The organism is Pseudomonas sp. B19125 (assembly GCF_044218855.1).
GTDB classification, from domain to species: Bacteria; Pseudomonadota; Gammaproteobacteria; order Pseudomonadales; family Pseudomonadaceae; genus Aquipseudomonas; species Aquipseudomonas edaphica.
Window position 1 is genome coordinate 1620969 of sequence record NZ_CP162589.1, and the last position, 57671, is coordinate 1678639.

Consider the following 57671-nt stretch of genomic DNA (forward strand, 5'->3'; position numbering starts at 1 on the left):
AACCCTGCTGGCGCAAGGTTGCGGGGAGGCAGTCGAAGAGTCTGTTGCGCCTGTTGAAACGCAGTCACCCGAGTCATCGGCGACCTTGTTGCGCGGCGTGTGTGCTTCGCCCGGCTCCGCGTTTGGCCAGGTGTTTCAAGTGGCGGAACCCGAGTTGCACATCGAGGAACAGGGCGCGGGTGAATCCGTTGAACACGCTGCGCTGAGCCGCGCCTTACTGGTAGCCACCGAAGCGCTGCAAGTGTTGCAAGACAAAGCGGTTGGCAGCGCCCAGGCGGAAATCTTCCGCGCCCATCAGGAACTGCTTGAAGACCCGACCCTGTTGGAGCAAGCCCATCGCCTGCTCACCGAAGGCAAGAGTGCTGCCTTTGCCTGGAACAGCGCCACGGCCGCAACCGCCAAGCTATTTCTCGGCCTGGGCAGTGCGTTGCTGGCTGAGCGCGCAGCGGATTTGGCCGATGTTGGCCAGCGTGTGCTGAAGTTGATCCTCGGTATTGAGGACAGCGCCTGGGTGTTGCCGGATCGTGCGATCGTGATTGCCGAGCAACTGACCCCCTCGCAAACCGCTGGCCTCGATACGCGCAAAGTGTTGGGGTTCGTCACCGTCGGCGGCGGCGCCACCAGCCATGTGGCGATCCTGGCGCGTGCCCTTGGTTTGCCGTCGTTGTGCGGCGTTCCGGCACAGGCATTGGCGCTGGCCAACGGCAAGCAGGTGCTGCTCGATGCCGACAAAGGCGAGCTGCACCTGGAGCCTGACCTGGCCGCTGTCGAGCAACTGGCCGCTACCCGCAAGCAACACATACTGAGACGTGAGCGTGAGGTGGCGCAGGCCGCCTTGCCCGGTATCACGCGCGATGGTCATCATGTCGAGATCACGGCCAATGTCGCCTCGTTGCAGGAGGTCGAGCAATCCCTGGCCTTGGGCGGTGAAGGCGTTGGCCTGTTGCGTTCGGAGTTTCTCTACCTGGACCGCAATCGCGCGCCCAGCCCCGAGGAGCAAGCCGGCACCTACAGCGCCATCGCCCGAGCTCTGGGCAGCGAACGCAATCTGGTGGTGCGCACTTTGGATGTGGGCGGCGATAAACCTTTGGCCTATGTGCCGATGGAGCGCGAGACCAACCCGTTCCTCGGCCTGCGTGGTATTCGCCTGTGCCTGGAGCGCCCTGAATTGCTGCGCGAGCAGTTCCGCGCGATCCTGGCGAGTGCCGGATTTGCGCGGCTGCATATCATGCTACCGATGGTCAGCCTGCTGTCGGAGCTGCATCTGGCGCGCAAGATCCTTGAAGAGGAAGCGCTGGCGCTGAGCCTGACCGAGCTGCCAAAGCTGGGCATCATGATCGAGGTGCCGTCTGCGGCCTTGATGGCAGATGTCTTCGCGCCGCATGTGGATTTCTTCTCCATCGGCACCAATGACCTCACCCAATACACCCTGGCCATGGACCGCGACCACCCGCGCCTGGCAAGCCAGGCCGACAGCTTCCATCCGTCGGTATTGCGCCTGATTGCCACCACGGTCAAGGCCGCCCACGCCCATGGCAAGTGGGTCGGCGTGTGCGGCGCGTTGGCGTCTGAAGCACTGGCGGTGCCGGTGTTGATCGGGCTGGGGGTGGATGAACTGTCGGTCAGCGTACCGCTGATCCCGACCATCAAGGCCACCGTGCGCGAGCTGGACATGGCCGACTGCCAGATCATCGCCCGCCAGGTGCTTGGCCTGGAAGAAGCCGCCCAAGTACGCGAGGCCCTGCGCCTGTACCACGCGGCCACTGTTGAAACCTCACCTGTCGTGGAGCACTGAGCATGTTCGAGAAATTACAGCACGCATTCTGGAAGGCCCTCACCCCGGACTTGATTGCCGAAACCGTGGTGGCGCCTGCGCAGGGTCTGTTGTCGGCCGAGGTACTGAGCGCATTGGGCGGTGTGGATAACCTCAAGTCGCAACAGCGCGTGGCACTGACGCGGGTGCGGGTGCAGTTGCAGGATGCAGGGCGGCTGGATGCGCAGGCGCTGAAGGCGGCGGGTGTTGAGGGTGTGATGGTGTTAACGGGCGGGGTCGTGCATCTGCTCACTGGCCTATAAAACGACGAGGATCAACTGTGGAAGCCGGGCTTGCCCGCGATAGCGGTGTGTCAGGAAACGAATATGTTGACTGGCTAGCCGCCATCGCGGGCAAGCCCGGCTCCCACAGGGTTATGGGTCGTTTGGGCGATTGGGTTTACAGCTGCGGGTTATCTTCCGGCGGCTTGGTCTTGTCGATACCCGGCACGTGCAAGTTGCCTTCCACCACTTGGTTGCCTTCCAACTGCGGCTGGGTCACCCAGGTGAGAATGTCGTAATACCGGCGGATGTTCGCGACAAAATGCACCGGCTCGCCACCGCGGGCATAACCGTAGCGGGTCTTGCTGTACCACTGCTTCTGCGACAGGCGCGGCAGCATCTTCTTCACGTCCAGCCACTTGTTCGGGTTCAGGCCGTCTTTCTTGGCCAGCGTGCGCGCATCTTCCAGGTGGCCGGTGCCGACGTTATAGGCGGCGAGGGCGAACCAGGTGCGGTCCGGCTCGGCAATGCTGTCGTCCAACTCATCCTTGATCTTGGCCAGGTACTTGGCACCGCCCATGATGCTTTGCTTGGCGTCCAGGCGGTTGGACACGCCCATGGCCTGGGCGGTGTTCTGGGTCAGCATCATCAGGCCGCGCACGCCGGTCTTGGAGGTGACGGCCGGTTGCCACAGCGATTCCTGATAGCCGATGGCCGCCAGTAGGCGCCAGTCGACCTTTTCTTCCTTGGCGTAGGCGCGAAAGTGTTTCTCGTACTTGGGCAGGCGTTGTTGCAAATGCTGGGCGAAGGTGTAGGCGCCGACATAGCCGAGTACATCGACATGCCCGTAGTAACGGTCTTTCAGTCGCTGCAGGGTGCCGTTTTTCTCAACCTTGTCCAGGTAGCTGTTGATCTCGTTGAGCAGGCTATTGTCTTCCCCCGGCGCCACGGCCCAGCTCTGGTTGCTGGCATTGCCGAGGTCGAAGGCCACGCGCACGTTGGGGAAGTACACCTGGTTCATCGCCACTTCGTTGGAGTCCACCAGGGTCAGGTCGATCTGGCCCTCGTCCACCATGCGCAGCAGGTCCACCACCTCCACGGCGTCGGACTCTTCGTATTCAATCGCTGGGTTCTGCTTTTTAAGTGCCGCCAATTGCTCGGCGTGGGTGCTGCCTTTGAGCACCATGATCTTCTTGCCCACCAGGTCTGCCGGGCCGGTGGGGCGCGACTGGCCGTTGCGGTAGATGATCTGCGGCGTGACTTCCAGGTACGGATGGGAGAAACGCACCTGTTGCGCGCGCTGCTCGCTGCTGACCAGGCCGGCGGCCGCAAGAACCGGACCGTTGGGTTTGCCCAGCTGGCCGAACAGGTCATCGAGATTATCCGCGGTCTCGATCTCCAGCTTCACGCCCAGGTCATCGGCAAAGCGCTTGACCAGTTCGTACTCGAAACCGGTTTCACCGTTGCGGTCCTGGAAATACGTGGCCGGGCTGTTCCGGGTAATCACCCGCAATACGCCATCCTCCTTGATTCGCTCGAGCGTGCTGGGCTTATCAACACAGGCGCTGAGCATCAGGAAGAGTCCGGTTGCGATCAGCCATTTGGCGCATCGCGGGCGTAAAGCAGTAGGGGAGAACATCTGCGCAGTATACGCAAACGGCCCTCGGCGCCATATCTCGACAGCAGCGGACTTGTCTGCTAGCACCCGCAAAACCGGGCTGCAGCCCGCAGAAACGTGGGTTGGCGAGGGTTTGTGACGGTTAAAATAACTGCGCGCCAACCCCAGGATTTCGCCCCGAAAGCATGCAATCGCTGCCAACTGACGTTCGGCAGCGGCCAGCCGTGCCGTTTCGAGTGCCGTTGGCGCAGGTTTACGCTAGAATGCACGGCCTCAAAGCACACCCCCTTCCCGAGGCTGTCCCGAAGATGTTGATCCTGCGCGGCGCTCCTGCCCTTTCTGCCTTTCGCCACAGCAAACTCCTTGAGCAACTGAGCCAAAAGGTTCCAGCTGTTACAGGCTTGTATGCTGAATTTGCTCACTTCGCCGACGTAACCGGCGTCTTGACCGCCGACGAACAGCAAGTGCTCGCACGCCTTCTGAAGTACGGCCCCAGCGTTCCCGTTCAAGAGCCGACCGGCCGCTTGTTCCTGGTTCTGCCGCGGTTCGGCACCATCTCGCCCTGGTCGAGCAAGGCCAGTGATATCGCGCGTAATTGCGGCCTGGAAAAAATCCAGCGCCTGGAACGCGGTATCGCTTTCTACGTCGCCGGCCAGTTCAGCGATGCCGAAGCCGAGCTGATTGCCAGCAGCCTGCACGACCGCATGACCCAGATCATCGTCAGCCAGCTGGAACAGGCTGCCGGCCTGTTCAGCCACGCCGAGCCCAAGCCGCTCACTGCGATTGACGTGCTCGGCGGTGGCCGCGCCGCCCTCGAGAAGGCCAACACCGAACTGGGCCTGGCGCTCGCCGAAGATGAGATCGACTATCTGGTCGACGCCTTCAATGGCTTGAAGCGCAACCCGCACGACATCGAACTGATGATGTTCGCCCAGGCCAACTCCGAGCACTGCCGTCACAAGATCTTCAACGCCAGTTGGGATATCGACGGCGAAAGCCAGGAAAAAAGCCTGTTCGGCATGATCAAGAACACCTACGTGATGCACAGCGAAGGCGTTCTTTCTGCTTATAAGGACAACGCCTCGGTGATCGTCGGCTCCGTCGCCGGCCGTTTCTTCCCGGACCCTGAAACCCGCCAGTACGGCGCGGTGCAGGAGCCGGTGCACATCCTGATGAAGGTTGAGACTCACAACCACCCGACCGCGATTGCCCCGTTCCCGGGCGCAGCGACAGGTTCGGGCGGCGAAATCCGTGACGAAGGCGCCACCGGCCGTGGCGCCAAGCCCAAGGCTGGCCTTACCGGTTTCACCGTGTCCAACCTGCAGATCCCGGGCTTCGAACAGCCGTGGGAAGTGCCGTACGGCAAGCCTGAGCGCATCGTCACCGCACTCGACATCATGATCGAAGGCCCGCTGGGCGGCGCCGCGTTCAACAACGAGTTCGGGCGCCCGGCGCTGACCGGTTACTTCCGTACCTTCGAACAGTCCATCACCACCCCGCGTGGCGATGAAGTGCGCGGTTACCACAAGCCGATCATGTTGGCCGGCGGCATGGGCAACATCCGTGAAGAACACGTCAAGAAGGGCGAGATCCTGGTCGGCTCCAAGCTGATCGTGCTCGGCGGCCCGGCGATGCTGATCGGCCTGGGCGGCGGTGCAGCCTCCTCCATGGCCACCGGCACCAGCTCGGCAGACCTGGACTTTGCTTCCGTACAGCGCGAAAACCCGGAAATGGAACGCCGCTGCCAGGAAGTCATCGACCGTTGCTGGCAGTTGGGTGACAAGAACCCGATCAGCTTCATCCACGACGTCGGCGCCGGCGGTTTGTCCAACGCCTTCCCCGAGCTGGTCAACGATGGCGACCGTGGTGGCCGTTTCGAACTGCGCAACATTCCAAACGACGAGCCGGGCATGGCCCCGCACGAAATCTGGAGTAACGAATCCCAGGAACGCTACGTACTGGCCGTTGGCCCTGAAGACTTCGCGCGCTTCCAGGCCATCTGCGAACGTGAGCGTTGCCCGTTTGCCGTGGTCGGCGAAGCCACTGCCGAACCACAGCTGACGGTCACCGACAGCCACTTCGGCAACAGCCCGGTCGACATGCCGCTGGAAGTACTGCTGGGCAAAGCCCCGCGCATGCACCGTTCGGCCGTGCGTGAAGCCGAGCTGGGCGATGACTTCGACCCAAGCACGCTGGAACTGGCCGACAGCATCGAGCGCGTGCTGCACCACCCGGCCGTGGCGAGCAAAAGCTTCCTGATCACCATTGGCGACCGCACCATCACCGGCCTGGTGGCCCGTGACCAAATGGTTGGCCCATGGCAAGTGCCGGTGGCCGACGTTGCCGTCACCGCCACCAGCTTTGACGTGTACACCGGTGAAGCCATGGCCATGGGCGAGCGCACGCCGCTGGCCCTGCTGGACGCCCCGGCGTCGGGCCGTATGGCGATTGGTGAAACCCTCACCAACATCGCCGCTTCGCGCATTGGCAAGCTGTCCGACATCAAACTGTCGGCCAACTGGATGTCCGCTGCCGGTCACCCGGGTGAAGATGCGCGCCTGTACGACACCGTCAAGGCTGTCGGCATGGAGCTGTGCCCGGAACTGGGTATCACCATTCCGGTGGGCAAGGACTCCATGTCCATGGCCACCCGTTGGAACGAAGACGGCACCGACAAGAGCGTGACCTCGCCGCTGTCGCTGATCGTGACCGGTTTTGCACCGGTCACCGACATCCGCCAGACCCTGACCCCGCAACTGCGCATGGACAAGGGCACCACTGATCTGATCCTGATCGACCTGGGCCGTGGCCAGAACCGCATGGGCGCCTCGATCCTCGCGCAAACCCACGGCAAGCTCGGCAAGCACGCGCCGGACGTGGATGACGCCGAAGACCTCAAAGCCTTCTTCGCCGTGATCCAGGGCCTGAACGCCGACGGCCACCTGCTGGCTTACCACGACCGTTCCGACGGCGGTTTGCTGACCAGCGTTGTCGAAATGGCATTTGCCGGTCACTGCGGCCTGAACATTGTGCTCGACAGCGTTGCCGAGGATGCTGCCGAAATCAACGGCATCCTGTTCAATGAAGAGTTGGGCGCCGTGATCCAGGTTCGCCAGGACGCCACTCCGGACGTACTCGCACAATTCAGCGCCGCTGGCCTGGACGACTGTGTGGCGGTGATCGGTCAGCCGATCAATAACGGTGAAATCAATATCTCCTTCAATGGCGATACCGTGTTTGCCGGCCAGCGCCGCTTGCTGCAACGCCAGTGGGCCGAGACCAGCTACCAGATCCAACGCCTGCGTGATAACGCCGACTGCGCCGAGCAGGAATTCGACGTGATCCTGGAAGAAGACAACCCGGGCCTGAGCACCAAGCTCAGCTTCGACGTCAACCAGGACATCGCCGCGCCTTACATCAAGAAAGGCATTCGCCCACAAGTTGCCGTACTGCGAGAGCAGGGCGTCAACGGCCAGGTGGAAATGGCGGCCGCGTTCGACCGCGCCGGCTTTAATGCGATCGACGTGCACATGAGCGACATCCTCGCCGGTCGCGTTGACCTCAACGAGTTCAAAGGCCTGGTCGCTTGCGGTGGTTTCTCCTACGGTGACGTGTTGGGTGCCGGTGAAGGCTGGGCCAAATCGGCCCTGTTCAACAGCCGTGCGCGCGATGCGTTCCAGGGCTTCTTCGAGCGTAACGACAGCTTCACCCTGGGTGTGTGCAACGGTTGCCAGATGATGTCCAACCTGCACGAGTTGATCCCGGGCAGCGAGTTCTGGCCGCACTTTGTGCGTAACCGTTCCGAGCAGTTCGAAGCCCGTGTCGCCATGGTGCAGGTGCAGGAATCCAACTCGATCTTCCTGCAAGGCATGGCCGGTTCGCGCATGCCAATCGCCATCGCCCACGGTGAAGGCCACGCTGAATTCTCCAGCGAAGAAGCCCTGCTCGAAGCCGACCTGTCCGGTTGTGTGGCGATGCGTTTCGTCGACAACCACGGCAAGGTCACAGAGAGCTACCCGGCCAACCCGAACGGCTCGCCGCGCGGGATCACCGGCCTTACCAGCCGCGACGGTCGCGTGACCATCATGATGCCGCACCCGGAGCGTGTATTCCGCGCCGTGCAAAACTCGTGGCGCCCTGAAGAGTGGAACGAAGACGGCGCGTGGATGCGCATGTTCCGCAACGCTCGCGTGTGGGTGAACTAAGGCGGTGTACAAGCTTGCCTTCTTTGTGCCCGCCAGCCATGTGGAGACGGTGAAAACCGCCGTCTTCGCCGCCGGCGGCGGGCGCATCGGCAACTACGACAGCTGTGCCTGGCAAGTGCTGGGCCAGGGCCAATTCCGCGCGTTGGACGGCAGCCAGCCGTTTCTTGGGCAGGTGGGCCAGGTTGAAGTGGTTGAAGAATGGAAGGTTGAGCTGGTGGTGGCGGATGAGTTGATCGTGGCGGTTGTAGCCGCGTTGAAACTCAGCCATCCCTATGAGACACCGGCGTATGAGGTGTGGCAGTTGGCGGATTTTTGATTCGCAGATTGCAGAAACAAGAAACCCGCTGGGCCAGTTTGGTCAGCGGGTTTTTTGTTGGTTGTAAGGGCCAATCGCAGGCAAGCCAGCTCCCACAGTTTGATCTGTGAATACGTTCAAAATGTGGGAGCTGGCTTGCCTGCGATGGGGCCGGGACAGGCGCCCCAGATCTTTCCCACAGGCTTTTCAGGTTGTCCCTAGGAACTCGCCTCAATAGCCTTCCTCGGTCACTGACCAATCAGTGATCGGGATTTGAACTCAAGACCCGTTCGGCAATGCTGCACCGGCTTGAGATTAATAATGGATTTTCCAGATACCGTCGCTCCTCGCCTCAATAAGAGTACCCCACTGGGCCAGGCTTTGATTTCAATGTTCAAGTCCATCGAGGTGGAGTTGATGGTTGAGGGCGCCAAGCCCGGCGCGGTGAAGGTTATTGTCTTTGGTGGCTGTGCTGTCCATTTGTATACGCACCATCGAGTTTCCACTGATGTGGATGCAGAGATTTACTGCGCGAATACTCGAGACACATTGCGTCTGCGGACATTGCTGGCGGAGTTTCCAGAAGCATTTTTCGATGAGCAATCCGGCCGCGTCATGGAGCTGAACTACGATCTTCAATACAACACTGCATTTGGCCCGCTTCACGAAGACTACTGGGAACGAAGTATTCCCCTTGAGGAATTTCCTCACGAGTCTGCACTGCATCTGCACATAGCTGCGCCTATCGATATTGCGATCTCCAAATTGGGCAGAGCTACGGATCAGGATGTAAGCGACATCATGGCGTTGCTCAGGGCAGGCTTCATCCTTGGCACTGAGTTCCGTCGATTGGCATTGCAGGCGATTGATATGTATGTTGGCAACAAAGAATCACCTAGATCCATTCTGAACAATATTCTGCACGACTACCTGGAGACTGAAGTTGACGAAGCCTTTTAACGCGCCCGTCCTCTCATCCGCCTTGGATACGCTGGTCAAAAGCCCTTTGAATCAGGCTGATGACGCGGCGCTTGTCTGTGCAGCAAAAGCGGTTTGGTACTCGGACGCGAACCTTGTGGGTGAGGTGAGGGCTTTTCTGAAGGCGCATTCCAGTGAGGTGGAGCTTCGTCGCGCAGGTTACTTGCTTGAGCGCTTCACGCGCTTTTCATGTGCGACGGATTCCCGGGTAATGGAAGCGTTGAAGGCGCTTGAATTGTTTTCGGCTTCTGCTGCCAAACAAAACGTGCAACCACAAGGCGCTGTTGCGCTGCGCAGCCGTCGTGATGAATTGGCGGTGTCTTGGGGGCTGAGTGAGGGGCTGGGGTTGAAGGCTCAAGCGCTGATGCCTTTCCAGACTCGCCATTACGAAGCCGAGCAGCGTGGGGCATCTGCTTAGGCGTAGATTGCAAACAAAAAACCCGGCTTGGACCGGGTTTTTTATTGTCTGCGATATCTTCAAGTCTCGGAGATTTCCCACAGGGCTTTCAGGTTGTCCCTAGGAACTGGCGGCACTAGTCTTCTCGGGTCGCTGCCAATGTGGCGACCGGGACTGCAAGCCCGCCGATAGTTTGTTAGTGGCCAACAGTGCACCTATAATCGTGCCGCTTTGATGAAGCGATCATTGATTTATGGTGGCTGTGTGCGGGAGATCTCTGGGTCTGCCGGGTTTCCTAACAACTCGGTCTTGCAGACCCGTACACAGCTGCCACCCATCATCTGCAAGTGATGTCGGTAGCTCCCATTTTTTGTTAGGAGTTTTATCATGATCAAAGACAGTCCAAATCCCCCATCTGATTCTCAGCCCACCGATCAAATCTTCTCCGTACTCCCCAACCTGAACAGCGAAACCCTGCTCGCCAATGCCTCCCAAGACCTGGCATCACTTCAAGCGCTGGCAGGCAACTTGGCTTTTGACATCGACGGCCCACAGCGTGATGCAGTGCTGGGGATTCATCGGATGCTGGAAGGTATTCAGTTGATGGTGGACCGGGTGTTGGATCTATTTGAGGTGTCTGAACAGAAGTAATCAGGCGCCTGTAAGGGCCAATCGCAGGCAAGCCAGCTCCCACATTGATCGTTCCCACGCTCCGCGTGGGAATGCATCCTGTGACGCTCCGCGTCACCCTTGTGCAGGGCTTGAGTCATGCGCGACGGCTTGGACGCGGAGCGTCCGGGGCGGCATTCCCACGCAGAGCGTGGGAACGATCGGTCAGGCGTTGATTGGTCGGGTAACCAGCCGCTCCAGTGCCTCGCCCAATCCAGTGGCCTTGTCACCAATCAACAAATGCCAAACCCCGCTGTCCAGCTGGCTCACACCCTGGCAACCCAGCGCAGTCAGGTCCGCTTCAGACAGCACCGAATCATCCCCCAGTTCCACCCGCAATCGGGTCATCGCCACCGCTTCCAGCTGGCGCACATTCGTGCGGCCGCCTAAAGCATTCAGCCACTTCTCGGCCTCTTGCACATTCACCGCGACCGGTTTATCCACAGGCTGGGCGGCCACCGGCGCACTGGCAACAAACGACGGCATCGCCAGGCGGATCTCATCCGCAATGCTGTCGGCCATCGGCCCTACGACCACCTGCAAACTCCCGCCGTTACCCGGCCGAACCACGGCCATCGCGCCCAGTGCTTTCAACTGCGCATCCACCGCCTTGTTACGATCCACCATGTCCAGGCGCAGACGAGTCGTGCACGCGCCGACACTCAGCAAATTCTCTGCACCGCCGAGTGCACTGATGTAGGCACTGGCCCGCTGGTTATCGGTCATCACCTCAGCCTGCACCACCTGGATGTCTTCACGCCCCGGTGTCTTCAGGTTGAACCGACGAATGCAATAGTTGAACACGCTGTAGTAGATCACCGCGTAAGCCAACCCGACCGGGAATACCAGCCAGCCGTTGGTGGACTTGCCCCAACCGAGCACCATGTCGATAAAGCCACCGGAGAAGGTAAAACCGAGGTGGATATTCAGCATATTGGTCACGGCCATCGACAGGCCGGTGAGCACCGCGTGGATCAGGTACAAAAATGGCGCAAGGAACATGAATGCGAACTCGATCGGCTCGGTCACGCCGGTGAGGAACGAGGTCAGCGCCATCGACAGGAAAATCCCGCCCATGACCTTGCGGCGTTCCGGCAGTGCATTGCGGTACATCGCCAAACACGCGGCGGGCAGGCCGAACAACATCACCGGGAACATGCCGGTCATGAACTGGCCGCCTTTCGGGTCGCCGGCAAAATACCGGGTCAGGTCGCCGGTGACGATGGCGCCGGTGGTTGGGTCGGTAAAGCTGCCAAACACAAACCACGCCATGTTGTTGAGGATATGGTGCAAGCCGGTGACGATCAGCAGGCGGTTGAACACGCCAAACACGAATGCGCCAAAGCTGCCGCTTTCCATCAGCAGCACGCCGAAACTGTTGATGCCGTGCTGGATCGGCGGCCAGATCAGGCCAAAGATCACGCCCAGGGCGACCGCCGAAAACCCGGTGACAATCGGCACAAACCGTCGCCCACCAAAGAAGGCCAGGTACTCCGGCAGCTTGATGTCCTTGAAGCGGTTATACAGCCCACCGGCCATCAAGCCGCTGGCGATACCGGCGAGCATGCCCATGTTGATGGTGGTGTCCATCACCTTGAGCGTGGAAATCATCACCAGGTAACCAATCGCCCCGGCCAAACCCGCCGTGCCGTTATTGTCGCGGGCAAAACCGACGGCAATACCGATGGCGAAGATCAGCGCCAGGTTGGCGAAGATTGCTTGCCCGGCATCGTGCATCACCGCGATGTTCAAAAGGTCGGTGTCGCCCAGACGCAGCAAGAGGCCGGCGATCGGCAGAATCGCGATTGGCAGCATCAGTGCGCGGCCGAGGCGTTGCAGGCCTTCGATGAAATGTTGGTACATGGCGTGTCTCCCTATTCTTGTTGTTTTCAGCTCAGCGGCCAGTGGTGTTGACAGGCTTGGCGAACGGCCTTGGCGCTGCTCAGGTCGAGCAGGCCTTGGCTCAATTGCCGGCATTGCGCCGCGTCCAGGTGGCGAACGCGGTCCTTGATTTCTCCGATTTGCGGCGGGCTTACCGACAGTTCACTCACACCCAGGCCAACCAGCACCGGCGTGGCCAGCGGGTCGGACGCCAGGGCGCCGCACACACCCACCCAACGCCCATGCTTGGCGGCGCCGGCGCAGGTTTGCGCGATCAAGCGCAGCAGAGCCGGGTGCAAGGCATCCACCCGTGCGGCGAGGCCCGCGTGGTCGCGGTCCATGGCCAGGGTGTACTGGGACAGGTCATTGGTGCCGATGGATAAAAAGTCCGCGTGTTTGGCGAGTTGCTCAGCCATCAGCGCGGCGGCGGGCACTTCGATCATCACGCCCAGTTCCGGGCGCTGGGTCAGTTCCAGCTCCGCGCAGAGTTCATCCAGGCGCTGGTGGATCTGCAGCAGTTCATCCACCTCGCTGACCATCGGCAGCAGGATGCGGCAACGCGCCACCGGAGACACTTGCAGCAGCGCGCGCAGTTGCTGGTCGAGCACGTCCGGGCGCACCTGCGCCAGGCGAATGCCGCGCAGGCCCAGCACCGGGTTGGCCTCAACCGGCAACGGCAGGTAGTCGAGCTGTTTGTCGCCGCCCACGTCGATGGTGCGGATGATCACCGACTTGTCGCCCATGGCATCCAGCACGGCCTGGTAGGCCTGGCGTTGCTCCTGCTCATCCGGCGCGGTGCGGCGGTCGACAAACAGGAATTCGGTGCGCAGCAAGCCCACACCATCGGCACCGTTCTCAAACGCCACTTTAGCCTCGGCGCTGGAGGCAACATTCGCCGCCACTTCAATGCTCACGCCATCGCGGGTTTGCGCCGCTTGTTGGGCTTGGGCCTGTTGTTGCTGACGGCGCAACTTTTGCGCATCACGAATCTGGTGCACTTCGGCGTGGCGCGCCTCGCTGGGTGCCAGTTCCAGGCGACCGTTGGCCGCGTCCAGCACCACGCGTTGGCCTTGGGGCACGTCGAGCACTTCGGCGCCCAGCGCGACCACGCACGGCAAGCCTTTGCCTCGGGCCAAAATCGCGACGTGAGACGTAGCGCCGCCTTCGGCCATGCAGATACCCACGGCGTTTTGTGCGCTCAGTTGCAGCAGGTCGGAGGGGGTCAGTTCATGGGCGCTGACAATCGCGCCGGCCGGCAATTCGAAGTGCCAGACTTCCCCCAACAGCGCACGCAGTACTCGCTGTTGCAGATCGCGCAGGTCGTTGGCGCGCTCGGCAAACAGCGGTTTACCCAAGGCCAGCAACACCGCGCATTGCGCCTGGATCGCATCGCGCCAGGCGTGGGTAGCGGCGCTGCCTTGCTCGATGGCACGGGTGGCGGCATCCAGCAGCGTGGGGTCTTCCAACAGCGCAAGGTGGGCGGCGAAGATGTCTTCTTCTTCGACGTTCTTGCGTTGGCGTGCCTGTGCCAGGGTGCTGCGGATTTCTCCGCGCACGTGCTCCAGCGCGGTGTCCAGGCGTTGCAGTTGTTCGTCGGCGATGTGGTTGCCCGTGTCTTGCGGCAGTTCGATACCGGTGAGGCGAAACAGCGGCCCGCAGACCAGGCCGGGCGCGGCGCACACGCCTTGCAACACACCGGCTTCGGTGTTCGCCCGACGCGGTGTCACGACTACCGGCGCGTGGTGTTCTTCACTCACAGCAACCGACAGTGCGGCCACCAGCGCCTGCAACGCCGCCTCGCAATCCTTGCCGCGACAGGTGATGCGCACTTCATCACCTTCACCAATGCCCAACCCCATCAAGCCAATCAGGCTATCGCACGGCGCCGACTTACCGGCGAAGTGCAACTCTGCATGGCTGCTGAAACCTTGCGCGGTCTTACGCACCAGCGCGGCGGGGCGTGCATGCAAACCGCCACGGTGGGTAATGCGCACGCTGGCGCGCACTTCGGTGACAGAGTTATCCACAGCCGCCTGCAACGGCGCTACCGAACGCGCGGCAATGTGCAGCAACGGCTCACCCACCTTGACGGTTTTTCCTGCAACCGGCCGTAGCTCAAAACCCTCGCCATTAGTCAGGATAATCAGGCTGACCAGGCTTTTGCACTGGCGCGCAATGCGATCCAGATCAAACTGCACCAGTGCCTGGCCCTGGCTCACCCGTGCGCCTTCCTTCACCAGCAGGGCAAAGCCTTCGCCGTTCAATTCCACGGTGTCGATGCCCACATGCATCAACACTTCGGCGCCGTTGTCGGCACGAATCGTCAGTGCGTGCCCGGTGCGGGCGACGTGGATGATCACGCCATCACAGGGGGCGTGCAGGCAATCGTTCAGTGGGTCGATGGCAATACCGTCGCCCATGGCGCCACTGGCGAACACTTCATCGGGAACATTGCCCAGGCTCAGCACCGGGCCACTGAGTGGGGCGCTTAGGGTCAATTCATTATTGTTGTAGGACATGGGCACGGTACTCATCAGGAAAACGCGACTCAGTGAGTGCGGGTAACTTTGCTCAGGTGGCGCGGCTGGTCCGGGTCCATGCCCCGGGCCTCCGCCAGGCCTGCGGCCATCACGTAGAAGCTTTGGATCGCCAGGATCGGGTCCAGGCTCGGGTGTTCGGCGCGGCTCAGGGTCAGGTCGCGCTCGCTGATATCGTCCGGCGCGGCCAGCAGCACGCGGGCGCCGCGTTGGCGCATGTCAGCGGCCAGGCTCAACAAGCCGGCCTGCTCTGCACCGCGTGGGGCGAACACCAGCAACGGGTAGCCTTGGTCGATCAAAGCCATCGGTCCGTGACGCACTTCGGCGCTGCTGAAGGCTTCGGCCTGGATCGCCGACGTCTCCTTGAGCTTGAGTGCGGCTTCCTGGGCGATGGCAAAACCGGCGCCGCGGCCGATGACAATCAGCCGCTGACTGGCGCACAAGGCCTCGACCGCTGCGCGCCAATCCTGGGTGGCGGCTTCACGCAGGCCGGCGGGCAACGCCTGGCAGGCTTGCAGCAGCAACAGGTCCTGGTTCCAGTGGCCGATCAACTGCGCGCTGGCGCTTAAAGTGGCGATAAAGCTTTTGGTCGCGGCGACACTCTGCTCCGGCCCGGCACACAGTGGCACATGGAATTCACACGCGGCTTCCAGTGGTGAGTCTTCGGCGTTGACCATCGAAATGCTCAAAACCCCGCGTTTGCGCAGCAGGCGCAGGCTGTTGACCAAATCCGGGCTTTGCCCCGACTGGGAGAAACCGAACGCCACCTGGCCGCTGACCTTTAACGGCGCTTGCAGCAAGGTCACCACCGACATCGGCAACGACGCCACCGGAATGCCCACATGCTGCATGGCCAGGTAGGCGAAGTAACTGGCGGCATGGTCTGAACTGCCACGGGCGATGGTCATCGCCACTTGCGGTGGCTGGCGGCGCAGGCGCCCGGCAACTTCCTCCAGCATCGGGTTGAGGCGCTGCAGTTGGGCCTCCACGGCGTCACAGGAGGCCAGGGCCTCTTCAAGCATTTTTGAAGTCAATGGTTTCTCCTTCGACCATTACGTCGGTGAGTGTCAGGGAGCGGTCCATGCGCACGCAGTCGGCAAAGCTGCCCGGTTGCAGGCGCCCGCGTTCTTCCAGGCCCAAATAGTCCGCAGGAAATTGCGACAGCCGTTGTGAGGCTTCGCTGATCGGCAGGCCGATTTTCACCAGGTTGCGCAGCGCCTGGTCCATGGTCAGGGTGCTGCCGGCCAAGGTGCCGTCTGCCAGGCGCACGCCGCCCAGGCATTTGGTGACGGTGTGGCTGCCCAGCTTGTATTCGCCGTCGGGCATGCCGGCGGCGGCGGTGGAATCGGTGACGCAGTACAGGCACGGGATTGAGCGCAGCGCCACGCGCATGGCGCCGGGGTGTACATGCAGCAAATCCGGGATCAATTCGGCGTACTTGGCGTGGGCCAACGCGGCGCCGACGATGCCGGGTTCGCGGTGATGCAGCGGGCTCATGGCGTTATACAAATGCGTGAAGCTGGTGGCGCCGGCGGCGAGGGCAGCAACCCCTTCTTCGTAGCTGCCCAGGGTGTGGCCGATTTGCATGCGCACGCCGCGTTCGCTGAGGGCGCGGATCAAGGCATCGTGGCCGGCAATTTCCGGGGCAATGGTGATCACCCGGATCGGCGCCAGGCGCAGGTAGGCTTCGACTTCGGCCATCAATGCGGTGTGGGCAAAGTTGGGCTGCGCGCCGAGTTTTCCCGGATTGATGTAGGGGCCTTCCAGGTGTACGCCGAGAACCCGTGCGCTGCCTGTAGGGCGTTGCTCGCAGAACGTGCCGAGTTCGCCGAGCACGCGGGAGATTTCATCCACCGGTGCGGTCATGGTGGTAGCCAGCAGCGAGGTCGTACCAAAGCGCACGTGGGTGCGGGTGATGGTCTCGAAGGCGCGGGTGCCTTCCATGATGTCTTTGCCGCCACCGCCGTGAACGTGCAGGTCAATAAAGCCTGGCAGCAGGTAGGGCAGGTCATTGTCGTTCGGGTCGCACGGCGTGCCGTCGATGGCGACCACCTTGCCGTGTTCGTGCACCAGGCGGCCGCGAATCCAGCCGCCGGGCGTGAGGATGTTGTCTTCGGACATGGGCAGTTCTCTAAACTCGCGGTTCAGCGGAGTAGTCATTGCGGCGCAGCTCTGCGACGAAGTCGTAGTAGTCGTTGCGGCAGTAGGTGTCGGTGATTTCAATCGGCGTGTTGTCGGCGGTGTAGCCGACTCGGGTCATCAGCAGCATGGCGGTGCCGGGGGCGATGCCGACCAGCTTGGCGAACTCATCGGAGGCATTGATCGCCTGGATATGTTGCAGCGCGCGCACTACAGGTTTGCCAATGCTTTCCAGGTATTCGTACAGCGAGTTGCCGATGGCTTGCGGGTTTGGCAGCACGGAGGCGGGCATGGCGGTCATTTCAATTGCCATTACGGTGTCGTCAGCCTTACGCAGGCGTTTGAGCCGCGCCACTTTGTCGGTCGGCGACAGGCCCAGGCGGATCAGTTCTTCGTGGGTCGGCGGGGTGATGTCGCGCTCAAGCCACTGGGACGTGGGCACAAAGCCCTTGAGGCGCAACATCTCGCTGAACCCCGACAGGCGCGACAGCGGCTGCTCCAGACGCGGGGTGATAAAGGTCCCCGAGCCTTGGCTACGGCGAATCAAGCCTTGGGCAAACAGCACTTCCAGGGCTTTGCGCGCGGTGACGCGGGAAATGCTCAGTTGCTCACTCAGGACCCGTTCCGACGGCAACGCCTGTTCGGATTTCCACTCGCCGGCATGGATCGCCGCTTCGAGCTTGCGGGCCAATTGCAGGTACAGCGGCGTGGACTGTTTGTCGTCGGGGCGCAGCGCCAGTATGGGATTCATCTGTCAGGTTTCCGATGCGTTATTGGAATGTTGTCGCCCGGTATTGGCCGGAAATTAATACCACTTAAATACCATGTCAATGCAGCGAAAACAGTGCGGTAGCCTGTTTCAGCGCACATTAAGGGTGCCTGATATCAAGTGGTATTAGAGAGGTCTTGAGTGCGCGCAGAATTGCGCAGCCCGCGCAGTGAACTGGTATTCACCGGCAGGCGCTGCCATGGGCAGGGATTTTTTTAATTATTTTTGAGTTATTTTACAAACGGTAGGCGATTACGGACGAATCTCGATCAGGGTGCCGTCTTTGACCAGGTTCCAGACTTCGCGCATGTCCACGTTGCGCATGCCGATGCAACCGTCGGTCCAGTCCAGGGTGTGAAACCACTGTTCCGGGTATTCCTCGGTGTCGGGCGTGCCGTGGATCATGATCATGCTGCCCGGTTTCACGCCTTCGCGGCGTGCGCGGGCCGAGTCACTGATATTGGGGTAGGAGATGTGCATGGCCAGGTTGAAGCGGTCGCTGGTCTTGCGCCAGTCGATCCAGTAGAAGCCCTCTGGCGTGCGGCGGTCGCCTTCCATCAGTTTGGTGCCCTTGGGGTTTTTACCGAGCGAGATGCGGTAGGTCTTGAGCGGTTTGCCGTCGTTGATCAATTGCAACTGATGGGCGGACTTGAGCACCAGGATTTTCTCGACCGGTTTGCCGCCGAGGGTTTCCACCGTGGAGGCCGAAGACAGGCTAGCGAACGACAGGCAGATCAGAGCGAGCAACCAACGCATTAAAACGGTTTCCCTTGTAAAAGGTGCTGCCTGGAGTTATTTGGCCGGCCGCGTCATCGGCGGCACCGACTCGCTGCGCACCGGGAACAGCTGTTGCCTGCGGTCAGCGAAGAAGCATTCTAAGGTACGCCCGACCGTGCGGAAAGCCAGCTCGGACCAAGGGATGTCGGCCTCATCAAACAGCTTCACTTCAAGGCTCTCGGGGCCTGCGGCGAAGTCCAGGTCGACCAGTTCGGCGCGGTAGAAGATATGCACCTGGCTGATGTGCGGTACATCGATCAGGGTATAGATGCTCAGGTTGCGCACGCGGGCGCAGGCTTCTTCCAGGGTTTCGCGGGCGGCGGCCTGTTCGACGGTTTCGCCGTTTTCCATAAAGCCTGCGGGCAGGGTCCAGTAACCCAGGCGCGGTTCGATGGCGCGACGGCACAGCAGCACTTTGTCGCCCCACACCGGCACGGTGCCGGCGACGATATTGGGGTTCTGGTAATGAATGGTCGAGCAGTGATCACACACGTAGCGCAGGCGGCCGTCGCCTTCGGGAATGCGTTGGGTAACCGGTTTACCGCACTGGCTGCAGAAATTCATGCTGGGGTTCCTGGAAAGTGCGTCTATCTTGGCGTGGCGGGCAGGGCGCTGCAAGTTGTCGTTTAGCGACACGCCGGTGGTTTTGGGGTTGGGCGCCTGCCTGCTTTGGTGCATGATACAAGGTAGCCAACAGACCGAGATGACTCATGCTGGACGAGCTACTTCGCCGGGTAACCAATCACACCCCCCACACCTTGGAAACTGACGGGCGTTTCCCCGAGGCCGCCGTGTTGGTGCCGATCACCCGCAGCGACGAACCCGAGCTGATCCTGACCCTGCGCGCCAGCGGTCTGTCGACCCACGGTGGCGAAGTGGCGTTTCCTGGCGGGCGGCGCGACCCCGAAGACCCGGACCTGATTTTTACCGCACTGCGCGAAGCCGAAGAGGAAATCGGTCTGCCGCCCGGTCTGGTGGAAGTGGTCGGCCCGTTAAGCCCGTTGATTTCCCTGCATGGCATTCGTGTAACGCCCTACGTCGGTGTGATCCCCGATTACGTCGAATACCTGGCCAACGATGCCGAGATCGCCGCCGTGTTCAGCGTGCCGCTGGAATTTTTCCGCCAGGACCCGCGCGAACACACCCACCGCATCGATTACCAGGGCCGCAGTTGGTATGTGCCCAGCTACCGATTTGGCGAATACAAGATTTGGGGGTTGACGGCAATCATGATCGTCGAGCTGATCAATCTGCTCTATGACGACGCCCAGATCAGCCTGCACCAGCCGCCTAAAAGCTTTATCAATATCTAAGCCATCGCTTGAATGGCCTGCCGTGAGGACACACCATGAAATACCGCCTGGGCGACGCCCGCGTCGAGACGCACCCGCACAGCTGGGTGGCGCCGAATGCCACGCTGGTCGGCAAGGTCAAGCTGGAAGAGGGCGCCAACGTCTGGTTCAACGCGGTATTGCGTGGCGATAACGAGCTGATCCTGATCGGCAAGAACAGCAATGTGCAGGACGGCAGCGTGATGCACACCGACATGGGCTACCCGCTGACCCTGGGCACCGGCGTGACCATCGGCCATAACGCCATGCTGCACGGCTGCACCGTCGACGACTACAGCCTGATCGGCATCAACGCGGTGATCCTCAACGGTGCCAGGATCGGCAAGCATTGCATCATCGGCGCCAACTCGCTGATTGGCGAAGGCAAGGAAATCCCCGATGGCTCGCTGGTGATGGGGTCGCCGGGCAAGGTGGTACGTGAGCTGACCGAGGCGCAAAAGCGCATGCTCGAAGCCAGCGCCGCGCACTATGTGCATAACGCGCAGCGGTATGCGCGTGACCTGGTTGAGCAGGAACAATGAACCCTGTAGAACGCCCTGTTGCCTCGCCGTGCGTAAGTATTTGTGCGCTGGACGATGACGATATTTGCACCGGCTGCCAGCGCACCGTGGATGAGATTACGCGCTGGAGCCGCATGGACAATGCCGAGCGCCGGGTGGTGCTGGGGTTGTGCCATGAGCGGGCGATGGCGAGTGGGTTGGTGTGGATGATGCCGGGTAAATCTGGGGCCTGACCTGTTGGAATGCTTCTTTTTGTGGCGAGGGAGCTTGCTCCCGCTGGGCTGCGAAGCAGCCCCACATCAGGCGACTGCATTTCGTCAGTTATACCGCAAACACCTGTTTTAGGGCCGCTTCGCGCCCCAGCGGGAGCAAGCTCCCTCGCCACAGTGATTGTTTGTGCATTAACCTGTGCGGCATTACCCACAGGTCCTCCCCCATGCTCTTCCTGATCGCCTACATCAGCAGCGTCGTGCTGATCAACTTCGCTTTCTCCACCGCCCCGCACCTGGATGTCATCTGGTCCGCCTGGGGTGGCCTCGTGTTTATCCTGCGTGACATGGTGCAAACCCGCTTCGGCCATGGCGCAATCATCGCCATGCTGGCAGCGCTGGTGCTGTCGTATATCACCTCTGACCCGTCCATCGCGCTGGCCAGCGCCACGGCGTTTGCGGTGTCCGAGTGCATCGACTGGCTGGTGTTCAGCATCACCAAGCGCCCGCTGCACGACCGCCTGTGGATAAGTTCGGCGCTGAGCATTCCCCTCGATACCTTTATCTTCTTCGGCTTGATCGGCGCGCTCACACCGGCAGTGGCCGGCACCGCGCTGGTGTCCAAATTTGCCGGGGTCACGGTGGTGTGGCTGATCATGGCCTGGCGTATGCGCAAACGGGCTGTCGCCAACTGAGGCCAATTTTTACAGTTCATGTAAAATGCCGGCCTTTCTCCCCATGATCCGCTCCCCTGAGGACCTGAGATGACCCGAATCGGAACTCCATTGTCGCCAACCGCGACCCGCGTTTTGCTGTGTGGCTGCGGTGAGCTGGGCAAGGAAGTGGTAATCGAACTGCAACGCCTGGGCGTTGAAGTGATTGCCGTGGATCGCTACGCCAACGCGCCGGCCATGCAGGTGGCGCACCGCAGCCACGTGATCAACATGCTCGACGGCGCCGCCCTGCGTGCCGTGATCGAGGCCGAAAAGCCGCACTTCATCGTGCCGGAAATCGAAGCCATCGCCACTGCAACGCTGGTGGAACTGGAAGCCGAAGGCTTTACCGTGATCCCGACCGCGCGTGCCACGTCGCTGACCATGAACCGTGAAGGCATCCGTCGTCTGGCCGCTGAAGAGCTGGACCTGCCGACTTCGCCGTACCACTTCGCCGACACCTTCGAAGACTACAGCACGGCCGTGCAAGACCTGGGCTTCCCGTGTGTGGTCAAACCGGTGATGAGTTCGTCGGGCAAGGGCCAGAGCCTGCTGCGCAGCGCCGATGATGTACAAAAAGCCTGGGATTACGCCCAGGAAGGCGGGCGTGCCGGCAAAGGCCGCGTGATCATCGAAGGTTTTATCGACTTCGACTACGAAATCACCCTGCTGACCGTGCGTCACATCGGTGGCACCACCTTCTGCGCGCCTGTAGGGCACCGTCAGGAGAAGGGCGATTATCAGGAATCCTGGCAGCCGCAAGCCATGAGCCCGATTGCCCTGGCTGAATCCGAGCGTGTAGCCAAAGCCGTGACCGAGGCGCTGGGTGGCCGTGGTCTGTTTGGCGTTGAGTTGTTCATCAAGGGCGATCAGGTGTGGTTCAGCGAAGTGTCGCCACGCCCGCATGACACCGGTCTGGTGACCCTGATTTCCCAGGACCTGTCGCAGTTTGCGCTGCACGCGCGCGCCATCCTGGGCTTGCCGATTCCGTTGATCCGCCAGTTCGGGCCTTCGGCTTCGGCGGTGATCCTGGTGGAAGGGCAGTCGACTCAGACAGCGTTCGCCAACCTCGGTGCTGCCTTGAGCGAACCGGACACGGCGTTGCGTCTGTTTGGCAAGCCGCAAGTGAACGGCCAGCGCCGCATGGGTGTGGCGTTGGCGCGGGATGAGTCGATTGAGGCTGCCCGAGCTAAAGCGACCCGTGCTTCGAAGGCTGTTGTTGTAGAGCTGTAAACCCAACCCGATCGTTCCCACGCTCTGCGTGGGAATGCAGCCCGGGACGCTCTGCGTCCCCAAGCGGGACGCGGAGCGTCACAAGAGGCATTCCCACGCGGAGCGTGGGAACGATCGGCTTCAGGCGACCTTGTTCAAATCATTATCCCGCGTCTCTTTCAGGCACAGCACAGCAATCAAGCTGAGCAACGCTGCCGCCGACACATACCCGCCGACATAACTCAGCCCACCCATCGCCACCAGCTTGGTTGCAAAAAACGGTGCGGCCGACGCGCCGACAATCCCACCGAGGTTATACGCCGCCGAAGCGCCGGTATAACGCACGCGGGTCGGGAACAGTTCCGGCAGCATCGCGCCCATCGGGGCAAACGTGATGCCCATCAGGAACAGTTCCAGCGCCAGGAACAACGCCACCGCCCAAGTTGAACCGTGGGTCAGCAGCGGCTCCATGGTGAAACCCGACAAAATCGCCAGCACCGCGCCGACGATCAGCACCGGCTTGCGCCCGTAGCGATCACTGGCCAAGGCTGCCAGCGGCGTGGCCAACCCCATGAACAGCACCGCAAAGCACAGCAAACCGAGGAACATCTCACGGCTGTAGCCCAGGGTCGAAACCCCGTAGCTCAAAGAAAATGCGGTGGTGATGTAAAACAGCGCATAGCACACCACCATCGACGCGGCGCCCAGCAGCACCGGCAGCCAATGCTGGCTGAACAGCTCTACCAGCGGCACTTTCACCGGCGCCTCTTTGGCCACGGCATTGGCGAATACCGGCGTTTCGTGCAGCTTGAGCCGCGCATACAGGCCGACCATCACCAGCGCTGCGCTGAGGATGAACGGGATGCGCCAGCCCCAGCTGCGGAACTGCTCGTCGTTGAGGCTCATGGCCAGGATCAGGAACAGGCCATTGGCTGCCAGAAAACCAATTGACGGACCCAGTTGCGGGAACATGCCGAACCAGGCGCGCTTGCCCTTGGGGGCGTTCTCGGTGGCCAGCAGCGCCGCGCCGCCCCATTCGCCGCCAAGGCCCAGGCCCTGGCCGAAGCGCAGCACACACAGCAGGATCGGCGCCCAGGCACCGATGCTGTCATACCCCGGCAGCAAGCCGATCAGGGTGGTACACACGCCCATCAGCAGCAGCGAGGCGACGAGGGTAGATTTGCGCCCGATACGGTCGCCGAAGTGGCCGAACAGCGCCGAGCCCAGCGGGCGGGCAATAAAGGCGATACCGAAGGTCAGGAACGACGCCAGCATCTGCGCGGTGCCGGAGGTCTGTGGGAAGAACACCGGGCCAATCACCAGTGCCGCAGCGGTGGCGTAGATATAGAAATCGTAGAACTCGATGGCAGTGCCGACGATGCTTGCAGTGGCAACCCGTGCGGTCGAGTTGAGCGGGGCGGCGGGTGCGGCCTCGTTGTAGGTGGTGCTCATGGCAGTATCCCTGACGGTCATTGCGCGTTTGGACGCGGATTATTATTGGTCGAACACCCATGGATCAGGGTTGTAAGCGGGGCGGCTCGGGATGGGAGCAAACACCGGTCAGACACGGTAAGGCGGTGCCTGGACGCGCTGAGTGCGGGTAGCACGCGGTCGGGCGGGGCTTGGGTAAGCCGAGCCGATTATAGGAAGGGGTTTGTAGATCCAACAAGGGGGGCGTTGGCACGCTGATAATGCTGGCTTTGGTGTGGGCTGGCTTGTGTGGGAGCTGGCTTGCCTGCGATGGCATCACCTCGGTTCAACTGAATGACCGAGGTGCCTGCATCGCAGGCAAGCCAGCTCCCACATTGGATCGAGTGGTGTCAGGGGAAGTTATGCAGCTACCGGCACGCGGCTGGTATGCCAGATCAGCACCTTGCTCACGCGGTTGTCCTCGGTCTCGAGGATTTCCAGGCGGTAGCGGCCAATTTTCAGGCACACCGCGCAGTCGGGAATAGTCTCGAGCGCCTCGGTAACCAGGCCATTGAGGGTCTTGGGGCCGTCACTGGGCAAGTGCCAGCCCAGGCTTTTGTTCAGTTCGCGGATCGAGGCGGCGCCGTCGATGATGTAGCGGCCATCAGGTTGGGCTTCGATGTGCGGGTTATCCACAGCCTGGTCGCTTTCGAATTCGCCGACGATTTCTTCGAGGATATCTTCCAGGGTGACGATGCCCAGCACTTCGCCGTATTCGTCCACCACCATGCCCAGGCGCCGTTGCTGTTTATGGAAGTTCAGCAACTGCAATTGCAGCGGCGTGCTTTCCGGCACGAAGTAGGGTTCGTGGCAGGCGGCCAGCAAGGCTTCTTTGGTCAGGCTGGCGTCGGGCAGCAAGTGCTGGATCTGGCGAGTGTTGAGCACCGCTTGCACCTGGTTGATGTCGCTGTGAAACACCGGCAGGCGCGTGCGCTGGGACGTGCGCAGTTGCTCGATGATGGCTTCGACCGAGTCATCCAGGTTGATGCCATCCACTTCACTGCGCGGCACCAGGATGTCGTTGACCGTGATGTTGTCCAGGGCGTGGATGCCTGGCAGGCCGGGCGTGCGATTGTCGTTGGCCTCGGGCTCCGGTTCATCGTCATGCTCGGGCAGCGGCTCGTCGCTCTTTTTTACCACGCCGGATTTGCGCGCGAAGGGGCGTAACAGCAACAGGCTGATGCCGTTGAGCAGCCAGGCCAGTGGATAAAGGATTTTCAGCGGGACGCCCAGCAGCGTATTACCGAAACCCAGCACGGCTTGGGGGTGACGAACGGCCAGCGCACGGGGCAGATAGTCGGCAAGTATCAGCAGGATGGCGCAGGAGATCAGCCAGCCGAGCCACGGGCCGTTTTGCGCCCAGGCATAAATCGCCAGTAACGTGCACAGGATCACCACGGCCGCCCGACACAGGCTGTTGCACAGGATCAGGCTGTTACGTGGGAAGTTCAGGCGGGCGGCGGCCTTGTCGCCTTGGCGTGTGCCAGGGCGTATGGCCAGCAGGTGTTGTTGTGCGGCTTCGATGGCGGTAAACAGCGCCGCCCATAAGATCAGCAGGGCGATTACCGCGAGCATCGGCCCAAGGGGCAAGTTGTCCATTATTGCTGCCCGTCAGATATGCAGGATGTATTCGCGAACCAGCTTGCTGCCGAAGTAGGCCAGCATCAGCAGGCAGAAACCGGCCAGGGTCCAGCGGATCGCCTTGTGCCCGCGCCAGCCGAGACGGTTACGCCCCCACAACAGCACGCTGAACACCACCCAGGCCAGGCACGCCAGCAGGGTTTTGTGCACCAGGTGCTGGGCGAACAGGTTCTCGACGAACAGCCAGCCGGAGATCAGCGACAGCGACAGCAGCGTCCAGCCGGCCCAGAGGAAACCAAACAGCAGGCTTTCCATGGTTTGCAGCGGCGGGAAGTTCTTGATCAGCCCGGACGGGTGCTTGTTTTTAAGTTGGTGATCTTGCAGCAACAGTAGCAAGGCCTGGAACACCGCGATGGTGAACATGCCGTAGGCCAGAATCGACAACAGGATATGCGCCAGGATGCCCGGCTCTTCGTCGATGACCTGCACGGTGCCTGTTGGCGTGAATTGCGCCAGCAGCACGGTCAGCATTCCCAGCGGGAATAGCAGCACCAACAGGTTTTCGACCGGGATGCGGTAGCAGGCCAGCAAAGTCAGCGCGATAACGGCAGCGGCGATCAGGCTGGCGGCGCTGAAAAAGTCCAGGCCCAAGCCGACCGGCGTCATCAGGTGGGTGAACAGGCTCGCGGCGTGAGCCAGCAGGGCGACGACGCCCAGGCCCACCAGCAGACGTTTGTCCGCTTTAGTGCCTTGGGCCAGACGAGTGCCCTGATAGAGAGTCGCAGCGGCATACAAAAGGGCGGCGGCGAGGCTGGGTAGCAAACTGGGTGACAAGGGGACCATAAATCCTGATAGACAAGCCCGAAAGGCGCTGAGTTTGGCACACACCTGCGCTGCACGAAAGACTCCCGGGCCAGACAGCGCGTGTGCAGCGGCGCAGTCTTCGCTATAATCCGCGACCTGCCCACGCCGCAGGCTTGCTGAGCGCTGTTTTTAATAGCGATTTACCACAGCCTGGGCCGCCATTACCTCGGTCACCACTGCATTTCGATGAATAGGGCCTGAAAGGATCGCGCATGTTTGAAAACTTGACTGACCGTCTCTCGCAGACGCTGCGCCATGTCACCGGCAAGGCCAAGCTGACCGAGGACAATATTAAAGACACCCTGCGTGAAGTGCGCATGGCGTTGCTGGAAGCCGACGTGGCCTTGCCTGTGGTCAAGGACTTCGTCAACTCGGTCAAAGAGCGCGCAGTGGGCACCGAAGTGTCCCGCAGCCTGACGCCGGGCCAGGCATTTGTGAAGGTCGTCCAGGCCGAACTCGAAAGCCTGATGGGCGCAGCCAACGAAGACTTGAACCTCAGCGCCGTGCCACCGGCCGTTGTGCTGATGGCCGGTCTGCAGGGCGCGGGTAAAACCACCACCGCCGGCAAGCTGGCGCGCTTCCTTAAAGAGCGCAAGAAGAAGTCGGTCATGGTGGTATCGGCTGACGTCTACCGTCCGGCCGCGATCAAGCAGCTGGAAATGCTCGCAGGCGAAGTCGGTGTGACCTTCTTCCCGTCCGACCTGAGCCAGAAGCCGGTCGACATTGCCAACGCGGCTATTAAAGAAGCCAAGCTCAAATTCATCGACGTGGTCATCGTCGATACCGCCGGTCGCCTGCACATCGACGAAGAGATGATGGGCGAGATCAAGGCGTTGCATGCCGCGATCAACCCGGTCGAGACGCTGTTCGTGGTCGACGCCATGACCGGCCAGGATGCGGCCAACACCGCCAAGGCTTTCGGCGATGCACTGCCGCTCACCGGCGTGATCCTGACCAAGGTCGACGGTGACGCCCGTGGCGGTGCCGCGCTGTCGGTACGCGCCATCACCGGCAAGCCGATCAAATTCATCGGTATGGGCGAGAAGAGCGATGCGCTCGAGCCGTTCCACCCTGAACGTATCGCCTCGCGCATCCTCGGCATGGGCGACGTGCTCAGCCTGATCGAGCAGGCCGAAGCCACGCTCGACAAAGACAAAGCCGACAAGCTTGCTAAAAAGCTGAAGAAGGGCAAGGGCTTCGACCTCGAAGACTTCCGTGACCAGCTGCAACAAATGAAGAACATGGGCGGCCTTGGCGGCCTGATGGACAAGCTGCCGAACATCGGCGGTGTGAACCTGGCGCAAATGGGCAATGCCCAGGGCGCGGCAGAGAAGCAGTTCAAGCAGATGGAAGCCATCATCAACTCCATGACCCCGGCCGAGCGCCGCGACCCTGAGCTGATCAGTGGTTCGCGCAAACGTCGGATCGCCATGGGCTCCGGCACCCAGGTGCAGGACATCGGTCGCTTGATCAAGCAGCACAAGCAGATGCAGAAGATGATGAAGAAATTCTCCGCCAAAGGCGGGATGGCCAAGATGATGCGCGGCATGGGCGGTATGTTGCCCGGCGGCGGCATGCCGAAAATGTAAAAAGTATTCGAGCGCAAGCTTGCTTGCGCTCCGACCCACAGGGACGTGGGATCTCCAGCAAACCCGCGGTTAGCGGGAGCTGACTCGCCGTTTTAACCGACGGCTCTATAGCAGATCTGAGTGGCACGCTGATAGGCGCCAGAAAAAGACATTTGCAAAAGTCCGGATATTCCTTAGAATATGCGGCCTTTCGGGCACCTATGCCCGCTGTGCATTTAGATTTGCAGCACCGACTACAGGAACGATGTTCACATGCTAACAATCCGTCTTGCCCTTGGCGGCTCCAAAAAGCGCCCGTTTTACCACTTGACCGTAACCGACAGCCGCAACCCGCGCGACGGTTCGCACAAGGAACAGGTTGGTTTCTTCAACCCTGTTGCTCGTGGTCAAGAAGTTCGTCTGTCCGTGAACCAAGAGCGCGTAGCCTACTGGCTGAGCGTTGGCGCACAGCCATCCGAGCGCGTTGCAAAACTGTTGAAGGACTCGGCTAAGGCCGCAGCCTGAGCAATATGAACGCGACGCCAGCTGTTGCTGATGATTTGATCGTTATCGGCAAGATTTACTCTGTTCATGGCGTTCGCGGCGAAGTGAAGGTGTATTCCTTTACTGATCCGACTGAAAACCTGTTGCAGTACAAAACCTGGACGCTCAAGCGCGAAGGTAGTGTGAAACAGGTCGAGCTGGTCAGTGGACGCGGGAGCGATAAGTTCCTGGTCGCAAAGCTCAAGGGTCTTGATGACCGTGAAGAAGCTCGTCTTCTGGCCGGTTATGAGATCTGCGTGCCGCGCAACCTGTTCCCTGAATTGACCGACGGCGAGTACTACTGGTACCAGCTGGAAGGTCTGAAGGTTATTGATCAACTGGGGCAATTGCTCGGGAAAATCGATCATCTTCTGGAAACCGGCGCCAATGATGTAATGGTGGTCAAGCCTTGCGCTGGCAGCCTGGATGATCGCGAACGCCTGTTGCCCTATACCGAGCAATGCGTGTTGGCCGTCGACCTGGCCGCGGGCGAGATGAAGGTGGAATGGGACGCGGACTTCTAAGCGTGGCTAATTTGCGCATTGAAGTGATCAGTTTGTTTCCCGAGATGTTTTCCGCCATCAGCGAGTACGGCATCACCAGTCGGGCGGTGAAACAGGGGCTGTTGCAGCTCACCTGTTGGAACCCGCGAGACTACACGACAGATCGACATCACACTGTGGACGATCGCCCATTTGGCGGTGGCCCGGGCATGGTGATGAAGATCAAGCCCCTGGAAGATGCGTTGGTCGAGGCCAAGGCAGCAGCCGGGGAGAAGGCGAAGGTAATTTACCTGTCCCCTCAAGGCCGTCAGCTGAAACAGGCTGGCGTGCGCGAACTGGCGAATGAGGAGGCCTTAATCCTGATTGCCGGTCGCTATGAAGGCATTGACGAGCGTTTTATTGAAGCGCATGTCGATGAAGAGTGGTCGATTGGGGACTATGTCCTGTCTGGCGGCGAGCTGCCGGCGATGGTCCTGATAGATGCGGTTACACGACTGCTGCCTGGAGCTTTAGGGCATGCGGACTCCGCGGAGGAAGATTCCTTCACGGATGGTTTGCTGGATTGCCCGCACTACACCCGACCGGAGGTGTATGCGGATCAGCGTGTTCCCGACGTATTGCTAAGTGGCAATCACGCACACATCCGGCGTTGGCGTTTACAGCAGTCCCTTGGTCGGACCTATGAACGACGCGCCGATCTTCTGGAAAGCCGCTCGCTTTCTGGAGAAGAGAAGAAGCTGCTCGAGGAATACATCCTCGCGCGGGACGATAGTTAACAACGTATCGATGGTAGGTCCATTGACTTACCTTAGGAGCACAGCATGACTAACAAAATCATCCTTGCACTCGAAGCAGAGCAGATGACCAAAGAGATCCCTACCTTTGCCCCGGGCGACACTATTGTCGTTCAGGTGAAAGTGAAGGAAGGCGACCGTTCGCGTCTGCAAGCGTTCGAAGGCGTGGTAATCGCCAAGCGTAACCGTGGTGTGAACAGTGCTTTCACTGTTCGTAAAATCTCCAACGGTGTTGGCGTAGAGCGTACTTTCCAGACCTACAGCCCGCAAATCGACAGCATGGCCGTTAAGCGTCGCGGTGACGTACGTAAAGCCAAGCTGTACTACCTGCGTGACCTGTCCGGTAAAGCAGCTCGCATCAAGGAAAAACTGGCTTAAGTCCAGCTTCCCGATGCAGAAAAAAGCAGCCTACGGGCTGCTTTTTTGTGCCTGAAATTTGTCTGTTTACCGGTATTTGCCCATGACCACCCGCCTCGAAGAAATCCAGCGCCGCACCGACCTGTCCGTCACCCACGTGACCAAAGCCGTGTTCCCGCCGACCACCAACCACCACAACACCCTGTTCGGCGGCACTGCGCTGGCGTGGATGGATGAAGTGTCGTTCATCACCGCCACGCGCTTTTGCCGCTTGCCACTGGTGACCGTGTCCACCGACCGTATCGACTTCAACCACGCGATCCCGGCCGGCTCCATCGTCGAGTTGATCGGCCGCGTAATCAAAGTGGGTAACACCAGCCTCAAGGTCGAGGTTGAAGTATTCGTCGAGAGCATGAGTGCCGATGGCCGTGAAAAGGCGATCCAGGGCGTGTTCAGTTTTGTCGCGATTGATGCTGACAAACGCCCTGTGCCGGTATTGCCTGGTTTTGCCGACTGACTTATTCGGCTGTGTTGTTTTCTGGTTGAATCACGGCCAGCAAGGTCCAGCCAGCTACGGGTTTCAAGCTGCTGTCCGGGGTCACCACGTGTACCCAGCCTGCGGTATCGCGGGCAAACAGCAGCGTCGCGCGGTCACCATGCAGCGCCTGGTACTGTTCCCAGCTGAAGCCTTCGGTCAGGTTGGTGCTATACAGCTCTGCACCTTGGCCCAGCAGGCTCGCAAGTTTGGTGTAGCTCAGGGGTTGGCTGCCCAGCAAATGGCCACGGTGCTCGTGGCTGGCCCGGTGCTTATCGGTGCGACGGCTTTCCTGGCTGCTGGCCAGGGCGAACAGACGATGCCCAAAATCGTGGCGAAAGCGCATGGCGGCCAAAGTGTTCAGTTCGCCCGAAGGTGAGAGCGCCAGCAAATGCCCGAGGCCGACCAGATCCAGATGCGATTCGGCATGCTGTGATGCCGGGTTGCCGAAGTAAGTGGGTAGCCCTTCCATTCGGCTGGCGCGGATGTTTTCCCAGCTGGAGTCGGTCAGCAGCACTCGGCTGCCCAGTTGTTGCAAGGCTTTGCCCAGGATGCGCGCCGGGCCGTTCGCGCCGACGATCAGGAAGCCGCTGGGCGCAGGCTCGGCGACTTTCAGCAGGCGTGCCAGCGGGCGGGCCGTGGCGCTTTGCAGGACAACGGTGCCGATAATCACCGCGAATGTCAGTGGCACCAATAACAGTGCGCCTTCATGACCGGCCTCATCCAGGCGAATGGCGAAAATCGCCGACACGGCTGCGGCCACGATCCCGCGTGGTGCAATCCAGGACAGCAGGGCACGTTCACGCCAGTTCAGGCCGGAACCAAAGGTCGAAAGCGCGACGTTCAAAGGTCGTGCAATAAATTGAATGATCAGTAACAGGATCAGTACGAACGGCCCCAAGGCAATCAGGGCGTTCAGGTCCAGGCGCGCGGCCAGCAGAATGAATAACCCGGAAATCAGCAGGACGCTGAGGTTTTCCTTGAAATGCAGGATGTGGCGTACGTCAACGCCCTTCATATTGGCCATCCACATGCCCATCAACGTCACGGCCAGCAGGCCGGACTCATGCATCACCGCGTTGGAGGCGATGAAAATTCCCAGAACGCCAGCCAGCGTAGCTAGGTTATGCAGGTATTCCGGCAGCCATTGCCGGCGCATGATCTGCCCCAACACCCAACCACCGGCGACTCCGAACAGGCTGCCGCACAGGATCACGCCGCCAAAGGTCAGCAGGCTGTGACTCAAGCCGTCGCCTGACGCGCGAGCGATAATAAAGCTGTAGACCACCACGGCGAGCAGCGCACCAATCGGGTCAATGACAATGCCTTCCCAGCGTAAGATATTGGCGATCGAGGCTTTTGGCCGCACGACACGTAACATGGGCACAATCACGGTAGGCCCGGTCACCAGTGTCAAAGTGCCGAAAAGCAGGGCGAGCATCCAGTCAAAACCCAGCAGCCAGTGGGTAGCCAGGGTAATGACGGCCCATGTCGACAGGGCGCCGACCGTGACGAGGCGATGCACGACGCTGCCGATCTCCTTCCATTCCGAAAGGTGCAGCGTGAGGCTGCCTTCAAACAGGATCAGTGCCACGGCCAGGGATACCAATGGCATCAGCAACGGACCGAACATTTCCTGAGGGTTCAGCCAGCCCAGCACCGGCCCTGCCAGGATTCCGCTGACCAGCAGAAACAGAATGGCGGGAAGTTTCAGGCGCCATGCCAGCCATTGGCAGGCCAACGCGGCCACGCCAATGCCACCAAATGCCAGCAGAATCTGTTGTTCGCTCATTGAAGCTTCCTGTTCCTTGAAATAGCGGGCTATGAAAGACTAGTGCCCGTTGTAACAGTTCACTAAATAATTTGCGCAAAGCCCTGTGCTGCGCTGCTTGAGTGCCCATGCCCGCCATTGACCATCCCCTGATCGACCGCTTCCTCGACGCCCTGTGGCTGGAAAAAGGCCTGTCGGACAACACCCGCCAGGCTTATCGCAGCGACTTGGCTTTGTTCAATGGCTGGTTGCAGGACAAAAACCTTGAACTGATCAATGCCGGTCGTGAGTTGATCCTCGATCACCTGGCCTGGCGTCTGGAGCAGAATTACAAGCCGCGTTCCACGGCGCGATTTCTCTCGGGCGTACGTGGGTTTTATCGCTATTTGCTGCGGGAAAAGCTGATTGCTGTCGACCCGACCCTACAAATCGACATGCCCCAGCTCGGTAGGCCATTGCCTAAATCCTTGTCGGAAGCTGACGTCGATGCCTTGCTCGCCGCCCCCGATCTGAGCGAAGCCATCGGCCAGCGCGACCGCGCCATGCTTGAGGTCTTGTATGCCTGCGGTTTGCGCGTGACCGAGCTGATCAGCCTGACCCTGGAGCAAGTCAACCTGCGCCAGGGCGTGTTGCGCGTGATGGGCAAAGGCAGCAAGGAGCGGCTGGTGCCGATGGGCGAGGAGGCGATTGTGTGGGTGGAGCGCTATATGCGTGACGCCCGCAATGAGCTGCTTGGTGGGCGACCCAGCGATGTGCTGTTCCCCAGCCTGCGCGGCGAGCAGATGACTCGCCAGACCTTCTGGCACCGTATCAAGCACCAGGCCAAGGTCGCCGGGATCGGCAAGGCGCTGTCGCCGCATACCTTGCGCCATGCATTCGCCACGCATTTGCTCAACCACGGCGCGGATTTGCGCGTGGTGCAAATGCTGCTGGGCCACAGCGACTTGTCCACAACTCAGATCTACACCCATGTGGCACGCGCACGCTTGCAGGAGATGCACGCCAAGCACCACCCACGCGGTTGAAAGCCGCCAATTTATGCCGCCACGGGCTGCCCTGGCGCCCAACTGTGGTAGGCTTTGCCGGTTAGCAAAGGGGACGGCCACTGCCCGCGTTTCCAAGCGGTGTTCCACTGCCGTCCCTGCATCTGCCTTCAGGAGTTCCCATGCGCTTGACCCAGATTATTGCCGCCGCAGCGATTGCGTTGGTTTCCACCTTTGTTGTCGCCGATGACGCCGCCGAACAAACCATTCGCAAGAGTTTGGCGGACCTGAAGCTCGACACCCCGATCGAAAGCATCAGCGCCAGCCCCATGGCCGGCCTGTATGAAGTCAAGCTCAAGGGCAGCCGTGTGCTGTACGCCAGTGCCGATGGCCAGTACATCGTCCAGGGCTACCTGTTCCAGCTTAAAGACGGCAAGCCGGTCAACCTGACCGAGAAGGCCGAGCGCCTGGGCGTGTCCAAGCTGATCAACGGCATTCCGGTGGCTGAGACCGTGGTTTACCCAGCCATTGGCGAGACCAAGACCCACATTACCGTGTTCACCGACACCACGTGCCCGTACTGCCACAAGCTGCACGCCGAAGTGCCTGCGCTGAACAAGGCCGGTATCGAAGTGCGCTACGTCGCGTTCCCGCGCCAGGGCCTGGGTTCGCCGGGTGACGAGCAACTGCAAGCCGTATGGTGTTCGGCCGACAAGAAATCGGCCATGGACAAAATGGTCGATGGCAAGGAAATCAAGGCGGCCAAATGTGCCAACCCGGTTTCCAAGCAGTTCGCCCTCGGCCAGTCGATTGGCGTGAACGGTACACCGGCCATCGTTTTGGCTGACGGCCAAGTGATTCCGGGCTACCAGCCGGCGCCACAAGTTGCCAAACTGGCACTGGGTGCGAAGTAAGCAGTCATCGTCGAGCCTTTGACGATCATGCCCCGTCGAACAGTCGACGGGGCATTAATTGAGAGCCGCAGTTGTGCGGCTGTTTACCACGGCCGACCTTGAGTCGGCCGTTTCATGGGGAGTTCTTCAGTGAAACCGGTCAAAGTAGGCATCTGTGGGTTAGGGACCGTCGGTGGCGGCACCTTGAACGTACTTCAGCGTAATGCTGAAGAAATTTCCCGCCGTGCAGGGCGTGGGATTGAAGTGGCGCAAATTGCCACGCGTACGCCAAAGCCTCAGTTCCAAACGACCGGTATTGCGATTACCAACGATGTCTTCGCCGTGGCCACCAACCCTGAAATCGATATCGTCATCGAGCTGGTTGGCGGTTATACCGTGGCCCGCGAGCTGGTGCTGCTGGCCATCGAAAACGGCAAGCACGTGGTCACCGCCAACAAGGCGCTGATCGCCGTACACGGCAACGAGATCTTCGCCAAGGCGCGTGAAAAGGGTGTGATTGTCGCGTTCGAAGCCGCCGTGGCCGGTGGCATCCCGGTGATCAAGGCGATCCGTGAAGGCCTGTCTGCCAACCGTATCAACTGGGTGGCCGGTATCATCAACGGCACCGGTAACTTCATCCTCACCGAAATGCGCGAGAAGGGCCGCACCTTCGAAGACGTGCTGGCCGAAGCTCAAGCCTTGGGTTACGCCGAAGCCGACCCGACCTTCGACGTAGAAGGCATCGACGCGGCGCACAAGCTGACCATTTTGGCGTCCATCGCCTTTGGTATCCCGCTGCAGTTCGACAAGGCCTACACCGAAGGCATCACTAAGCTGACCACTGCCGACGTGAACTACGCCGAAGCCCTGGGCTACCGCATCAAGCACCTTGGTGTGGCGCGCAGCACCCCGGCTGGTATCGAGTTGCGTGTACACCCGACGCTGATCCCGGCTGACCGCCTGATCGCTAACGTCAATGGCGTGATGAACGCCGTGATGGTCAACGGTGACGCCGCCGGCTCCACCCTGTTCTACGGCGCGGGCGCCGGCATGGAGCCGACCGCTTCGTCGGTGATCGCCGACCTGGTTGACGTGGTTCGCGCCATGACCAGCGACCCGGAAAACCGCGTGCCGCACCTGGCCTTCCAGCCGGATTCGCTGTCGGCCCACCCGATCCTGCCGATCGAAGCCTGCGAAAGCGCTTACTACCTGCGTATCCAGGCCAAGGACCATCCAGGCGTGTTGGCCCAAGTGGCCAGCATCCTCTCGGAGCGCGGCATCAACATCGAGTCGATCATGCAGAAGGAAGTCGAGGAACAAGACGGCCTGGTGCCGATGATCCTGCTGACCCACCGCGTGCTCGAGCAGCACATCAACGATGCCATTGCCGCGCTTGAAGCGTTGCAGGGCGTGGTTGGGCCGGTGGTGCGCATCCGTGTTGAACACCTGAACTAATCGTTTAGCGGCAAGGGCCCCACACGTTCGGCGGCCCTTGTTCAGAATGCTCTAGAGGAGCCAGTCATGCGTTATATCAGCACCCGCGGCCAGGCACCGGCCCTGAACTTCGAAGACGTTTTGCTCGCCGGCCTTGCCACTGACGGCGGCCTGTACGTGCCGGAAAACCTGCCACGTTTCACTCAGGAAGAGATCGCCTCGTGGGCCGGCCTGCCGTACCACGAACTGGCGTTCCGGGTGATGCGCCCGTTTGTTACCGGCAGCATCCCCGATGCGGATTTCAAAAAGATTCTGGAAGAAACGTATGGCGTGTTTTCCCACAACGCCATCGCACCCCTGCGTCAACTGAACGGCAATGAGTGGGTACTGGAGCTGTTCCACGGCCCGACCCTGGCGTTCAAGGACTTCGCCCTGCAACTGCTCGGTCGCCTGCTCGATTACGTGCTGCAAAAGCGCGGCGAGCGCGTGGTGATCATCGGTGCCACTTCCGGTGATACCGGCTCGGCGGCCATCGAAGGTTGCAAGCACTGCGAGAACGTCGACATCTTCATCCTGCACCCGCACAAGCGCGTGTCGGAGGTGCAGCGTCGCCAGATGACCACCATCTTCGGTGAGAACATCCACAACATCGCCATCGAAGGCAACTTCGATGACTGCCAGGAAATGGTCAAGAACAGCTTCGCTGACCAGAGCTTCCTCAAAGGTACGCGTTTGGTGGCGGTGAACTCGATCAACTGGGCGCGGATCATGGCCCAGATCGTCTACTACTTCCACGCCTCCCTGCAGTTGGGCGGCCCGGCGCGTTCGGTGTCGTTCTCGGTGCCGACCGGCAACTTTGGCGACATCTTCGCCGGTTACCTGGCGCGCAACATGGGCCTGCCGATCAACCAGTTGATCGTCGCCACCAACCGCAACGACATCCTGCACCGCTTCATGAGCGGCAACCAGTACGTCAAGGAAACCCTGCACGCCACGCTGTCGCCATCGATGGACATCATGGTCTCGTCGAACTTCGAACGCCTGCTGTTCGACATGCATGGTCGCAACGGCGCAGCCATTGCCGGCTTGATGGACACCTTCAAAAGCGGTGGCGGTTTCAGCGTTGACGAAGAGCGCTGGACCGAAACCCGCAAGCTGTTCGACTCCCTGGCCGTGGACGATGCGCAAACCTGCGAAACCATCGCCGAAGTCTATGCGCAGACCGGCGAGCTGCTCGACCCGCACACCGCTATCGGTGTGAAGGCCGCACGCGAATGCCGTCGCAGCCTGGACATCCCGATGGTGATTCTGGGCACCGCCCACCCGGTAAAATTCCCGGAAGCGGTGGAGAAGGCCGGCGTTGGCAAGGCGCTGGAGTTACCGCAGCACCTGGCTGACCTGTTCGAGCGCGAAGAGCGCTGCACCGTGCTGGCCAATGACCTGAAAGCTGTGCAGGCGTTTGTCAGCCAGCATGGCAATCGCGGCAAGCCACTCTGATTCATCAGTGGCTGCGCGGCAGATCAAGCCCGTCTTCGTGACGGGCTTTTTCATTCTGGCGGGCCATACTTGCGCAGGCGCTTAACCCGAACACTCAAGGAAACCCAATCGGTGCATGCAGTAATCCAATGGACGGTGCGTTTGGCGTGTGTGCTCTTGCTTGGCCAAGTGCCAGTGGGCCTGGCCGCCGTCAGCCTGCCTTTCAAACTGGTGCCGGCGTTTATCCCGCTGGAGCCGTTGCCGCTGGCGCCGGCGCAGCAGCAGTGGCTGGCAGCCCATCGGACCTTGAAGGTGGGGATTTCCATTGATGACTATCAGCCGATTGATATCACCCGCGACCGCAATCGCTACCAGGGCATCAGTGCCGATTACCTGAGCCTGGTCGGTGCGCGCCTGGGTGTGTCGATGCAGGTGCTCGGTTTTGCCGAACGCGCCCAGGCGGTCGAGGCGTTGCGCAACGGTGCCATTGACATTCTCACCAGCGCCAATGGCTATGAGCGTGATGTACCCGGTTTGCAGTTTACCCGCGACTACATGCCCGACCGGTCGGTAGTAGTACTGTGTCGCGACGATAGCCAGGGCGACGATCTGACGGGCAAGAAGCTGGTGTTGCTCGATGGCTATGCCAACGTCAAGAACGTGCATGCCGCCTACCCCGGCAGCCACATCATGCTTGCGCCCAACCTCTACAGTGGGCTGGAGGCGCTCAATCAGGGCGACGCCGATGCGTTTATCGGCAACGAAGTCATCGTGCGCGCCTACAAGTCGCTGCGGCCTTACCTGAGGTTGCAGATCAAAGAAGAAAGTCGCTTGCCCCCGATCGGCTTCGCGTTTGCCACTCGCCAGGCCGACCCGTTGCTCGGTGCCATGATGGACAGCGCGCTGGCGAGCATCGATGAGTCGGTGCAGCGCGAAATTCTCGCGCGCTGGACCACCGGACTGGGTGTCGGTTTTGGTGTTGAGCGCATTGCGCTGTCGGCCTCGGAGCGGGCGTGGGTGTTGCAGCACCCGCATGTGGTGGTGGCGGCCCAGCAAATGTCGCCTTACGTGTTCAGGGACAAGGACGACCGCTGGGTGGGCTTGAACGTTGACCTGCTCAACCGGATTTCGCGCATGACCGGTTTACAGTTTGTCTTCGAGGAGGCGCATTCCACTGCGCAAACCCTGAGCTGGCTGGAAACGGGCAGGGCGGACATGAACACCACCTTGGCCGAGAATCAGGAGCGCCAGGCGCTGCTCAACTTCAGCCACAGTTTCGGTGGCTCTGGCTGGGTGTTTGTCGAGCCTGCTGATGCGGCGCCGCTGACCGGCCTGGATCAGTTGGCCGGCAAGGTGCTGGTGCTGCCGGCACGGCATGTACTTGAGCCCTACATTCGCCAGGCGTACCCGCAGATCAACCTGCGCTTGGTCACTGATTACACCCAGGCCCGTGACTGGGTAAGACGCGGCGAAGCGGCTGCCACGCTGCAAACAGAAGTGGAAGTGCAGAGTTACCCACAGGATGGCCTGCGCATTGGCCGCAGCGTCGATGGCAAGTGGTCGGCCAACAGCCTGTCGGTGCGCAAGGACCAGCCTGAACTGTTGAGCATTCTGAACAAGGCGCTGGAAGCCTTGTCGGTCGCCGAGCTGAGCGCCTTGCGCCTGCGCTGGATCGGCGCGGTGGCGATTCCGGTGCCGGCCTGGCAGCGTGTCCCTGCCTGGGCTTACTGGACGGTGGCCATGGCGATCCTGTTTGTGCTGGTGTCGCTGGTGTGGAACAGCCGGCTCAAGCGCCAGATCCACCAGCGGCTGGAGGCTGAACGTCGGCTCAATGACCAATTGGCCTTCAAGCGCGCCTTGCTCGACGGCATGCCCAACCCGCTATTCGTGCGCGACCTGGCCGGGCGCCTGGTGACCTGCAACAAAAGTTATGAACAGCAATTGGCAACTCGCCTTGAAAAGATCCAGGGCCTGACCTTGATGGAAAGCGCGGTGATGCCCGAACTCACCGCCGCGCGCCTGCATGCAGGCCATATGGTGCAACTGGCCACGCAACAACCACTGTTTGTCGACCGGGAGCTGGAACTCAACGGCGGCAGCGTTCACGTGTACCAATGGACTGTGCCGTTCTTTGACGCCGAGAACCGTTTGCAGGGGTTGCTGGGTGGCTGGATCGACATCAACGAGCGCAAAGTCCTGGAGCATCAATTAATGGACGCGCGTCAGGCCGCCGACGAAGCGAACTACGCCAAAAGTGCGTTTCTCTCAACCCTGAGCCACGAGATTCGTACACCGATGAACGCCATCATCGGCTTGCTCGAACTGGAGCAGGAACGCTGCCTGGCAGCCGGCCAGCCTGTGTCCGACGCCTTGCAGGTAGCCCATCGCTCGGCACGTGAGCTGATTGCGTTGATGGGCGACAGCCTGGACCTTGCCAAGATTGAGTCGGGCCATATGCAACTGGCACCGCAATCGACTGAGCTGAAGGGCTTTTTCGAAGGTATCCAGCGCTTGTTCGAGGCCACGGCGCAAAAAAAAGGCCTGCACCTGACCCTGGCGTTTGACCCGGCAGCCCAGGGTTATTACTGGTTCGACCCGCTGCGCTTGCGCCAAGTGATGCACAACCTTTTGGGCAATGCGCTCAAGTTTACTCAGCACGGCGGGGTGCGTATCAGTGTCGATTGCCGGCACGATGAGGCCGGCGCCGAATACCTGCACCTGTGCGTGGAAGACAGCGGTCCGGGGATTGGGGCCGATCAGCAAGCGAGGATGTTCAAGCCGTTTGTGCAGATGAGCGCTTCGACCGCGGCCGAGCATGGCGGCACCGGCCTGGGTTTGAGTATCTGCCAGCAGTTGGTGGAGTTGATGGGCGGTAGCATTCACCTCAACAGTGTCGTGGGCGCAGGTACGGTGGTGTGCATCGACCTGCACCTGGCGCGGATCAGCACTGACGACGTACCGGCCCCCGTCGGTGCTTCATTGCCGCCTGCCGGTCGCAGCCTGTCGGTGCTGGTGGTCGATGATCTGGCGGCCAACCGTCTGGTACTGGTGCAGCAGTTGGAGTTCCTCGGCCATCAAGTGGTTGCCGTCGATTCAGCGCAGGGCGCGTTGCAGGCATGGTCGCAGCAACGCTTTGACGTGCTGGTCACCGATTGCCAGATGCCGGGCATGTCCGGCTATGAGCTGAGCCAGGCGATCCGATGGATTGAAGCCACTGAGCAGTTACCGCGTTGCGCAGTGATCGGTTGCACCGCGAATGCCATGCAGGATGAACAACAGCGTGGCAACGAAGTCGGCATGGATGAGCTGTTGGTCAAGCCGATCACGTTGCAGCGCTGGGCTCAGGTGCTGGCAGAACGGGCGGCGCCACGCTCTTTTGATATCCAGACCCTGCGCACCATGACCCAGGCTGAAGGGCCGGTGCTGCACAGCATGCTGCAAGAGTTGGCCAGGAGCCTGGACCGTGAGCATGAAGTGATGGAGATGGCCTTGGTCGAGCAAGACATGGCGCGCTTGAATGCTGCGTTGCATCGGCTCAAGGGCATTTGCTCTCTGGTCGATGCGCTGCCGCTGGCCAAGGCGTGCATGGCCCTGGAGAGCTGCGCACGTGAGGCGCGCGGCAGCGAACTTGAGGCGCCGTGGTCAAGGTTGTCCCAGGCGTTGATGGTGTTCCGTCGCGACCTGCAACCTTACCTGGACGCTCGTATTTAGGGTCATGGCTTTCAGCTGTTTGGCTAATCCCCTTCATTCGAGGACGAACCCTTTCACTGTGGCGAGCAGGCTTGCCCTGCGTTGGGCTGCGCAGCAGCCCCAGCCCGCTACGACTGACGCACCGGATAGCCTGAATGGGGGCGGCTTCACCACCCAACGCAGGGCAAGCCTGCTCGCCACAGGTTGCCTTTTGCCGGTTCCATTTCTCAATTGCCTTACTTGACTGCGTCAGCCCAAAGACCTTGAACGGCATAACGTTTAGGACACGTCCTATGGGGCGCCCTGCAGCTTTTGGTTACTGTGCCGGTCTTTGCCCGCTGCCGACAGAGTTGCCCATGCGTTCCCTCAAAGTGCTGATCCTTGAAGACAACCCGTTTCAACTGATGGCGCTGCACCAGATGCTCAATGCCAACGGCGTGTTCAACGTACTCACCGCCGAAACGGTCGACGCCGCGCGCCAGTCACTGGACAGTGCCGGCCCGGTGGACATTGCTATTTGCGATCTGTACCTGGAGCAGGGCGATGGCCTGGAGTTGATCCGCGAACTGGCCGAGCGCAGCCTGGCCCAGGTGCTGATCCTGCTCAGCAATGCCGAACCGGACGTGCTCGAAGGCGTGGCCAATATGGCGCGGCAACAGGGGCTGAATGTGCTGGCGTGCTTGCCCAAGCCCGCGTCGGCCAAGCTGGTCGGGCAAGTGTTGATGGACTGCCAGGCGCGCTTGCGTGCGGGGCCGCCGGTGACCTCATGGGCGCGGGTGCGTCATCTGCTCGACCTGAGCGAGCGCGAGCCGTTGCCACCCTCGGCGGACACAAGCCAGGCCAGCATCGCGCGCTGTGGCCGGGTTTGGTATCAGCCTATCGTCAGCCAGGCCGGCGTGCTGCAACGGGTCGAGGCCCTGGCCCGTTGGCAATCTAATGAAAATGAGCTGCTGTTGCCTGACGACTTTTTGCCGGTGCTGGAGTTTGCCGGCATGGAAGAGGCCTTCACTTGGCACGTACTGGAGCAGGCACTGGGCCTGGCTGGCCAGGTCATGGGCCAGACCGGGCAACTGCTGCCTGTAGCGGTGAATATTCCCGGGCGCATGCTGGAGCGACCGCACTTTCCCCAAGTACTGCAAGGCCTGCTGCAACTGCACGGCGTGCCGGCCCATGGGCTGACCCTGGAGTTGGTGGAGACCTCACGGTTAAAAACCGACAGTGCCCACCTCACCGGGCTGCTGCGCTTGCGGATGATGGGGTGCAAGTTGTCCATTGGTGATTTCGGCGTCGGTGGCACCAGCCTGCAGAGCCTGCTGGCGTTGCCCTTCACTGAGCTGAAGATCCCTCCGGTGTTTGCTAGTGGCATGGCCGAGGATGATCGCAAGGCTGCCGTGGTGGCGGGTGCCATGAGCATGGCTGCGCACTTGGGCATTGGCGTGGTGGTGACCGGGGTGGAAAGCGCCGCCGATTACCATGCCGTCGGAGAATTGGGCGCGGCCTGGTTGCAAGGCTGTTTTATCGCGCGGCCAATGGAGGTCGAGGCGCTCAAGCAATGGATCGCGTTTCAGGCTATGCCAGTCCGTGTTCCTGCACATAGATAAACAGCGCGGCATCGTTGCCCAGGCCCAGCTTGCGCATGGCGCTGACCTTGTGCGCGCTGACCGTCTGCTTGCTGCGATGCAGTTGCGCGGCGATCTCGCCCACCGCCAACCCGGCAGCCAACAGGCGGATCACCTCCAGTTCCCGAGGTGACAGCTGTTGCTGCGACTGCAGGTGGTCGGTGCCGACTTCGCCGGCAAGGCTCAGTGCCTGGCGAATGGCGTGGGCCACATAAGGACGCCCTTGCCGCACGTGGTGAATTGCTTGCGGCAGCTCATCGGCCAAGCTGGCCTTGCTCAGCAAGCCCATGACCCCCAGTTTCAGAATGGAATGAAACAAGCCGGCGTTATTGAGCATGGTCACCACCACAATCGGCAGCTCGGGATGGTACCGACGCAACTGTTCTATCAGGCGCAGCCCGTCGGCCTGAGGCTCGGCGGGCATCATGAAATCGGTCACCAGCACATCACAGGCACAGGTGTTCAGCTGTTCAATCAGGGCTTGGGGCGAATTGGCCTCGGCGACGATGCGTACCCGTTCGTCACGCTCCAACACGGCGCGCAAACCAATCAGAAAAATCGGGTGGTCGTCGGCGAGGACGATGCGCAGTGGCGCTTCAGACGCGGCTTTCACGGCAGGCTCCCAGGATAATCCAGGGATTCTAGCCTGTTGGAGGTTGTTTTCTCTCTGTCATCTTTGCCGTGCATGCTCGGTTGACTCGGGCAGACGACGATACAAAAGGTCGAACTTTCTGCTGCGGGCACGGGTCACTTGAATGTCAGCACCTTGGTGACATTTTTGTTTTTCGAACTTTATTCGAATGATTGAGTGGTGATCGAGATGGAAAGTATCAGCCTATTGCTCGAAGAAGCACTGAGCCCTTATCAGGTTACGTTGACCACCTCGGGTGTGCAGGGCGAGTGCCTGGTGACCGTGAAGAACCCGGCTGGCGCTATTGTCGTCGAGCGGGAAGTCGATCGCGCGCAATTGACCGATAAGCGCGTGCTGGTGGATGTGGTCGATTGCCTGCTGCGCGACCTTAAAATCGCCGAAGGGCGCCTGGAACCCTCGGTTATTGCCGCCTTGCGCAACGCCGCACAGACTCGCGGCAGCGTGATCGCATGAAGAATTGTTTAATTGGCGAAACTTCCTACGCCATGCCCGGTCAGATTTTTTAACGGCAAGAGCAAACATTGTGCTCCGGTGTTTGTGGCTTGTTGTACTGGTCTTTGTAGGCCACGTTTAACCCCGAAGTGTCTCCCCACTCTTCGGGGTTTCTTTTTGCCTGGGATTTGCCTCGCTGAGGGTCAGGTCTCGGTGCTCAGGGCTCGGGAGAGTCGAGGAAGAAACTCGGGTTGTGCGACAAATACTGTTCACGCATCACTGGGTCCAGCCACGAGGCGTAGGACTGTTGCACCTGCTCCAGTGGAATCTCGCCCAATGCCTGATCGATTCGCTGCATGGCCTGGCGACCTTGCGGCGTGTTGGAGCAAGCGATATGCGTGCGTTGGTAAGGCGCTGAGCCCTTGATGGGAAAGAACAGCAGGTCGTGGGCCGCAATTCCCTGTTGCTGGGCGTGATAGCGGATTTCCGGCGGGTAACCCAGCACCGCCTCCAGCCGCCCCAGGCGCTGCATCTGCAACAGGCTGCCAAGGGCGTCATTGCCGTAATGCAGGGCCAGGGTGTGCGGGTCGGCGTGCTTTAGCTGTTCATCGACGGCGGGGCCGTAACTGCGTTCGGCCGTGGCGCCAATGCGCGCCGTATGGGATTTGAGAAAGGCTTGCAGGTCAAACTGACCCTCGACGATATAGGGCGCCATGGCCGCCTGGTGGCTGCGCTGGATCGTCACCCCATTGCTGACCGTCACGAATGCCTGGGCGGAAAACACCACGTACTGGGCGCGCTCCGGCGTCCACAGCAGCGATGGGTCACAGGTCAGGGATTGAGCACGCAACATTTGAATGCCGCGCGCGCGGTTGACGTGCATCACTTGATGACGATACTCCGGCAGGTGCTCCATGAGCATCGGCAACAGTTGGTCGAGTGCGCCCTGGTTTTTTTGCGGGCCTTCGAAGATGGTCATTGGCGGCAGGTCGCGCAGCAGCCAGGTCAGTGTGTCCTCGGCCTGAGCCGAGAGCGACCAGCCGCCGAGCAGCGTGCTTACAAGGAGCAGGCGGACGTACGGGCGAACCATCAGATCGCGCCATCCTCACGCAAACGGGTGATGGCGGCGGCGTCGTAACCCAGCTCATTGAGCACCGTGCTGTTGTGCTCCCCTAACTGCGGCCCAACCCATTCGCAACTGCCCGGCGTCTCGGAGAGCTTGGGCACGATGCCTGGCATCTTGAAGTCCTTGCCACCTGGCAACTGCGCCTTGAGGAACATTTCCCGGGCCAGAAACTGCGGGTCGCCGAGCATGTCTTCGGCGCTGTAGATACGGCTGGCGGGTACTTCGGCCTTGTTCAGTTGCTCGACCACTTGCTCCAGCGGCATCGAGTTGACCCACCGATCAATCACCCCGTAAAGCTCGTCACGGCGGCTGTCGCGCCCGTCATTGCTGGCCAGGGCCGGGTCATTGGCCAAATCGTCGCGGCCGATGGCGCTCATGAAGCGCTTGAAGATGGCATCGCCATTGGCGCCGATCTGCACATGCTTGCCGTCAGCACTGGTATGAATCGAGGACGGCGTGATGCCGGGCATGATGTTGCCGGTGCGCTCGCGGATAAACCCGAACACGTCGAACTCCGGGATCATGCTTTCCATCATCGCGAAGATGGCTTCGTACAGCGCCACATCCACCACTTGGCCGAGCCCGCCGTTGACCTCACGGTGACGCAACGCCATCAGCGCGCCGATCACCGCCCACAGAGCCGCGATGGAGTCGCCGATGGAAATCCCGGTGCGCACCGGCGGGCGATCTTCAAAGCCTGTGATGTAGCGCAGACCGCCCATGGACTCGCCCACCGCGCCAAAGCCCGGCTGGTCTTTCATCGGGCCGGTCTGGCCGAAACCGGAGAGGCGCACCATCACCAGCTTGGGGTTCAGCGCGTGCAGGGTTTCCCAGCTCAAACCGAGTTTTTCCAGCACGCCGGGGCGGAAGTTTTCGATCAGGATGTCGGCGTCCGCCAGCAGCTGTTTAAGAATCGCCAGGCCATCCGGGTGCTTGAGGTTCAGGGTCAGCGACTTTTTATTGCGCGCCTGCACAAACCACCACAGCGACGTGCCTTCGTACAGCTTGCGCCACTTGCGCAGCGGGTCGCCGCCATCGGGGGATTCGACCTTGATCACCTCGGCACCGAATTCGGCGCAGATACGTGAGGCAAACGGTCCGGCGATCAGGGTGCCCAGTTCGATGACTTTCAGGCCGGCGAGCGGTTTGGCATTAAACGACATGAGGATCCTTAGCAAGCAGGGGCGGTGGTGTCATGCCTTTTAACATAGGCGAGCGGCCCAGGGATAAGCATGATGCAGCGCAGTATTCGTTCAATGGCTGCCCCATCGGTTAGACTGGCGACCTTTCCCTGTCTTTAGAAGCCCGTTCATGGCCCAGCCGTCCACGACCTACAAATTTGAACTGAACCTCACCGACCTCGATCGTTCGGTGTACGAGAGCGTCAAGCAGACCATCGCCCGCCACCCTTCGGAAACCGAAGAACGTATGACCGTGCGGCTGCTGGCCTACGCCCTTTGGTACAACGAGCAGTTGGCGTTCGGGCGTGGCCTGTCAGATGTAGACGAGCCAGCCCTGTGGGAAAAAAGCCTGGATGATCGGGTTCTGCACTGGATTGAAGTCGGCCAGCCCGACGCCGACCGCTTGACCTGGTGCTCACGCCGTACCGAGCGCACCAGCCTGCTGGCCTATGGCAGCCTGCGCGTATGGGAAGGCAAAGTGGTGCCGGTGGCCAAGAACCTCAAGAACGTCCACATCGCCGCCGTGCCGCAGGAAGTCCTCGAGACCCTGGCCAAGGACATGCCGCGCGTGATCAAGTGGGACGTGATGATCAGCGAAGGCACTATTTTCGTGACTGACGACCGTGGCCAGCATGAAGTGCAGCTGGAGTGGCTGGTCGGCGAACGCGGCTAAAAAGTAAAACTGTGAAAAGCTGGCTTCTGTGGGAGCTGGCTACACAAACAGGTTCCAGCGTTGATCTGTGTTGATTGCTCAATTGTCGTTTAACCGTTGTATCTGAAGAGAAGCTTCCGTTACCCCATGCGTATCGATCCTCGCCCGTTGCCCGCTGTCCTGCCGTTTCTCGGTGAATTGCCACCGCTGTTGACCCGTCTCTACGCCGCACGCGGGGTGCAGTCGGAGGCTGAGCTGGACAAGAGCCTGGCGCGGTTGATTCCCTACCAGCAACTCAAGGGCATCGACGCGGCGGTATACCTGCTGGTGACGGCTCTGGAGCAGCGCCAGCGTATCCTCATCGTCGGTGACTTCGACGCCGATGGCGCCACGGCCAGTACCGTGGGCACGCTGGGCCTGCGTTTGCTCGGCGCGGCGCATGTCGATTACCTGGTGCCCAACCGCTTCGAATACGGCTACGGGCTTACCCCGGAAATCGTCGCTGTGGCGCTGCAGCGCGAGCCGCAGCTGCTGATCACCGTGGATAACGGCATCTCCAGCGTTGAAGGCGTGGCGGCGGCGAAGGCCGCCGGGTTGCAAGTATTGGTCACTGACCACCACTTGCCGGGTGATGAATTGCCGGCGGCGGATGCCATTGTCAACCCGAACCAGCCTGGCTGCGAGTTCCCCAGCAAGGCGTTGGCCGGCGTGGGTGTGATCTTTTACGTGCTGATGGCCCTGCGCGCGCGGTTGCGCAGCCTGGGCTGGTACGACAACAAACCCCAGCCAAATATTGGCGAACTGCTTGATCTGGTCGCCTTGGGCAGCGTCGCTGACGTGGTGCCGCTGGATGCCAACAACCGCATTCTGGTGCATCAGGGCCTGGAGCGTATTCGTGCCGGGCGTGCGCGGCCGGGGATCAAGGCGATTCTCGAAGTGGCCAAGCGCGATGCGGCGCGTATCACCTCCACCGACCTCGGTTTTATCCTCGGGCCACGCCTCAATGCAGCCGGGCGCCTGGATGATATGAGCCTGGGCATCGAATGCCTGCTCACCAGCGACGTGGCGGCGGCGCGGGAAATGGCCGCGCAGTTGGACGGCATGAACCAGGACCGCAAATCCATCGAACAAGGCATGCAGCGCGAGGCCCTGGCCCAGCTCAAGGACTTGCCGGTGGAGTCGATGCCTTACGGCTTGTGCCTGTTCGACCCTGAATGGCACCAAGGTGTGATCGGTATTCTGGCGTCACGCATGAAAGAGCGGTATTTCCGTCCGACCATCGCCTTCGCCGACGCTGGTGATGGCCTGCTCAAGGGCTCAGGGCGTTCTGTGCAGGGTTTTCACATCCGTGATGCCCTGGCGGTGGTCGCCAGCCAGCATCCCAACCTGATCGCCAAATACGGCGGCCACGCCATGGCCGCCGGCCTGACCTTGCCCGAGGAAAACTTCCCGCTGTTTGCCGAAGCCTTTGATGCCGAAGTGCGCCGGCAGCTGTGTGAAGAAGACCTCACCGGTCGCCTGCTGACTGACGGCACGTTGGCGGTGGAAGAGTTTCACCTCGAGTTGGCGCGCGCACTGCGCCATGCCGGGCCATGGGGCCAGCACTTTCCCGAGCCGTTGTTTCACGGTGTGTTTCAGTTGGTTGAACAGCGTGTGGTTGGCGAGCGGCACCTTAAAGTGGTGCTCAAGAGCGAATGCGGGTCAGTGAAGCTCGACGGCATTGCGTTTGGTGTGGACCGTGAGGTGTGGCCGAACCCGACGGTGCGTTGGGTGGAATTGGCCTACAAGCTGGATGTGAACGAGTTTCGTGGCAATGAGACTGTGCAGTTGATGATTGCGCATATCGAACCGCGCTGAGTCTGGGCCACACCACAAAACAACTGTGGGAGCGGGCTTGTTGTGGGAGCTGGCTTGCCTGCGATGCGGACGCCTCGGTCTATCAGACAGACCGAGGTGATGCTATCGCAGGCAAGCCAGCTCCCACAGAGGTGCCCACGTTCAGCTTTGTGGGCAGCCTTGGATTACTCAGCTTTGTCTTTAGCCTGGTGCTTCACAATGATATCCACCAAGCGCTGAGCCAGCGCCGGGTAGTTCTCATCAAAGTGATGCCCGCCCGGCAGCTTCACAGCCTCGCCTACGGCAGTGGTGTCGGTGCAACCACTCTCGTTGACTTCTTCAGCTCCGTAGATGCACACCACTTTATCGGCTGGCAGCTTGGCCATTTCCGGGCCAGTGGCGGCCTCTTTGCCGGCATTGCCCAGCCAGCCTTCCACTTCGATTTCAAAGCTGCCAGTGCGTGCGAATGCGAGCAGGATAATGGCGTCGACACGCTGCTGTTCGCTTTCCGGCATGCGGTTGTAGATCGCTGGCAGTACGTCGGCGCCGAACGAATAGCCGGTCAGTACGAAGCGCTTGGTGCCCCACTTCTGGCGGTAGTGCTGCATCAGCTCGGTGAGGTCTTTGGCGCTTTGTTCCGGGGTCTTGTGCTGCCAGTAGTAGCGCAGGGTGTCGATGCCGACCACCGGGTAGCCGATCTTGGCCATTTCACCGGCCACATCGCGGTCCAGGTCACGCCAGCCGCCATCACCGGAGAGGAACAAGGTAACGGTGTCCTTGGCTTGGCCAGCCGGTACTTCGACCACCGGAATCGCCAGGCCGCCGTTGTCCGAACCGACCAATTGCTTGCGCAGTTCGTTGTTCAGTACTTGTGGGTAGTGAATGTCGTAGTCGCTGATGCTGGTCGTCGCGCGCGGTGTATCGCGTACGAAACTGGCGCTTTCATCGTCAGGGTTATCGTTCCACGCCACCAGCCAATTGCCATGGGCAGAGGTCTTCGGCAGTGGGTCCTTGCAACCTTCCTGAACCAGGGCGAAGCCGACGGAGATGGCGTTGGCCTTGTCGTCGTTCTGTGTGGCCAGCCAGCGCCAGGCGAGTGCGGCGCCAGGGCCGATGCCGCTGACCAGCGTCGCCGGGCCTTTAAGCTGGGCCAGGGCGCTTTGCAGGGCTTGTTCCTGCAACTTGCAGTCATCTTTTGGCAGGATCACTTGAACGATTTGCGCCGAGCCGCCCTGGCTCAGGGCAATCAGTTGGCTGTCGCTCAAGGTCTCATCGGCCATTACAGCCACGGCCACGCGGGCCTTGGCCGAGCCGTTAGGCGTCACACGGGTCATCACCGAACCGTCGGCCTGGGGCAGTTGTTCCAGGATCGGTTGCGGGGCAGGGCGGTTCCAGTACCAAAAGCCACCCGCCGCGATCAGCGCGAGCAGCACTACTAAGGCCAATACATACCGCCAGGAGCGTCGAATCATCAGCGTTTCACCAATCCAGTCAAGCCGCCCGCAATCAGGGCGGCGGTATCGGCCAGTGCCACCAGCGGATCAAGTCCTGCGGGCACGGCCATATAACGGGGTTCCCAGTCAGGCTGGAACTTGTCTTTGAAGCGGCGCAAACCTTGGAAGTTATACAGTTGCTCGCCGCGGCGGAACACCATCGAGCCCAGGCGTTGGGTCAGCGGCGCACCACGGCGCGGTTGCAGGCCCGACAACGGCACCATGCCGAGGCTGAAGCGGGCGTAGTCATGGTTCTTATAATGTTGAATCAGGCCAACCATCATGAATTCCATGGTCAGCTTCGGCGCGTCCGGGTGCGCACGCATCAGGTCGAGACTGGCCAGGTCATGGTTGTAGGTCTCGAGCAGGTTGGCGAAGGCTACCGGGCGCCCTTCGAAGCGAATGATCGCGATGCGAAAGTGCTTGAGGTAGTCGTCACTGAAACGTCCGAGGGAGAAGCCCTTTTCCCGCACGTTCTTGCCGGTCAGCCACGCATCGGAAATGACTTTGAGCTCATCCATCGGCGCCTGGCCCGGGTCGCAGATCTCCAGGGACAGGCCGTCCCGGGTGCCACGGTTCCAGGTGTAGCGCAGGTCCTTCATCTCTTTGCCCTTGGCTTCCAGGTCAAAGCGTTTGAGGTCGACGCGGGCTTCTTCGCCCAGCTTGATCGCGGTGAGGCCAATGTCCATGTAGTACGGCAGGTTCTCGGCGCGTACTTGATAGAACACTGGGCGCGCGTGATGGATATCGCACAGGTCGCGGAACTGCCAGATCATCTCCGCGCGGGGCTGAGTCGGGCCGATCGGGTCGTACAGGGCCACCAGGCTGCGCCCGCGACGGGCGTACATCAGGAAGGCTTCATCGTTGGGGTGGAACAGCAACGCCTTGTCGCCGGTCAGCGCCAGGCCGCCGTCGGGTTGCGAGGAGGCCATCAGGATCTTGGTGGCACGCTCCAGCTCATCCGGTGTCGGCAAGTGAATGACCGGGCGCGCAGTGCGCAACAGCCAGGTCAACGACACGATCACCAGCAACACCGCCGCACCCAGCAATGAACGCAGGCCCCGTGGGGCGTTGGCGTCCAGGGTGAACTGCCACCACAGCTGATGGCTGTACGGCACGTCTTGATAGGCAAACAGCAGCAGCCAGATCGAGGCGCCCAGCACACAGACACTGGCCACCAGGTACAGCGGCGAGAACGGCAGCTCAGTCAGGCGGCTGGCGCGGTAAAACGAGCGACGGAAGATCGCCAGCAGCACCGCCGTCATGATCATCAGGCTGGCTTCTTCCCAGTCGAAGCCTTTGAGCAGCGAGAGCAGGGCGCCGGTCAGCAGCAGCACCATGGTCAGCATCCAGGCCGCCGACAAACGTCGACGCAGGCCTTGGGCGAGCAGCAGGCACAACACGCCGATCAGGCTGGCACCGAAGTGCGAGGCATCAATCAGGCGGTGGGGAATCAGGAAGCCGATGTTTTCCAGGCGTGAGTCGATTTCCGGCGTGGCGCCGGAAAACAGCAGGACCACGCCGGACAAAAAAACCAGTACGGCCAGCACCGGCGCCGCCAGGCCCGAAGCAACCCGCAGGCTTTGCTGGGTCTGGAACAGACGCTGGGCTTCGTTGACCAACAGGAAGATACAGGCGATCAGCAGCGGCAGAACCACGTAGATCATCCGGTACAACAGCAGGGCGGCGGCCAATGGCGCGGCGCCGAGTTTATCGGCAAACGCGGCCAGCAGAATTGCCTCGAACACGCCCACGCCACCCGGCACATGGCTGAGTACACCGGCAGCCAGGGCCAGCAAATACACCAGCAGGAACGGGCCGAACGGCGGCGCTTCCGGCAGCAACATATAAAGGACGGTGGCGGCAGCGGCCACATCCAGCGCGGTGATGATCAGTTGCAGGAAGGTCAGGCGGCGGCCCGGCAGGCGCAGCGTGCGACGCCCGGCCTTGACCAGCAGGTTGTCCGGGTAAGGTTGTTCCGGCAGGCGCCGGCGATAAATACCGATGCACAGTGCGACTGACAGCAGCAATACCGCGCCGGCGATGCCACCGAGCAAACCTTGGGACAAATGCAGGTAGGTCGAGGCCGCGGGCAAGTTGCTCAAGGTGGCCAGTGCGGCCAACGGCGGCAGGGCGGTACCCAAGGCCAGGCTGGCAAACACGGTCATGTGCGCCACTTCCGAGGCACCGATGCCATGGCGTGCATATAAACGGTAGCGTACTGAACCGCCCGAAAGCATCGACAACCCAATGGCATTGCCGATGGCAAAGGCGGTGAAGCCACCCATGGCCAGGGTCTTGGCCGGCAGCTTCACGCCGGCATAACGTGCGCCGGAGAATTCGTAGCCCAATAGAATGATGAAACCTGCGACCGCGGCGGCAAATGCGCCGAGCAAGGCAGGCTTGGGCACTTCCAGGATCGAGTCGTGGAGCGCGTAAAGGTCCAGTTCCAGCAGCAAGTGTCGGCAGGCGATCAGGGCGATAGCGAACAGCAACAGGGTGACGGCCAGCCCAATGGGTTGACGGTATTTGCTCAACAGATCCAGCCATCGCAAACGGGTGGGAGTGATCGGTTGTTCCGCTGTGACGGTGTCTTGTGGTTCAGACGAGTTGGCGCGCATCAATCACCTCGTGGATTGTGCGCGACAGGATGGAGGTATCCAGCCAAGTTACCAATCCCTATGGACAAAATAATTACAAATATTAACGCTTATCGTCGGGGGCGGCGACAGCGGCCAATTGGTCGTAGAGGGTCGAGCTTGAGCACTGAGCATAGCTTGCAATGACATGGACTCTGCAAACCGAATACGGTTTCATGAAAGATGCCATACCATTGTTTCAGAAGAACTTTTTCACCGGATACAAAAAAGGCCACTCTTTCGAGTAGCCTTTTTTGATGTTTGGTTGCGGGAGCCGGATTTGAACCGACGACCTTCGGGTTATGAGCCCGACGAGCTACCAGACTGCTCCATCCCGCGTCTGTGGGCGGCATTCTACAGCCCAACGGCGAGGTGTCAACCGTTAATAGTCTGATGGGTCAAATAAGTGGAAATTAGTCACTCCACAGCCACCTTGTGCGGTAAGTGCAGGGTGGGCAACGTTTTTTCTGTCTTACAATTTTCATACAGGGCTAAAACAGGCACGCACAAAAAAGGCCACTCTTTCGAGTAGCCTTTTTTGATGTTTGGTTGCGGGAGCCGGATTTGAACCGACGACCTTCGGGTTATGAGCCCGACGAGCTACCAGACTGCTCCATCCCGCGTCTGTGTGTCGGCATTCTACAGAGGAACGCAGGTGTGTCAACCTGTGAATTGAAGAAAAGCGCTTGTGGTTCAAGCGGTTAGCTCTCCAAAGTGGGCTTCAAACGGCCTCGGGGCCAGTCTGGCCAAGGGTTTTGGCTCTATTGGTGGGTAGATTTCGATTGAGAAAATAAATTCATCTGGGAAATTTCCTACCGCTCAAACGGCAGATTCAAACTACTGGTGCTATATACAGGAGTGAGTGCGATACTGGCCGCCCGTTGGATTACACCCTCTGTTTATATGACGCAGCGCAAAATCATCCACGTCGACTGTGATTGCTTCTACGCCGCCATCGAGATGCGCGACGACCCGAGCCTGGCGCAAAAGCCACTGGCGGTCGGCGGCTCGGCAGACAGGCGAGGGGTGATTGCAACCTGTAACTATGAGGCGCGGGCCTATGGCGTGCGCTCGGCCATGTCATCGCGCCACGCCTTGAAGCTGTGCCCGGACCTGACCATCGTCAAGCCGCGCATGGATGCTTATAAAGAAGCGTCGAAGGAAATCCAGACGATCTTTCGCGACTACACCGACCTGATCGAGCCGTTGTCGCTGGACGAAGCTTACCTGGATGTCTCCGACAGCCCGCATTTTGGCGGCAGTGCCACGCGCATCGCCCAGGACATCCGCCGGCGCGTCTCCAACCAGTTGCACATCACCGTGTCGGCCGGCGTGGCGCCGAACAAGTTTCTGGCCAAGATCGCCAGCGACTGGAAAAAACCCAACGGCCTGTTTGTGATCACCCCGGATCAGGTTGAAGACTTTGTGTCGCAGTTGCCAGTGAAAAAGCTGCACGGTGTCGGCAAGGTCACCGCCGACAAGCTGGCGCGCCTGGGCATCGAAGACTGCCTGCAACTGCGCGAGTGGAACAAGCTGGCGCTGGTGCGTGAATTCGGCAGTTTTGGCGAGCGGCTCTGGGGCCTGGCTCGTGGGATTGATGACCGTGTGGTGCAGAACGACAGCCGCCGACAATCGATCAGTGTGGAAAATACCTACGACGTGGACCTGCCGGATCTCTCAAGTTGCCTGGCGAAACTGCCTGAGCTGATGGAAACCCTGGCAGGGCGCATGGCGCGTATAGACAGTAGCTACCGCGCGGGCAAGCCGTTCGTTAAGGTGAAGTTTCATGACTTTACCCAGACGACGCTGGAGCAGGCCGGGGCAGGGCGGGATCTGGAGAGTTATCAACAGCTGTTGACCCAGGCGTTTAACCGGGGCGGGAAGCCGGTGCGGTTGTTGGGGATTGGGGTGCGGTTGCTGGACCTGAGCAGCGGTAACGAGCAGCTTCAATTTCCCTGGTAGAAACCGGATCAAAAAAATGTGGGAGCTGGCTTGCCTGCGATAGCGCAGTGTCAGTCACTGATGTTGTGACTAATACACCGCTATCGCAGGCAAGCCAGCTCCCACATTTTGATTTTTATCCAGCCTGAAGTCTCAGCGTGCCCCAGGATCTGCGACGAGTCTTCCCGCATCCTTGGTCAGCGCCTGCAGAAACTCCTGCTGCAACTCCGGATCATTGCGCGTCAATTCGATCAGGCTTTGTTCCAGCTCGCTGGCTTCTTCCTCCAGGCCCAGCTCCGACAGGCGCTTGACCCGGTGCACCCATTGGTTCACTTCGTCATCTTCCAAGTCGTCGTAGATCAGGCCATGGGCTTCGAGCAACTTGCCGCGCAGGGTGTTGCTGATCGCCAGGGTCGAGTCGGAATGCACATCGTCCTGGCCATCTTCCACGCTGATCTTCAAGGTGCTGACGCGGTTCAGGTCCTGCTCGGCAAATGGGCTGTCCAAAAGGTTCAGGCGCAGTACGCCATCGCGGTCGGTGGTCAGCTCATGGGTCTGCTTGCCGGCGGTAACTTGCACCGGGCGCTCGCTCCAGGGCAGGCTCGAATACTCCGTGCGCTTGTCGCGCTGCACTTCATCGATACCCGCCAGGTTCTGTTGCGCACGGCCGTGGGATTGCACGTTCATGAACGGGTTGATGCCGTCCACGCCGTAGCTCAGCCAGTCACGCGTCATGCTGGTGGGCAGGTTGCCGAGGGCGAAGATATTCACCACGTTGGCGCCCGCGCCCGCTACCAGTGCAACGGCACCCAAAGGCATCTCATAGAGTTTGCGCCAGGGCTGGTAGGGGGTGTAGCGATCGTAACGGCGGGTGACTTCGAACTCGGTGACCTCAAAGGTCTTCTGCTCGTGAATGCGAACCCGGCGTTGCGGTAGTTCCAGCACTTTGGGTTCGCCTACATCGATTTGCAGGCTGTGATCGAGCAACTTTCGCTCGACCCGCTCCTCGTGCTCGCTGCGTTGCGACATTTGATTGGCGCAGCCGCTGACCAGCAGGGCGCCGCACAAGGCGGCGCCCCCCAGGGCTCTGGTGTTTCGCTTGAACATGACTTCTCTTGATCTGGTTTTCAGCGACGAATACGCGCCTGAAGGAAAGACAGCACGTCAGCCACCGGCAACGGTTGGGCTTCGGCTTCGGTCCGGCTCTTGTATTCCAGATTGCCATCCGCCAGGCCGCGGTCACTGACCACGATACGGTGCGGGATGCCAATCAGTTCCATGTCGGCGAACTTGATGCCCGGGCTGGTTTTCTTGTCCCGGTCATCGAGCAGCACTTCAAAACCGGCAGCCGTCAGTTCGGCATACAGTTTGTCGGTGGCTTCGCGTACTTGCTCGTTGTCGTAGCGCAGCGGTACCAGGGCGATCTGGAACGGTGCCAGGGCGTCGCTCCAGATGATGCCTTTCTCGTCGTTGTTCTGCTCGATGGCAGCGGCAACCACGCGTGATACGCCAATGCCGTAGCAGCCCATGTCCAGGGTGATCGGCTTGCCGTTCTCGCCCAGCACTTCGCACTTCATCGCCTTGCTGTACTTGTTGCCCAGCTGGAAGATGTGCCCGACTTCGATGCCGCGCTTGATTTCCAGGGTGCCCTTGCCATCCGGGCTTGGGTCACCGGCCACCACGTTACGCAGGTCGGCCACGGTCGGAACCGGCAAGTCACGCTCCCAGTTCACGCCGAAGTAGTGCTTGTCATCAATGTTGGCGCCGATACCGAAGTCGCTCATCAGCTCGACCGAACGGTCGATGATGATCGGCAACGGCAGGTTCAGCGGGCCCAGCGAACCAGCACCGGCGCCAATGGCGTCGCGCAGTTCGGCATCGGTGGCCATGACCAGCGGGCTGGCCACGCCAGGTTGCTGGGCAGCCTTGATTTCGTTGAGTTCGTGGTCGCCACGGATCACCAGGGCGATCAGCTTGCCTTCTTCTTCGGCGCGCACGATCAGGGTCTTGATGGTCTTTTCAATCGGCAGATTGAATTTTTCCACCAGGGCCGCGATGGTCTTGGTCTCTGGCGTGTCCACCAGGCGCAGTTCTTCAGCCGGTGCGGCGCGGGACGTTTCCCGTGGCACGGCTTCGGCTTTCTCGATGTTCGCCGCGTAGTCGGAACCGTTGCTGAACACGATATCGTCTTCGCCGGACTCGGCCAGCACGTGGAACTCGTGGGAGCCGGCGCCGCCGATGGAGCCGTTGTCCGCTTCAACCGGACGGAACTTCAGACCCAGGCGCGTGAACACGTTGCAGTAGGCGGTGTGCATGCGGTCGTAGGTGGCCTGCAGGGACGCCTGGTCGGCGTGGAACGAGTAGGCATCCTTCATGATGAATTCGCGGCCGCGCATCAAACCGAAGCGTGGGCGAATTTCGTCACGGAACTTGGTCTGAATCTGATACAGGTTCAACGGCAGCTGCTTGTAGCTGCTCAACTCGTTGCGCATCAGGTCAGTGATCACTTCTTCATGGGTCGGGCCGGCGCAGAAATCGCGGCCATGACGGTCCTTGAAGCGCAGCAACTCAGGACCGTACTCTTCCCAGCGCCCGGATTCCTGCCACAGCTCAGCCGGTTGGGTGCTCGGCATCAACACTTCCAGAGAGCCGGCGGCGTTCATTTCTTCGCGAACGATGGCTTCGACCTTGCGCATCACCTTCAAGCCCATGGGCAGCCAGGTGTACAGGCCGGAGGCCAGTTTGCGGATCATGCCGGCGCGCAGCATCAGCTGATGGCTGATCACAACCGCGTCGGAAGGCGTTTCTTTCTGTGTGGCGAGCAAATATTGACTGGTACGCATGGTAGGCCGTTGTCGGTTGCTTGGACTTGAAATGACTTGGGATTGTACGGGCGGTTGTCGCTGGAGTACAGGCGTGAGGTCGTGGCGGTGTTTCTGGTGGAGTAGAGCGTGTGTGGGAGCTGGCTTGCTATGGAGAGGGCGCTTGCTGTGGCGAGGGAGCTTGCTCCCGTTTGACTGCGCAGCAGTCACCGGCTTTTTGGGGGCGCTTCGCACCCCAGCGCAAGCAAGCTTGCTCGCCACAACAAGCCAGCTCCCACATTGGCTGAGGTGGGTCAGTCTTCTGCGGGAGGATTCAACCGCGCCCGTCGGCTTTCCTGAAACCAGTGCAGCGCAATCAGGAACAGCGTCGGCACACCCAGCAGGCAAGTGATGATGAAGAAGTTGTGATAACCGAACTTCTCTACCATCACGCCCGAGTAGCCACCAATCAGGCGCGGCAGCAACAGCATGATCGAGCTGAGCAGCGCGTATTGGGTGGCGGAGAACTTGAGGTTGGTCAGGCTCGACAGG

Annotated in this window: 48 protein-coding genes and 2 tRNA genes (2 of these 50 cut by a window edge); 28 read left to right on the forward strand and 22 right to left on the reverse strand. The window is 60.7% G+C overall.

Going from position 1 to position 57671, the window contains the following annotated elements; genetic code table 11:
• Window positions 1–1795 carry the 3' portion of a phosphoenolpyruvate--protein phosphotransferase gene (gene ptsP / locus AB4P96_RS07385; RefSeq protein WP_395600637.1) on the forward strand. The gene continues 737 nt to the left of window position 1, outside the view, so the window shows 1795 of its 2532 coding nt (coding positions 738–2532); its start codon lies off the left edge, out of view; its stop codon occupies window positions 1793–1795.
• A 2-nt stretch (window positions 1796–1797) separates the two neighbouring features.
• Window positions 1798–2076, forward strand: coding sequence for a PTS glucose transporter subunit IIB (locus tag AB4P96_RS07390; protein ID WP_395600638.1), 279 nt, complete (start codon window positions 1798–1800; stop codon window positions 2074–2076).
• A gap of 136 nt (window positions 2077–2212) precedes the next feature.
• Here the strand turns inward: AB4P96_RS07390 and mltF are convergent, their stop codons facing one another.
• The gene (gene mltF, locus AB4P96_RS07395; protein WP_017139703.1) at window positions 2213–3673 is read right to left on the reverse strand and encodes a membrane-bound lytic murein transglycosylase MltF; all 1461 of its coding nucleotides are present in this window, start codon (window positions 3671–3673) and stop codon (window positions 2213–2215) included.
• 287 nt (window positions 3674–3960) lie between these two features.
• Between mltF and purL the strand changes: the two genes are divergently transcribed.
• The 5 genes from purL to AB4P96_RS07420 all read left to right on the forward strand — a co-directional run bounded on the left by purL (window position 3961) and on the right by AB4P96_RS07420 (window position 10178).
• Window positions 3961–7857: a phosphoribosylformylglycinamidine synthase gene (gene purL / locus AB4P96_RS07400; RefSeq protein WP_177033353.1), complete on the forward strand. Its 3897-nt coding sequence runs from the start codon at window positions 3961–3963 to the stop codon at window positions 7855–7857.
• A 4-nt stretch (window positions 7858–7861) separates the two neighbouring features.
• On the forward strand, window positions 7862–8173 hold the full coding sequence (locus tag AB4P96_RS07405) for an NGG1p interacting factor NIF3 (RefSeq protein ID WP_065930379.1): 312 nt from the start codon (window positions 7862–7864) through the stop codon (window positions 8171–8173).
• A gap of 300 nt (window positions 8174–8473) precedes the next feature.
• Window positions 8474–9112 carry a DUF6036 family nucleotidyltransferase gene (locus AB4P96_RS07410; RefSeq protein ID WP_395600639.1) on the forward strand — a complete coding sequence of 213 codons (639 nt, stop codon included), beginning with the start codon at window positions 8474–8476 and terminating at the stop codon, window positions 9110–9112.
• Window positions 9096–9548 carry a hypothetical protein gene (locus AB4P96_RS07415; RefSeq protein WP_017139707.1) on the forward strand — a complete coding sequence of 151 codons (453 nt, stop codon included), beginning with the start codon at window positions 9096–9098 and terminating at the stop codon, window positions 9546–9548. Before AB4P96_RS07410 ends, AB4P96_RS07415 begins: the two co-directional genes overlap by 17 nt.
• 366 nt (window positions 9549–9914) lie before the next feature.
• Window positions 9915–10178, forward strand: a complete 264-nt coding sequence (locus AB4P96_RS07420; protein WP_017139708.1) for a DUF6124 family protein — start codon at window positions 9915–9917, stop codon at window positions 10176–10178.
• Window positions 10179–10361: 183 nt separating this feature from the next.
• Here the strand turns inward: AB4P96_RS07420 and nagE are convergent, their stop codons facing one another.
• The 7 genes from nagE to AB4P96_RS07455 all read right to left on the reverse strand — a co-directional run bounded on the left by nagE (window position 10362) and on the right by AB4P96_RS07455 (window position 18863).
• Window positions 10362–12059, reverse strand: a complete 1698-nt coding sequence (nagE, locus tag AB4P96_RS07425; RefSeq protein WP_017139709.1) for an N-acetylglucosamine-specific PTS transporter subunit IIBC — start codon at window positions 12057–12059, stop codon at window positions 10362–10364.
• Between the two features lie 26 nt (window positions 12060–12085).
• Window positions 12086–14596 carry a phosphoenolpyruvate--protein phosphotransferase gene (gene ptsP / locus AB4P96_RS07430; protein WP_395600640.1) on the reverse strand — a complete coding sequence of 837 codons (2511 nt, stop codon included), beginning with the start codon at window positions 14594–14596 and terminating at the stop codon, window positions 12086–12088.
• A 29-nt stretch (window positions 14597–14625) separates the two neighbouring features.
• A complete protein-coding gene (locus AB4P96_RS07435) occupies window positions 14626–15636 on the reverse strand; it encodes an SIS domain-containing protein (protein WP_395600970.1) in 1011 nt (336 codons plus the stop codon).
• The gene (gene nagA / locus AB4P96_RS07440) at window positions 15629–16735 is read right to left on the reverse strand and encodes an N-acetylglucosamine-6-phosphate deacetylase (protein ID WP_395600971.1); all 1107 of its coding nucleotides are present in this window, start codon (window positions 16733–16735) and stop codon (window positions 15629–15631) included. Before nagA ends, AB4P96_RS07435 begins: the two co-directional genes overlap by 8 nt.
• A 10-nt stretch (window positions 16736–16745) precedes the next feature.
• Complete coding sequence (locus AB4P96_RS07445) at window positions 16746–17504, reverse strand: GntR family transcriptional regulator (RefSeq protein WP_017139713.1); 759 nt, start codon at window positions 17502–17504, stop codon at window positions 16746–16748.
• Window positions 17505–17774: 270 nt separating this feature from the next.
• Window positions 17775–18278 (reverse strand): murein L,D-transpeptidase family protein, encoded by a 504-nt coding sequence (locus AB4P96_RS07450; RefSeq protein WP_099485500.1) that lies wholly within the window; start codon window positions 18276–18278, stop codon window positions 17775–17777.
• A gap of 36 nt (window positions 18279–18314) precedes the next feature.
• Entirely contained in the window at window positions 18315–18863 is a 549-nt protein-coding gene (locus tag AB4P96_RS07455) for an NUDIX hydrolase (RefSeq protein WP_017139715.1), read from the reverse strand.
• Between the two features lie 146 nt (window positions 18864–19009).
• On the opposite strand from AB4P96_RS07455, the gene AB4P96_RS07460 reads away from it, so the two are divergent.
• The 5 genes from AB4P96_RS07460 (at window position 19010) to purT (ending at window position 22306) form a co-directional block, all read left to right on the forward strand.
• Window positions 19010–19612 (forward strand): CoA pyrophosphatase, encoded by a 603-nt coding sequence (locus tag AB4P96_RS07460; protein ID WP_017139716.1) that lies wholly within the window; start codon window positions 19010–19012, stop codon window positions 19610–19612.
• Window positions 19613–19647: 35 nt separating this feature from the next.
• The gene (locus AB4P96_RS07465) at window positions 19648–20172 is read left to right on the forward strand and encodes a gamma carbonic anhydrase family protein (protein ID WP_058414816.1); all 525 of its coding nucleotides are present in this window, start codon (window positions 19648–19650) and stop codon (window positions 20170–20172) included.
• On the forward strand, window positions 20169–20384 hold the full coding sequence (locus AB4P96_RS07470; RefSeq protein ID WP_138449462.1) for a DUF1289 domain-containing protein: 216 nt from the start codon (window positions 20169–20171) through the stop codon (window positions 20382–20384). Before AB4P96_RS07465 ends, AB4P96_RS07470 begins: the two co-directional genes overlap by 4 nt.
• Before the next feature lie 203 nt (window positions 20385–20587).
• The gene (locus AB4P96_RS07475) at window positions 20588–21055 is read left to right on the forward strand and encodes a VUT family protein (RefSeq protein ID WP_056858699.1); all 468 of its coding nucleotides are present in this window, start codon (window positions 20588–20590) and stop codon (window positions 21053–21055) included.
• A gap of 69 nt (window positions 21056–21124) precedes the next feature.
• On the forward strand, window positions 21125–22306 hold the full coding sequence (gene purT / locus AB4P96_RS07480) for a formate-dependent phosphoribosylglycinamide formyltransferase (RefSeq protein ID WP_395600641.1): 1182 nt from the start codon (window positions 21125–21127) through the stop codon (window positions 22304–22306).
• A gap of 120 nt (window positions 22307–22426) precedes the next feature.
• On the opposite strand, the gene AB4P96_RS07485 is transcribed toward purT, so the two are convergent.
• The 3 genes from AB4P96_RS07485 to AB4P96_RS07495 all read right to left on the reverse strand — a co-directional run bounded on the left by AB4P96_RS07485 (window position 22427) and on the right by AB4P96_RS07495 (window position 26179).
• The gene (locus AB4P96_RS07485; protein WP_017139721.1) at window positions 22427–23737 is read right to left on the reverse strand and encodes an MFS transporter; all 1311 of its coding nucleotides are present in this window, start codon (window positions 23735–23737) and stop codon (window positions 22427–22429) included.
• 378 nt (window positions 23738–24115) lie between these two features.
• A complete protein-coding gene (locus AB4P96_RS07490) occupies window positions 24116–25354 on the reverse strand; it encodes a transporter associated domain-containing protein (protein WP_170039940.1) in 1239 nt (412 codons plus the stop codon).
• Window positions 25355–25366: 12 nt separating this feature from the next.
• Window positions 25367–26179: an inner membrane protein YpjD gene (locus AB4P96_RS07495; protein WP_017139723.1), complete on the reverse strand. Its 813-nt coding sequence runs from the start codon at window positions 26177–26179 to the stop codon at window positions 25367–25369.
• A 233-nt stretch (window positions 26180–26412) separates the two neighbouring features.
• Between AB4P96_RS07495 and ffh the strand changes: the two genes are divergently transcribed.
• The 6 genes from ffh (at window position 26413) to AB4P96_RS07525 (ending at window position 30482) form a co-directional block, all read left to right on the forward strand.
• Window positions 26413–27789, forward strand: a complete 1377-nt coding sequence (ffh, locus tag AB4P96_RS07500) for a signal recognition particle protein (protein ID WP_017139724.1) — start codon at window positions 26413–26415, stop codon at window positions 27787–27789.
• Window positions 27790–28041: 252 nt separating this feature from the next.
• Entirely contained in the window at window positions 28042–28293 is a 252-nt protein-coding gene (gene rpsP / locus AB4P96_RS07505; RefSeq protein WP_003175899.1) for a 30S ribosomal protein S16, read from the forward strand.
• Between the two features lie 5 nt (window positions 28294–28298).
• Entirely contained in the window at window positions 28299–28835 is a 537-nt protein-coding gene (rimM, locus tag AB4P96_RS07510; protein ID WP_003175898.1) for a ribosome maturation factor RimM, read from the forward strand.
• A complete protein-coding gene (gene trmD / locus AB4P96_RS07515) occupies window positions 28817–29590 on the forward strand; it encodes a tRNA (guanosine(37)-N1)-methyltransferase TrmD (protein ID WP_170875847.1) in 774 nt (257 codons plus the stop codon). The genes rimM and trmD overlap by 19 nt, the downstream gene beginning before the upstream one ends.
• Before the next feature lie 45 nt (window positions 29591–29635).
• On the forward strand, window positions 29636–29986 hold the full coding sequence (gene rplS, locus AB4P96_RS07520) for a 50S ribosomal protein L19 (protein WP_003175895.1): 351 nt from the start codon (window positions 29636–29638) through the stop codon (window positions 29984–29986).
• Between the two features lie 82 nt (window positions 29987–30068).
• On the forward strand, window positions 30069–30482 hold the full coding sequence (locus tag AB4P96_RS07525) for an acyl-CoA thioesterase (protein ID WP_016977715.1): 414 nt from the start codon (window positions 30069–30071) through the stop codon (window positions 30480–30482).
• A 1-nt stretch (window position 30483) separates the two neighbouring features.
• Here AB4P96_RS07525 and AB4P96_RS07530 read toward each other — a convergent pair whose 3' ends face one another.
• Entirely contained in the window at window positions 30484–32292 is a 1809-nt protein-coding gene (locus tag AB4P96_RS07530) for a sodium:proton antiporter (protein ID WP_170039929.1), read from the reverse strand.
• Between the two features lie 107 nt (window positions 32293–32399).
• On the opposite strand from AB4P96_RS07530, the gene xerD reads away from it, so the two are divergent.
• The 6 genes from xerD (at window position 32400) to AB4P96_RS07560 (ending at window position 42348) form a co-directional block, all read left to right on the forward strand.
• Entirely contained in the window at window positions 32400–33296 is an 897-nt protein-coding gene (gene xerD / locus AB4P96_RS07535; protein ID WP_099549352.1) for a site-specific tyrosine recombinase XerD, read from the forward strand.
• Window positions 33297–33436: 140 nt separating this feature from the next.
• A complete protein-coding gene (locus tag AB4P96_RS07540) occupies window positions 33437–34168 on the forward strand; it encodes a thioredoxin fold domain-containing protein (RefSeq protein WP_017139728.1) in 732 nt (243 codons plus the stop codon).
• A gap of 129 nt (window positions 34169–34297) precedes the next feature.
• On the forward strand, window positions 34298–35602 hold the full coding sequence (locus AB4P96_RS07545; protein WP_017139729.1) for a homoserine dehydrogenase: 1305 nt from the start codon (window positions 34298–34300) through the stop codon (window positions 35600–35602).
• A 66-nt stretch (window positions 35603–35668) separates the two neighbouring features.
• Window positions 35669–37078 (forward strand): threonine synthase, encoded by a 1410-nt coding sequence (thrC, locus tag AB4P96_RS07550; RefSeq protein ID WP_395600642.1) that lies wholly within the window; start codon window positions 35669–35671, stop codon window positions 37076–37078.
• Window positions 37079–37189: 111 nt separating this feature from the next.
• Window positions 37190–40768 carry a transporter substrate-binding domain-containing protein gene (locus tag AB4P96_RS07555; protein WP_395600643.1) on the forward strand — a complete coding sequence of 1193 codons (3579 nt, stop codon included), beginning with the start codon at window positions 37190–37192 and terminating at the stop codon, window positions 40766–40768.
• A gap of 335 nt (window positions 40769–41103) precedes the next feature.
• A complete protein-coding gene (locus AB4P96_RS07560) occupies window positions 41104–42348 on the forward strand; it encodes an EAL domain-containing protein (RefSeq protein ID WP_395600644.1) in 1245 nt (414 codons plus the stop codon).
• Here AB4P96_RS07560 and AB4P96_RS07565 read toward each other — a convergent pair.
• Complete coding sequence (locus tag AB4P96_RS07565) at window positions 42317–42979, reverse strand: response regulator (protein WP_395600645.1); 663 nt, start codon at window positions 42977–42979, stop codon at window positions 42317–42319. The genes AB4P96_RS07560 and AB4P96_RS07565 overlap by 32 nt on opposite strands.
• A 207-nt stretch (window positions 42980–43186) precedes the next feature.
• On the opposite strand from AB4P96_RS07565, the gene AB4P96_RS07570 reads away from it, so the two are divergent.
• On the forward strand, window positions 43187–43471 hold the full coding sequence (locus tag AB4P96_RS07570; protein ID WP_026013896.1) for a DUF3509 domain-containing protein: 285 nt from the start codon (window positions 43187–43189) through the stop codon (window positions 43469–43471).
• 196 nt (window positions 43472–43667) lie between these two features.
• Here the strand turns inward: AB4P96_RS07570 and AB4P96_RS07575 are convergent, their stop codons facing one another.
• Complete coding sequence (locus tag AB4P96_RS07575; RefSeq protein WP_236460765.1) at window positions 43668–44540, reverse strand: TIGR02285 family protein; 873 nt, start codon at window positions 44538–44540, stop codon at window positions 43668–43670.
• Window positions 44540–45739 carry a CaiB/BaiF CoA transferase family protein gene (locus tag AB4P96_RS07580; protein ID WP_395600646.1) on the reverse strand — a complete coding sequence of 400 codons (1200 nt, stop codon included), beginning with the start codon at window positions 45737–45739 and terminating at the stop codon, window positions 44540–44542. Before AB4P96_RS07580 ends, AB4P96_RS07575 begins: the two co-directional genes overlap by 1 nt.
• 148 nt (window positions 45740–45887) lie before the next feature.
• Between AB4P96_RS07580 and AB4P96_RS07585 the strand changes: the two genes are divergently transcribed.
• A complete protein-coding gene (locus AB4P96_RS07585; protein WP_099549357.1) occupies window positions 45888–46430 on the forward strand; it encodes a YaeQ family protein in 543 nt (180 codons plus the stop codon).
• A 126-nt stretch (window positions 46431–46556) separates the two neighbouring features.
• Window positions 46557–48266 (forward strand): single-stranded-DNA-specific exonuclease RecJ, encoded by a 1710-nt coding sequence (gene recJ / locus AB4P96_RS07590; RefSeq protein WP_395600647.1) that lies wholly within the window; start codon window positions 46557–46559, stop codon window positions 48264–48266.
• Between the two features lie 164 nt (window positions 48267–48430).
• Here the strand turns inward: recJ and AB4P96_RS07595 are convergent, their stop codons facing one another.
• The 4 genes from AB4P96_RS07595 to AB4P96_RS07610 form a co-directional block, all read right to left on the reverse strand.
• Entirely contained in the window at window positions 48431–49717 is a 1287-nt protein-coding gene (locus AB4P96_RS07595) for a virulence factor family protein (RefSeq protein WP_138452077.1), read from the reverse strand.
• A complete protein-coding gene (mprF, locus tag AB4P96_RS07600) occupies window positions 49717–52359 on the reverse strand; it encodes a bifunctional lysylphosphatidylglycerol flippase/synthetase MprF (RefSeq protein ID WP_017139740.1) in 2643 nt (880 codons plus the stop codon). Before mprF ends, AB4P96_RS07595 begins: the two co-directional genes overlap by 1 nt.
• A 280-nt stretch (window positions 52360–52639) precedes the next feature.
• Window positions 52640–52716: transfer RNA gene (locus tag AB4P96_RS07605), tRNA-Met, on the reverse strand.
• Between the two features lie 207 nt (window positions 52717–52923).
• Window positions 52924–53000 (reverse strand) — tRNA-Met (locus tag AB4P96_RS07610).
• A gap of 280 nt (window positions 53001–53280) precedes the next feature.
• Between AB4P96_RS07610 and dinB the strand changes: the two genes are divergently transcribed.
• The gene (dinB, locus tag AB4P96_RS07615) at window positions 53281–54339 is read left to right on the forward strand and encodes a DNA polymerase IV (RefSeq protein ID WP_099549358.1); all 1059 of its coding nucleotides are present in this window, start codon (window positions 53281–53283) and stop codon (window positions 54337–54339) included.
• Between the two features lie 132 nt (window positions 54340–54471).
• Here the strand turns inward: dinB and AB4P96_RS07620 are convergent, their stop codons facing one another.
• The 3 genes from AB4P96_RS07620 to AB4P96_RS07630 all read right to left on the reverse strand — a co-directional run.
• The gene (locus AB4P96_RS07620; protein ID WP_017139742.1) at window positions 54472–55425 is read right to left on the reverse strand and encodes a hypothetical protein; all 954 of its coding nucleotides are present in this window, start codon (window positions 55423–55425) and stop codon (window positions 54472–54474) included.
• Between the two features lie 20 nt (window positions 55426–55445).
• Window positions 55446–57161 (reverse strand): proline--tRNA ligase, encoded by a 1716-nt coding sequence (locus tag AB4P96_RS07625; protein WP_017139743.1) that lies wholly within the window; start codon window positions 57159–57161, stop codon window positions 55446–55448.
• A gap of 272 nt (window positions 57162–57433) precedes the next feature.
• A protein-coding gene (locus AB4P96_RS07630) for an AmpG family muropeptide MFS transporter (protein ID WP_017139744.1) crosses the window boundary here: on the reverse strand, window positions 57434–57671 show its final stretch. 1295 nt of this gene lie beyond the right edge of the window; 238 of the gene's 1533 nt are visible here — the last part of the coding sequence; its start codon lies beyond the right edge, outside the window — the gene reads right to left on this strand; it ends in the stop codon at window positions 57434–57436.

Bases quoted from the DNA above. Each gene is read 5' to 3' on its own strand.
- AB4P96_RS07475 (WP_056858699.1), top strand. From the start codon at position 20,588: ATGCTCTTCCTGATCGCCTACATCAGCAGCGTCGTGCTGATCAACTTC.
- AB4P96_RS07490 (WP_170039940.1), bottom strand. From the start codon at position 25,354: ATGGACAACTTGCCCCTTGGGCCGATGCTCGCGGTAATCGCCCTGCTG.
- AB4P96_RS07495 (WP_017139723.1), bottom strand. From the start codon at position 26,179: ATGGTCCCCTTGTCACCCAGTTTGCTACCCAGCCTCGCCGCCGCCCTT.
- AB4P96_RS07485 (WP_017139721.1), bottom strand. From the start codon at position 23,737: ATGAGCACCACCTACAACGAGGCCGCACCCGCCGCCCCGCTCAACTCG.
- AB4P96_RS07470 (WP_138449462.1), top strand. From the start codon at position 20,169: ATGAACCCTGTAGAACGCCCTGTTGCCTCGCCGTGCGTAAGTATTTGT.
- AB4P96_RS07580 (WP_395600646.1), bottom strand. From the start codon at position 45,739: ATGTCGTTTAATGCCAAACCGCTCGCCGGCCTGAAAGTCATCGAACTG.
- ptsP (WP_395600640.1), bottom strand. From the start codon at position 14,596: ATGTCCTACAACAATAATGAATTGACCCTAAGCGCCCCACTCAGTGGC.
- AB4P96_RS07390 (WP_395600638.1), top strand. From the start codon at position 1,798: ATGTTCGAGAAATTACAGCACGCATTCTGGAAGGCCCTCACCCCGGAC.
- AB4P96_RS07585 (WP_099549357.1), top strand. From the start codon at position 45,888: ATGGCCCAGCCGTCCACGACCTACAAATTTGAACTGAACCTCACCGAC.
- AB4P96_RS07465 (WP_058414816.1), top strand. From the start codon at position 19,648: ATGAAATACCGCCTGGGCGACGCCCGCGTCGAGACGCACCCGCACAGC.
- AB4P96_RS07625 (WP_017139743.1), bottom strand. From the start codon at position 57,161: ATGCGTACCAGTCAATATTTGCTCGCCACACAGAAAGAAACGCCTTCC.
- AB4P96_RS07620 (WP_017139742.1), bottom strand. From the start codon at position 55,425: ATGTTCAAGCGAAACACCAGAGCCCTGGGGGGCGCCGCCTTGTGCGGC.
- AB4P96_RS07450 (WP_099485500.1), bottom strand. From the start codon at position 18,278: ATGCGTTGGTTGCTCGCTCTGATCTGCCTGTCGTTCGCTAGCCTGTCT.
- AB4P96_RS07595 (WP_138452077.1), bottom strand. From the start codon at position 49,717: ATGATTCGACGCTCCTGGCGGTATGTATTGGCCTTAGTAGTGCTGCTC.
- purT (WP_395600641.1), top strand. From the start codon at position 21,125: ATGACCCGAATCGGAACTCCATTGTCGCCAACCGCGACCCGCGTTTTG.
- AB4P96_RS07570 (WP_026013896.1), top strand. From the start codon at position 43,187: ATGGAAAGTATCAGCCTATTGCTCGAAGAAGCACTGAGCCCTTATCAG.
- rpsP (WP_003175899.1), top strand. From the start codon at position 28,042: ATGCTAACAATCCGTCTTGCCCTTGGCGGCTCCAAAAAGCGCCCGTTT.
- mltF (WP_017139703.1), bottom strand. From the start codon at position 3,673: ATGTTCTCCCCTACTGCTTTACGCCCGCGATGCGCCAAATGGCTGATC.
- AB4P96_RS07575 (WP_236460765.1), bottom strand. From the start codon at position 44,540: ATGGTTCGCCCGTACGTCCGCCTGCTCCTTGTAAGCACGCTGCTCGGC.
- rplS (WP_003175895.1), top strand. From the start codon at position 29,636: ATGACTAACAAAATCATCCTTGCACTCGAAGCAGAGCAGATGACCAAA.
- nagE (WP_017139709.1), bottom strand. From the start codon at position 12,059: ATGTACCAACATTTCATCGAAGGCCTGCAACGCCTCGGCCGCGCACTG.
- AB4P96_RS07460 (WP_017139716.1), top strand. From the start codon at position 19,010: ATGCTGGACGAGCTACTTCGCCGGGTAACCAATCACACCCCCCACACC.
- AB4P96_RS07560 (WP_395600644.1), top strand. From the start codon at position 41,104: ATGCGTTCCCTCAAAGTGCTGATCCTTGAAGACAACCCGTTTCAACTG.
- ffh (WP_017139724.1), top strand. From the start codon at position 26,413: ATGTTTGAAAACTTGACTGACCGTCTCTCGCAGACGCTGCGCCATGTC.
- AB4P96_RS07420 (WP_017139708.1), top strand. From the start codon at position 9,915: ATGATCAAAGACAGTCCAAATCCCCCATCTGATTCTCAGCCCACCGAT.
- AB4P96_RS07530 (WP_170039929.1), bottom strand. From the start codon at position 32,292: ATGAGCGAACAACAGATTCTGCTGGCATTTGGTGGCATTGGCGTGGCC.
- AB4P96_RS07435 (WP_395600970.1), bottom strand. From the start codon at position 15,636: ATGCTTGAAGAGGCCCTGGCCTCCTGTGACGCCGTGGAGGCCCAACTG.
- trmD (WP_170875847.1), top strand. From the start codon at position 28,817: ATGGGACGCGGACTTCTAAGCGTGGCTAATTTGCGCATTGAAGTGATC.
- AB4P96_RS07455 (WP_017139715.1), bottom strand. From the start codon at position 18,863: ATGAATTTCTGCAGCCAGTGCGGTAAACCGGTTACCCAACGCATTCCC.
- dinB (WP_099549358.1), top strand. From the start codon at position 53,281: ATGACGCAGCGCAAAATCATCCACGTCGACTGTGATTGCTTCTACGCC.
- recJ (WP_395600647.1), top strand. From the start codon at position 46,557: ATGCGTATCGATCCTCGCCCGTTGCCCGCTGTCCTGCCGTTTCTCGGT.
- thrC (WP_395600642.1), top strand. From the start codon at position 35,669: ATGCGTTATATCAGCACCCGCGGCCAGGCACCGGCCCTGAACTTCGAA.
- xerD (WP_099549352.1), top strand. From the start codon at position 32,400: ATGCCCGCCATTGACCATCCCCTGATCGACCGCTTCCTCGACGCCCTG.
- AB4P96_RS07445 (WP_017139713.1), bottom strand. From the start codon at position 17,504: ATGAATCCCATACTGGCGCTGCGCCCCGACGACAAACAGTCCACGCCG.
- AB4P96_RS07525 (WP_016977715.1), top strand. From the start codon at position 30,069: ATGACCACCCGCCTCGAAGAAATCCAGCGCCGCACCGACCTGTCCGTC.
- rimM (WP_003175898.1), top strand. From the start codon at position 28,299: ATGAACGCGACGCCAGCTGTTGCTGATGATTTGATCGTTATCGGCAAG.
- mprF (WP_017139740.1), bottom strand. From the start codon at position 52,359: ATGCGCGCCAACTCGTCTGAACCACAAGACACCGTCACAGCGGAACAA.
- nagA (WP_395600971.1), bottom strand. From the start codon at position 16,735: ATGTCCGAAGACAACATCCTCACGCCCGGCGGCTGGATTCGCGGCCGC.
- AB4P96_RS07410 (WP_395600639.1), top strand. From the start codon at position 8,474: ATGGATTTTCCAGATACCGTCGCTCCTCGCCTCAATAAGAGTACCCCA.
- AB4P96_RS07540 (WP_017139728.1), top strand. From the start codon at position 33,437: ATGCGCTTGACCCAGATTATTGCCGCCGCAGCGATTGCGTTGGTTTCC.
- purL (WP_177033353.1), top strand. From the start codon at position 3,961: ATGTTGATCCTGCGCGGCGCTCCTGCCCTTTCTGCCTTTCGCCACAGC.